This is a genomic window from Pseudomonas sp. BF-RE-22, assembly GCF_019956155.1.
In the GTDB taxonomy this organism is placed as follows: domain Bacteria; phylum Pseudomonadota; class Gammaproteobacteria; order Pseudomonadales; family Pseudomonadaceae; genus Aquipseudomonas; species Aquipseudomonas migulae.
This window is the reverse complement of record NZ_JAHBDD010000011.1, coordinates 453548-508921: the sequence shown is the minus strand read 5'-3', so window position 1 is coordinate 508921 and position 55374 is coordinate 453548. Positions and strand designations below refer to the sequence as shown.

At 59.2% G+C, this 55374-nt stretch carries 63 protein-coding genes (1 of these 63 running past the window's edge); 37 read left to right on the top strand and 26 right to left on the bottom strand.

Annotation, left to right across the window (positions count from 1 at the left end):
* Positions 1-560 precede the first annotated feature (560 nt).
* A complete protein-coding gene (locus KGA82_RS08940; protein ID WP_223415762.1) occupies positions 561-1781 on the bottom strand; it encodes a CaiB/BaiF CoA transferase family protein in 1221 nt (406 codons plus the stop codon).
* 13 nt (positions 1782-1794) lie between these two features.
* Positions 1795-2976, bottom strand: a complete 1182-nt coding sequence (locus tag KGA82_RS08935; protein ID WP_008027768.1) for an acyl-CoA dehydrogenase — start codon at positions 2974-2976, stop codon at positions 1795-1797.
* A 158-nt stretch (positions 2977-3134) separates the two neighbouring features.
* On the opposite strand from KGA82_RS08935, the gene KGA82_RS08930 reads away from it, so the two are divergent.
* From KGA82_RS08930 to KGA82_RS08880, 11 genes are all read left to right on the top strand, one after another.
* Positions 3135-4034: a LysR family transcriptional regulator gene (locus tag KGA82_RS08930; RefSeq protein WP_192228097.1), complete on the top strand. Its 900-nt coding sequence runs from the start codon at positions 3135-3137 to the stop codon at positions 4032-4034.
* Positions 4035-4469: 435 nt separating this feature from the next.
* A complete protein-coding gene (locus KGA82_RS08925) occupies positions 4470-5591 on the top strand; it encodes a Re/Si-specific NAD(P)(+) transhydrogenase subunit alpha (RefSeq protein WP_008027764.1) in 1122 nt (373 codons plus the stop codon).
* Between the two features lie 15 nt (positions 5592-5606).
* On the top strand, positions 5607-5930 hold the full coding sequence (locus KGA82_RS08920) for an NAD(P) transhydrogenase subunit alpha (RefSeq protein ID WP_003187010.1): 324 nt from the start codon (positions 5607-5609) through the stop codon (positions 5928-5930).
* Positions 5930-7363: an NAD(P)(+) transhydrogenase (Re/Si-specific) subunit beta gene (locus KGA82_RS08915; protein ID WP_192228098.1), complete on the top strand. Its 1434-nt coding sequence runs from the start codon at positions 5930-5932 to the stop codon at positions 7361-7363. Before KGA82_RS08920 ends, KGA82_RS08915 begins: the two co-directional genes overlap by 1 nt.
* A 180-nt stretch (positions 7364-7543) precedes the next feature.
* Complete coding sequence (locus KGA82_RS08910; protein ID WP_008027760.1) at positions 7544-9037, top strand: acetyl-CoA hydrolase/transferase family protein; 1494 nt, start codon at positions 7544-7546, stop codon at positions 9035-9037.
* A 319-nt stretch (positions 9038-9356) separates the two neighbouring features.
* Positions 9357-9572, top strand: a complete 216-nt coding sequence (locus KGA82_RS08905) for a DUF1127 domain-containing protein (RefSeq protein ID WP_007947887.1) — start codon at positions 9357-9359, stop codon at positions 9570-9572.
* Positions 9573-9829: 257 nt separating this feature from the next.
* The gene (locus KGA82_RS08900) at positions 9830-10039 is read left to right on the top strand and encodes a DUF1127 domain-containing protein (RefSeq protein WP_192228099.1); all 210 of its coding nucleotides are present in this window, start codon (positions 9830-9832) and stop codon (positions 10037-10039) included.
* A gap of 144 nt (positions 10040-10183) precedes the next feature.
* A complete protein-coding gene (locus tag KGA82_RS08895) occupies positions 10184-10501 on the top strand; it encodes a DUF2388 domain-containing protein (RefSeq protein ID WP_008044656.1) in 318 nt (105 codons plus the stop codon).
* A 110-nt stretch (positions 10502-10611) separates the two neighbouring features.
* Positions 10612-10920, top strand: coding sequence for a DUF2388 domain-containing protein (locus KGA82_RS08890; protein ID WP_008044658.1), 309 nt, complete (start codon positions 10612-10614; stop codon positions 10918-10920).
* Positions 10921-10947: 27 nt separating this feature from the next.
* A complete protein-coding gene (locus KGA82_RS08885; RefSeq protein WP_008027752.1) occupies positions 10948-11268 on the top strand; it encodes a DUF2388 domain-containing protein in 321 nt (106 codons plus the stop codon).
* Entirely contained in the window at positions 11265-13226 is a 1962-nt protein-coding gene (locus KGA82_RS08880) for a DUF4105 domain-containing protein (protein ID WP_223450134.1), read from the top strand. The genes KGA82_RS08885 and KGA82_RS08880 overlap by 4 nt, the downstream gene beginning before the upstream one ends.
* A 125-nt stretch (positions 13227-13351) precedes the next feature.
* Here KGA82_RS08880 and KGA82_RS08875 read toward each other — a convergent pair whose 3' ends face one another.
* The 3 genes from KGA82_RS08875 to trpB all read right to left on the bottom strand — a co-directional run bounded on the left by KGA82_RS08875 (position 13352) and on the right by trpB (position 15964).
* Positions 13352-13795, bottom strand: coding sequence for an anti-virulence regulator CigR family protein (locus KGA82_RS08875; RefSeq protein WP_008027748.1), 444 nt, complete (start codon positions 13793-13795; stop codon positions 13352-13354).
* A 121-nt stretch (positions 13796-13916) separates the two neighbouring features.
* On the bottom strand, positions 13917-14729 hold the full coding sequence (trpA, locus tag KGA82_RS08870; RefSeq protein ID WP_008027744.1) for a tryptophan synthase subunit alpha: 813 nt from the start codon (positions 14727-14729) through the stop codon (positions 13917-13919).
* Positions 14729-15964: a tryptophan synthase subunit beta gene (gene trpB, locus KGA82_RS08865; protein WP_008027742.1), complete on the bottom strand. Its 1236-nt coding sequence runs from the start codon at positions 15962-15964 to the stop codon at positions 14729-14731. Before trpB ends, trpA begins: the two co-directional genes overlap by 1 nt.
* 126 nt (positions 15965-16090) lie before the next feature.
* Here trpB and KGA82_RS08860 point away from each other — a divergent pair, with 126 nt between their 5' ends.
* A complete protein-coding gene (locus KGA82_RS08860) occupies positions 16091-16984 on the top strand; it encodes a LysR family transcriptional regulator (RefSeq protein ID WP_008027740.1) in 894 nt (297 codons plus the stop codon).
* On the opposite strand, the gene KGA82_RS08855 is transcribed toward KGA82_RS08860, so the two are convergent.
* Complete coding sequence (locus KGA82_RS08855; protein WP_008027738.1) at positions 16981-17307, bottom strand: YqjD family protein; 327 nt, start codon at positions 17305-17307, stop codon at positions 16981-16983. The genes KGA82_RS08860 and KGA82_RS08855 overlap by 4 nt on opposite strands.
* 158 nt (positions 17308-17465) lie before the next feature.
* Between KGA82_RS08855 and KGA82_RS08850 the strand changes: the two genes are divergently transcribed.
* Entirely contained in the window at positions 17466-17681 is a 216-nt protein-coding gene (locus KGA82_RS08850; RefSeq protein ID WP_008027736.1) for a dodecin, read from the top strand.
* Positions 17682-17803: 122 nt separating this feature from the next.
* Positions 17804-18025, top strand: coding sequence for a DUF1161 domain-containing protein (locus KGA82_RS08845; protein ID WP_223450133.1), 222 nt, complete (start codon positions 17804-17806; stop codon positions 18023-18025).
* Positions 18026-18094: 69 nt separating this feature from the next.
* Here the strand turns inward: KGA82_RS08845 and KGA82_RS08840 are convergent, their stop codons facing one another.
* Complete coding sequence (locus tag KGA82_RS08840) at positions 18095-19096, bottom strand: LLM class flavin-dependent oxidoreductase (RefSeq protein WP_008027732.1); 1002 nt, start codon at positions 19094-19096, stop codon at positions 18095-18097.
* Positions 19097-19339: 243 nt separating this feature from the next.
* Between KGA82_RS08840 and KGA82_RS08835 the strand changes: the two genes are divergently transcribed.
* Together KGA82_RS08835 and KGA82_RS08830 are read left to right on the top strand one after the other, a co-directional pair.
* Complete coding sequence (locus KGA82_RS08835; protein ID WP_008044663.1) at positions 19340-19768, top strand: OsmC family protein; 429 nt, start codon at positions 19340-19342, stop codon at positions 19766-19768.
* Positions 19769-19918: 150 nt separating this feature from the next.
* Positions 19919-20158: a DUF1161 domain-containing protein gene (locus KGA82_RS08830; protein ID WP_223450132.1), complete on the top strand. Its 240-nt coding sequence runs from the start codon at positions 19919-19921 to the stop codon at positions 20156-20158.
* Between the two features lie 6 nt (positions 20159-20164).
* On the opposite strand, the gene KGA82_RS08825 is transcribed toward KGA82_RS08830, so the two are convergent.
* Both KGA82_RS08825 and KGA82_RS08820 read right to left on the bottom strand, forming a co-directional pair.
* Entirely contained in the window at positions 20165-20587 is a 423-nt protein-coding gene (locus KGA82_RS08825) for a hypothetical protein (RefSeq protein WP_223450131.1), read from the bottom strand.
* A 40-nt stretch (positions 20588-20627) separates the two neighbouring features.
* Complete coding sequence (locus KGA82_RS08820) at positions 20628-21050, bottom strand: hypothetical protein (RefSeq protein ID WP_008027723.1); 423 nt, start codon at positions 21048-21050, stop codon at positions 20628-20630.
* 60 nt (positions 21051-21110) lie between these two features.
* Here KGA82_RS08820 and KGA82_RS08815 point away from each other — a divergent pair, with 60 nt between their 5' ends.
* Positions 21111-22202 (top strand): aminopeptidase, encoded by a 1092-nt coding sequence (locus KGA82_RS08815; protein WP_223450130.1) that lies wholly within the window; start codon positions 21111-21113, stop codon positions 22200-22202.
* 87 nt (positions 22203-22289) lie between these two features.
* Here KGA82_RS08815 and KGA82_RS08810 read toward each other — a convergent pair whose 3' ends face one another.
* The 3 genes from KGA82_RS08810 to KGA82_RS08800 form a co-directional block, all read right to left on the bottom strand.
* A complete protein-coding gene (locus tag KGA82_RS08810; RefSeq protein WP_008027719.1) occupies positions 22290-22748 on the bottom strand; it encodes an REP-associated tyrosine transposase in 459 nt (152 codons plus the stop codon).
* Positions 22749-22947: 199 nt separating this feature from the next.
* A complete protein-coding gene (locus tag KGA82_RS08805) occupies positions 22948-23598 on the bottom strand; it encodes an HAD family hydrolase (RefSeq protein ID WP_008044671.1) in 651 nt (216 codons plus the stop codon).
* Positions 23599-23624: 26 nt separating this feature from the next.
* Positions 23625-24170 carry a gamma carbonic anhydrase family protein gene (locus KGA82_RS08800; RefSeq protein WP_223415770.1) on the bottom strand — a complete coding sequence of 182 codons (546 nt, stop codon included), beginning with the start codon at positions 24168-24170 and terminating at the stop codon, positions 23625-23627.
* Positions 24171-24232: 62 nt separating this feature from the next.
* Between KGA82_RS08800 and prlC the strand changes: the two genes are divergently transcribed.
* On the top strand, positions 24233-26311 hold the full coding sequence (prlC, locus tag KGA82_RS08795) for an oligopeptidase A (RefSeq protein ID WP_223450129.1): 2079 nt from the start codon (positions 24233-24235) through the stop codon (positions 26309-26311).
* The gene (locus tag KGA82_RS08790; RefSeq protein WP_008027712.1) at positions 26308-26592 is read left to right on the top strand and encodes a YheV family putative zinc ribbon protein; all 285 of its coding nucleotides are present in this window, start codon (positions 26308-26310) and stop codon (positions 26590-26592) included. The genes prlC and KGA82_RS08790 overlap by 4 nt, the downstream gene beginning before the upstream one ends.
* A gap of 44 nt (positions 26593-26636) precedes the next feature.
* On the opposite strand, the gene KGA82_RS08785 is transcribed toward KGA82_RS08790, so the two are convergent.
* Together KGA82_RS08785 and KGA82_RS08780 are read right to left on the bottom strand one after the other, a co-directional pair.
* Positions 26637-27278, bottom strand: a complete 642-nt coding sequence (locus KGA82_RS08785) for a dual specificity protein phosphatase family protein (RefSeq protein WP_008027710.1) — start codon at positions 27276-27278, stop codon at positions 26637-26639.
* Between the two features lie 198 nt (positions 27279-27476).
* Positions 27477-27782, bottom strand: coding sequence for a hypothetical protein (locus tag KGA82_RS08780; RefSeq protein ID WP_223450128.1), 306 nt, complete (start codon positions 27780-27782; stop codon positions 27477-27479).
* 231 nt (positions 27783-28013) lie between these two features.
* Here KGA82_RS08780 and KGA82_RS08775 point away from each other — a divergent pair, with 231 nt between their 5' ends.
* The 3 genes from KGA82_RS08775 to KGA82_RS08765 all read left to right on the top strand — a co-directional run bounded on the left by KGA82_RS08775 (position 28014) and on the right by KGA82_RS08765 (position 31664).
* On the top strand, positions 28014-29072 hold the full coding sequence (locus KGA82_RS08775) for a PA0069 family radical SAM protein (RefSeq protein WP_008027708.1): 1059 nt from the start codon (positions 28014-28016) through the stop codon (positions 29070-29072).
* Positions 29073-29315: 243 nt separating this feature from the next.
* Positions 29316-30047 (top strand): carbonic anhydrase, encoded by a 732-nt coding sequence (locus tag KGA82_RS08770; protein WP_008044681.1) that lies wholly within the window; start codon positions 29316-29318, stop codon positions 30045-30047.
* Between the two features lie 90 nt (positions 30048-30137).
* Positions 30138-31664 carry a SulP family inorganic anion transporter gene (locus KGA82_RS08765; RefSeq protein ID WP_223450127.1) on the top strand — a complete coding sequence of 509 codons (1527 nt, stop codon included), beginning with the start codon at positions 30138-30140 and terminating at the stop codon, positions 31662-31664.
* Positions 31665-31759: 95 nt separating this feature from the next.
* Here the strand turns inward: KGA82_RS08765 and KGA82_RS08760 are convergent, their stop codons facing one another.
* Positions 31760-32410 (bottom strand): hypothetical protein, encoded by a 651-nt coding sequence (locus KGA82_RS08760; RefSeq protein ID WP_008027703.1) that lies wholly within the window; start codon positions 32408-32410, stop codon positions 31760-31762.
* Positions 32411-32781: 371 nt separating this feature from the next.
* Here KGA82_RS08760 and coxB point away from each other — a divergent pair, with 371 nt between their 5' ends.
* The 4 genes from coxB to KGA82_RS08740 all read left to right on the top strand — a co-directional run bounded on the left by coxB (position 32782) and on the right by KGA82_RS08740 (position 37175).
* Positions 32782-33909 (top strand): cytochrome c oxidase subunit II, encoded by a 1128-nt coding sequence (coxB, locus tag KGA82_RS08755; RefSeq protein WP_008027701.1) that lies wholly within the window; start codon positions 32782-32784, stop codon positions 33907-33909.
* A gap of 82 nt (positions 33910-33991) precedes the next feature.
* On the top strand, positions 33992-35584 hold the full coding sequence (gene ctaD / locus KGA82_RS08750) for a cytochrome c oxidase subunit I (protein ID WP_008044690.1): 1593 nt from the start codon (positions 33992-33994) through the stop codon (positions 35582-35584).
* A 126-nt stretch (positions 35585-35710) separates the two neighbouring features.
* On the top strand, positions 35711-36262 hold the full coding sequence (locus KGA82_RS08745) for a cytochrome c oxidase assembly protein (protein ID WP_008027696.1): 552 nt from the start codon (positions 35711-35713) through the stop codon (positions 36260-36262).
* A 25-nt stretch (positions 36263-36287) separates the two neighbouring features.
* Entirely contained in the window at positions 36288-37175 is an 888-nt protein-coding gene (locus KGA82_RS08740) for a cytochrome c oxidase subunit 3 (protein WP_008027694.1), read from the top strand.
* Positions 37176-37179: 4 nt separating this feature from the next.
* Here KGA82_RS08740 and KGA82_RS08735 read toward each other — a convergent pair whose 3' ends face one another.
* Positions 37180-37383: a twin transmembrane helix small protein gene (locus KGA82_RS08735; protein ID WP_008027692.1), complete on the bottom strand. Its 204-nt coding sequence runs from the start codon at positions 37381-37383 to the stop codon at positions 37180-37182.
* Between the two features lie 70 nt (positions 37384-37453).
* Here KGA82_RS08735 and KGA82_RS08730 point away from each other — a divergent pair, with 70 nt between their 5' ends.
* The 5 genes from KGA82_RS08730 to KGA82_RS08710 are packed head-to-tail and all read left to right on the top strand — an operon-like array spanning position 37454 to position 41356.
* Positions 37454-38194 (top strand): SURF1 family protein, encoded by a 741-nt coding sequence (locus KGA82_RS08730; protein WP_008044693.1) that lies wholly within the window; start codon positions 37454-37456, stop codon positions 38192-38194.
* The gene (locus KGA82_RS08725; protein ID WP_223450126.1) at positions 38160-38753 is read left to right on the top strand and encodes a hypothetical protein; all 594 of its coding nucleotides are present in this window, start codon (positions 38160-38162) and stop codon (positions 38751-38753) included. The genes KGA82_RS08730 and KGA82_RS08725 overlap by 35 nt, the downstream gene beginning before the upstream one ends.
* A gap of 10 nt (positions 38754-38763) precedes the next feature.
* The gene (locus tag KGA82_RS08720) at positions 38764-39837 is read left to right on the top strand and encodes a COX15/CtaA family protein (protein WP_192417858.1); all 1074 of its coding nucleotides are present in this window, start codon (positions 38764-38766) and stop codon (positions 39835-39837) included.
* Positions 39825-40724, top strand: coding sequence for a heme o synthase (gene cyoE / locus KGA82_RS08715; RefSeq protein WP_008027686.1), 900 nt, complete (start codon positions 39825-39827; stop codon positions 40722-40724). The genes KGA82_RS08720 and cyoE overlap by 13 nt, the downstream gene beginning before the upstream one ends.
* Positions 40721-41356, top strand: coding sequence for an SCO family protein (locus KGA82_RS08710; protein ID WP_008027684.1), 636 nt, complete (start codon positions 40721-40723; stop codon positions 41354-41356). The genes cyoE and KGA82_RS08710 overlap by 4 nt, the downstream gene beginning before the upstream one ends.
* Positions 41357-41526: 170 nt before the next feature.
* Here the strand turns inward: KGA82_RS08710 and KGA82_RS08705 are convergent, their stop codons facing one another.
* The 7 genes from KGA82_RS08705 to zur form a co-directional block, all read right to left on the bottom strand.
* On the bottom strand, positions 41527-42297 hold the full coding sequence (locus KGA82_RS08705) for a MetQ/NlpA family ABC transporter substrate-binding protein (protein WP_223434191.1): 771 nt from the start codon (positions 42295-42297) through the stop codon (positions 41527-41529).
* 74 nt (positions 42298-42371) lie between these two features.
* Positions 42372-43046: a methionine ABC transporter permease gene (locus KGA82_RS08700; RefSeq protein ID WP_008027679.1), complete on the bottom strand. Its 675-nt coding sequence runs from the start codon at positions 43044-43046 to the stop codon at positions 42372-42374.
* The gene (locus KGA82_RS08695) at positions 43046-44053 is read right to left on the bottom strand and encodes a methionine ABC transporter ATP-binding protein (RefSeq protein WP_008027677.1); all 1008 of its coding nucleotides are present in this window, start codon (positions 44051-44053) and stop codon (positions 43046-43048) included. Before KGA82_RS08695 ends, KGA82_RS08700 begins: the two co-directional genes overlap by 1 nt.
* 210 nt (positions 44054-44263) lie before the next feature.
* Complete coding sequence (locus KGA82_RS08690) at positions 44264-44980, bottom strand: PA5502 family lipoprotein (RefSeq protein ID WP_008027675.1); 717 nt, start codon at positions 44978-44980, stop codon at positions 44264-44266.
* A 37-nt stretch (positions 44981-45017) separates the two neighbouring features.
* Entirely contained in the window at positions 45018-45806 is a 789-nt protein-coding gene (gene znuB, locus KGA82_RS08685) for a zinc ABC transporter permease subunit ZnuB (protein WP_008027673.1), read from the bottom strand.
* Positions 45799-46584 carry a zinc ABC transporter ATP-binding protein ZnuC gene (znuC, locus tag KGA82_RS08680; protein ID WP_008027671.1) on the bottom strand — a complete coding sequence of 262 codons (786 nt, stop codon included), beginning with the start codon at positions 46582-46584 and terminating at the stop codon, positions 45799-45801. Before znuC ends, znuB begins: the two co-directional genes overlap by 8 nt.
* Complete coding sequence (gene zur / locus KGA82_RS08675; RefSeq protein WP_008027669.1) at positions 46584-47066, bottom strand: zinc uptake transcriptional repressor Zur; 483 nt, start codon at positions 47064-47066, stop codon at positions 46584-46586. The genes znuC and zur overlap by 1 nt, the downstream gene beginning before the upstream one ends.
* Positions 47067-47132: 66 nt before the next feature.
* Here zur and KGA82_RS08670 point away from each other — a divergent pair, with 66 nt between their 5' ends.
* A complete protein-coding gene (locus KGA82_RS08670; protein ID WP_008027667.1) occupies positions 47133-48053 on the top strand; it encodes a zinc ABC transporter substrate-binding protein ZnuA in 921 nt (306 codons plus the stop codon).
* 111 nt (positions 48054-48164) lie between these two features.
* Here KGA82_RS08670 and KGA82_RS08665 read toward each other — a convergent pair whose 3' ends face one another.
* Both KGA82_RS08665 and KGA82_RS08660 read right to left on the bottom strand, forming a co-directional pair.
* Entirely contained in the window at positions 48165-49115 is a 951-nt protein-coding gene (locus tag KGA82_RS08665) for a homoserine kinase (protein WP_008044701.1), read from the bottom strand.
* 58 nt (positions 49116-49173) lie between these two features.
* Entirely contained in the window at positions 49174-49461 is a 288-nt protein-coding gene (locus KGA82_RS08660; RefSeq protein WP_223450125.1) for a DUF2782 domain-containing protein, read from the bottom strand.
* A 74-nt stretch (positions 49462-49535) separates the two neighbouring features.
* Here KGA82_RS08660 and polA point away from each other — a divergent pair, with 74 nt between their 5' ends.
* Complete coding sequence (polA, locus tag KGA82_RS08655) at positions 49536-52307, top strand: DNA polymerase I (protein WP_223450124.1); 2772 nt, start codon at positions 49536-49538, stop codon at positions 52305-52307.
* A gap of 368 nt (positions 52308-52675) precedes the next feature.
* Here polA and yihA read toward each other — a convergent pair whose 3' ends face one another.
* Positions 52676-53320: a ribosome biogenesis GTP-binding protein YihA/YsxC gene (gene yihA, locus KGA82_RS08650; RefSeq protein ID WP_008044703.1), complete on the bottom strand. Its 645-nt coding sequence runs from the start codon at positions 53318-53320 to the stop codon at positions 52676-52678.
* Positions 53321-53511: 191 nt separating this feature from the next.
* On the opposite strand from yihA, the gene KGA82_RS08645 reads away from it, so the two are divergent.
* From KGA82_RS08645 to KGA82_RS08630, 4 genes are all read left to right on the top strand, one after another.
* Entirely contained in the window at positions 53512-53802 is a 291-nt protein-coding gene (locus KGA82_RS08645; protein ID WP_008027657.1) for a c-type cytochrome, read from the top strand.
* Between the two features lie 46 nt (positions 53803-53848).
* On the top strand, positions 53849-54478 hold the full coding sequence (locus tag KGA82_RS08640; RefSeq protein ID WP_008044706.1) for a c-type cytochrome: 630 nt from the start codon (positions 53849-53851) through the stop codon (positions 54476-54478).
* 199 nt (positions 54479-54677) lie between these two features.
* Positions 54678-55319 carry a thiol:disulfide interchange protein DsbA/DsbL gene (locus KGA82_RS08635; RefSeq protein ID WP_223450123.1) on the top strand — a complete coding sequence of 214 codons (642 nt, stop codon included), beginning with the start codon at positions 54678-54680 and terminating at the stop codon, positions 55317-55319.
* 14 nt (positions 55320-55333) lie between these two features.
* Positions 55334-55374: the 5' end (the start) of an endonuclease/exonuclease/phosphatase family protein gene (locus tag KGA82_RS08630; RefSeq protein WP_008027651.1), read on the top strand. The gene runs 838 nt beyond the window's last position; 41 of the gene's 879 nt are visible here — the first part of the coding sequence; the start codon lies at positions 55334-55336; its stop codon lies off the right edge, out of view.

Sequence of the window (55374 nt, the reverse complement as noted above, 5' to 3'; positions counted from 1 at the left end):
GTGATGCTGATAATCTTGTTGACTATCAGTCTGACTCCACAAGCACCCACACGAATTGCTTGATTCAGTTGTTAAAGAGCGGTTGGTTAAGATCTTTCGTCTCAACCGAGGCGCGCATTCTACAGCGTCCTCTGCATCTGTCAAGCGGTTATTTTCAGAAGTTTTCAAAGTTTCCTTTGCAACTTCAACCACTTGCGCTTCCGATCTCTCGTTAGCGGGAGGCGAATTCTACAGCGTTACTCGCTGCTGTCAACACCTCTTTTTCTCCGCTTTCGACCGAGAAGATCGAACCGTCAAAAGAGCCACACAACACCGCCCTTTCAACTCCTTCTGGGCTTCGATGACCTGAAGCAACTCGCTGTCGAAAACTGCGTAACTCTTTGTTTACCAAGGAGTTTTCCGTTTCGACTGCGCCGGAAGTGGGGCGAATTATAGACTTCTAGAATCTGCCGTCAACCCCTAATTTAGCCTTTCTATCAATAACTTGCAGAAAGCCTGAAAACAGCGCGCTTCCCTCTATATAGAAGAGCAAAACCACGCCCTCTATATAGAAGGACTCCTCAAAGCACTCCAGCGTCCTTTAATGCAGTCACCGCACAAGCGTCCAGGCCCAACACCCGCTGCAGCACCGCCATCGTATGCTCGCCCAATAAAGGAGGCGCATTGCGGTACTCCACCGGTGTCTCGGACAAACGAATCGGGCTCGCCACCTGCGGCACCATCCCTGCCAAGGCGTGAGGCAGCTCAATCGCCAAACCGCGCGCCTTTACCTGAGGGTCGGCAAACACCTGAGCCAGATCATTGATCGGACCACACGGTACGCCTGCCCGCTCCAACTGCGACACCCACTCAGCAGTGGTCTTGAACACCGTAGCCTGGCGAATCAACGGAATCAGCACCGCACGGTTCGCCACCCGCAGCTTGTTGGTGGCAAATCGCGGATCATCCGCCCACTGCGGCTGCCCGGCCACTTCCGCAAATTTGCGGAACTGCCCGTCATTACCCACAGTGAGAATGAAATCGCCATCTGCTGTAGGAAAGTCCTGATACGGCACGATGTTCGGATGTGCATTACCCAGCCGCTTCGGCGCATTGCCTGTCGTCAGGTAGTTCATCGCCTGGTTAGCCAGACATGCCACCTGGACATCCAGCAACGCCATATCGATATGTTGGCCGCCACCGTCATGATCCCGATGCGCAAGCGCTGCGAGAATCGCCACGGTCGAGTAAAGCCCGGTCAAAATGTCCGTCAGCGCCACGCCGACTTTCACCGGCCCGGCACCATCATCACCTTCTGGTCGCCCCGTCAGACTCATCAGGCCGCCCAAGCCCTGGATCATGAAGTCATAACCCGCGCGCTTGGCGTAAGGACCTGTCTGACCAAATCCGGTGATCGAGCAGTAGATCAGATTAGGATTGGCCTCTTTGAGCGACTCATAATCCAATCCATAAGCCGCAAGACCACCGACCTTGAAGTTCTCGATCAGGATGTCTGACTTCGCCGCCAGCTCACGCACCAACTTCTGCCCCTCCGGGCGAGTGAAGTCGATGGTCACCGATTGCTTGTTGCGATTGGCCGACAAGTAGTAGGCGGCCTCGCTGGTGTTCTCGCCATAGGCGTCCTTCAGAAAAGGAGGCCCCCAGGCGCGCGTGTCATCGCCATTGCCCGGACGCTCGACCTTGATTACCTCGGCGCCAAGGTCCGCCAGTATCTGACCGGACCACGGCCCGGCCAGCACCCGCGACAAATCCAGTACCCGTAGATGCGAAAGCGCGCCCATGGCCGTTCTCCTATTAATAGAACGCCTGGAGGCCAGTCTGCGCACGACCAAGGATCAGCGCGTGGACGTCATGCGTACCTTCATAGGTATTCACCACTTCCAGGTTGACCAGGTGACGCGCCACGCCGAATTCATCGGAGATACCGTTACCACCCAACATGTCACGCGCCATACGAGCAATGTCCAGGGACTTGCCGCAAGAGTTGCGCTTCATCATCGACGTGATTTCGACCGCAGCGGTGCCTTCATCTTTCATACGACCCAGACGCAGGCAGCCTTGCAGAGCCAGGGTGATTTCGGTCTGCATGTCCGCCAGTTTCTTCTGGATCAATTGAGTAGCAGCCAATGGACGACCGAACTGCTGACGATCCAGGGTGTATTGGCGAGCGGTGTGCCAGCAGAACTCGGCCGCGCCCAGCGCACCCCAGGAAATGCCATAACGTGCCGAGTTCAGGCAAGTAAACGGGCCTTTCAAACCACGGACGTCAGGGAAGATGTTCTCTTCAGGGACAAACACGTTGTCCATGACGATCTCACCCGTGATGGATGCACGCAGCCCCACTTTGCCGTGAATGGCCGGCGCGCTCAGGCCTTTCCAGCCTTTCTCCAGAACGAAGCCACGGATGTCGCCCTCGTCGTCCTTGCCCCAGACCACGAATACATCGGCGATCGGGCTGTTGGTGATCCACATCTTGCTGCCGGTCAGGCTGTAGCCGCCCTCCACTTTGCGTGCACGGGTAATCATCGCACCCGGATCAGAACCGTGGTTCGGCTCGGTCAGACCGAAACAGCCAATCCACTCACCCGAGGCCAGTTTCGGCAGATACTTCTGCTTCTGGGCCTCAGTACCGAATTCATTGATCGGCACCATCACCAAAGAGGACTGCACGCTCATCATCGAGCGATAACCCGAATCGACGCGCTCAACTTCACGAGCAATCAGACCGTAGCTGACATAGTTCAGACCGCTGCCGCCATATTGCTCAGGGATGGTTGCACCCAGCAGGCCGACTTCGCCCATTTCACGGAAGATCGCCGGGTCGGTCTTTTCATGACGGAAAGCTTCAAGAACACGCGGCGCGAGCTTCTGCTGAGCGAATTGCTCGGCAGTGTCGCGAATCATGCGCTCTTCTTCGGTGAGCTGTTGATCCAGCAGCAGGGGATCGATCCAGTTGAAGCTAGCTTTACCGCCCATGAGTGTGTCCTCTCGAATCGGGTCAAATAATGTGGACTGATCCTAGGCCGGGTTCGGCGTTACGACAAACGAGGATTTTGCATACTGTTGTGCTAATTTCTCACTCCGAAACATCGCGAAGCAGTTTTTTGTACGATGTATTAGTGAGGTTGACGTACATGCGCAGGAAGATCCCCAGCACAACCGCCCTGGTCAGCTTTGAAGCAGCGGCACGCCACGAGAGCTTTACCAAGGCAGCCCAGGAACTTTCCCTCACTCAGGGAGCGATCTGCCGACAGATCGCCAGCCTTGAGGAGTTCTTGAGTGTGGAATTGTTCCGACGCTCGCGACGCGGAGTGAAGCTGACTGAAGCCGGGCTTTCCTACAGCCGTCGGGTAGCAACACAGCTGGACGCCGTAGAGCGCGACACCCTGTCAGTGATGGGCCAACAGGGTACCAACGTGATTGAGCTGGCAGTCGTACCAACCTTCGGCACCCAATGGCTGCTGCCAAGACTCAAGGACTTCCAGCAAAAACATCCGGAAGTGACGGTCAACCTCACTAACCGCACACGCCCGTTCCTGTTTGCCGACACAGATTTCGATGCCGCCATTTACTTTGGCGATGCAGACTGGTCAGGCACTGAATCCCACAGGCTGATGGGCGAAAATCCCATGCCTGTGTGCAGCCCCAACCTACTGGGCAAAAGGACAAGCCTCACACCCGCTGAAATCGCCGAACTGCCCTTGCTGCAACAGACCACCCGCCCCTATGCCTGGCGCCAATGGTTCAACTCGCAAAACCTTAATATCCCCCGCGACATGACAGGGCCGCGCTACGAGCTATTCTCCATGCTTGCCCAAGCGGCGATGCATGACATGGGGATCGCCTTGATCCCGCCGTTCCTGATTCAGCGCGAACTGGCGGAGAAGCGGCTGGTGATTGCAAACGTTCAGGCACTGTCCAGCATCAAGGCGTATTACCTGATGATTCCTGATCGAAAGGTCGAATCTGCGTCTTTGAAGGCCTTTCGCGACTGGCTGGTAAATCAGGCACAAAGCTACAGCCTAGAAGGATAAAGGCTCTGCGCTATTAGCTGACCCCGTAGTCAACAAACTGAAAGCCCTACAGATATAAGTATTTGTCGCATACTCGCAAACTGTACCTAGAAGCTGTACAAACGTCCCACAAGCGCCTGAAAACGTGGCCTTGAGCCGCTATTGGATGGCAATAACGCTGCATTCACCGTACCGATGTGTAATTTCTTGAATTTTGGCGAAAAACCTTACAAGGCACGGCCTGCAAGGGATTGAAGCGGTTGGTTGCGACATTCGGTCACGGGGTGACTTGTAGTTAATTTTCCGTCACCCGTCATAATCCCTTGAAGGGCACAAAGTTCGCCTGCAAAATGCCGCGCCCCGCCCTGATTTGGCGGGATCGTGCTGATCGGCCGCCCCAGCCGCACCATCCGAAGTGCCTGGGTTTACTCAATAAGATCACGCAGGAGATTTGACGTGCACATTGGTGTTCCTCTCGAAACCCAGACGGGTGAAACACGGGTTGCTGCAACCCCGGAAACCATCAAGAAGCTGATCGGCCAGGGTCATAAGGTCACTGTGCAAAGCGGCGCCGGCATTAACGCCAGCGTTGTCGACAGTGCTTATGAAGCGGCAGGCGCAACCATTGGCAGCGCCAACGATGCGTTTGGTGCCGAGCTGATTCTCAAGGTGGTCGCACCCAGCGACAGCGAACTCGCTCTGATCAAGAGCGGCACCGTTGTGGTGGGCATGCTCAACCCGTTCAGCAATGAAACCATCGCCAAGCTGGCCGAGTGCGGAATCACCGCGTTTGCGCTGGAAGCCGCGCCACGCACCTCCCGCGCCCAGAGCCTGGATGTGCTGTCTTCGCAAGCCAACATCGCCGGCTATAAAGCCGTGTTGCTGGCCGCTCACCATTACCCTCGCTTCATGCCGATGCTGATGACCGCTGCGGGCACCGTGAAAGCGGCGCGCGTGCTGATTCTTGGCGCCGGGGTAGCCGGTTTGCAGGCGATCGCTACGGCGAAACGTCTGGGTGCGGTGATCGAAGCATCTGATGTGCGACCTGCGGTTAAAGAGCAGATCGAATCCCTCGGTGCCAAGTTCGTCGACGTGCCTTATGAGACCGATGAAGAGCGCGAATGCGCCGTCGGTGTCGGCGGTTACGCACGTCCAATGCCGGCGAGCTGGATGCAGCGTCAGGCCCTGGCCGTGCACGAGCGCGCCAAGCAGGCTGACATTGTCATCACCACGGCACTGATTCCGGGCCGCAAGGCACCGACGCTGTTGAGCGCGGAAACCGTGGCGCAGATGAAGCCAGGCTCGGTGGTCATCGACCTCGCCGCAGCCCAGGGCGGCAACTGCCCGCTGACCGTGGCCGATCAGGTTGTGGTCGAGAATGGCGTGACCATTTGCGGTCCTACCAATCTGGCCGGCGCAGTCGCGGCAGACGCATCGGCCCTGTACGCACGCAACCTGCTGGACTTCCTGAAGCTGGTCTTCAACAAAGAAGGCCAGTTCGAAGTGAACCTAGAAGACGACATCGTCGCCGCGTGCCTGATGTGCCGCGACGGCCAAGTCATCCGCAAAAACGCCTAAGCAGGGATTCAGACGATGGAAGAGCTTATCTCCCCCGGTATCTACAACCTGATCATCTTCGTGCTGGCGATTTATGTCGGTTATCACGTGGTCTGGAACGTTACACCTGCGCTGCACACGCCGTTGATGGCGGTCACCAACGCCATTTCGGCGATCGTGATCGTCGGCGCCATGCTCGCCGCGGCGCTGACCGTTACGCCACTGGGCAAAACCATGGGCACGCTGGCCGTGGCCCTGGCGGCAGTGAACGTATTCGGTGGCTTCCTGGTGACCCGCAGGATGCTTGAGATGTTCAAGAAAAAAGCCCCGAAAGCCGTAAAAGAAGAGGCGCCTAAGTAATGAGCATGAACCTCGTAACGACGCTCTACTTGATCGCGTCCATCTGCTTCATCCAGGCCCTGAAAGGCCTGTCGCACCCGACCACGTCGCGTCGCGGCAATCTGTACGGCATGCTTGGCATGGCCTTGGCGATCCTCACCACCGTGGGCCTCATCTATAAGCTGGGCGCTGAGCTGGCCACCGCCGGTATCGGTTACGTCATCGTCGGCCTGCTGGTCGGCGGCACCGCCGGCTCGATCATGGCCAAACGCGTTGAAATGACCAAGATGCCGGAACTGGTCGCCTTCATGCACAGCATGATCGGTATGGCCGCGGTGTTCATCGCGATCGCCGCTGTTGTTGAGCCGCAATCGCTGGGCATCGTCAAGCAATTGGGTGATTCGATTCCTGCGGGCAACCGTCTGGAGCTGTTCCTGGGTGCTGCCATCGGTGCAATCACCTTCTCTGGTTCGGTGATCGCGTTCGGCAAGCTCTCGGGCAAGTACAAGTTCCGCCTGTTCCAGGGTGCACCGGTACAGTTCGGCGGCCAGCACAAGCTGAACCTGCTGCTGGGTCTGGCGACACTGGCGCTGGGCGTCACCTTCATGCTGACCGGCAATCTCAGTGCATTCGCGCTGATGCTGGTGCTGGCCTTCGTGATGGGCGTCCTGATCATCATCCCGATTGGCGGCGCGGACATGCCGGTTGTGGTGTCGATGCTTAACAGTTACTCCGGTTGGGCAGCAGCGGGTATCGGCTTCTCGCTGAACAACTCGATGCTGATCATCGCGGGCTCGCTGGTGGGTTCCTCCGGTGCGATCCTCTCGTACATCATGTGCAAGGCGATGAACCGTTCCTTCTTCAATGTACTGCTCGGTGGTTTCGGCAATACGGCCGATGCCGGCCCGGCTGGCGCCAAGGAAGCCCGCCCGGTGAAATCCGGTTCGGCCGACGACGCGACCTTCCTGCTGACCAACGCCGATACCGTGATCATCGTTCCAGGCTACGGCCTGGCGGTAGCACGGGCGCAGCACGCACTGAAAGAGCTGACCGAAAAGCTGAGCCATCGTGGCGTGACCGTTAAATACGCGATCCACCCGGTGGCGGGTCGTATGCCTGGTCACATGAACGTACTGCTGGCCGAGGCTGAAGTGCCTTACGACCAGGTGTTCGAGATGGAAGACATCAACTCCGAGTTCGGTCAGGCCGACGTGGTGCTGGTGCTCGGCGCCAACGACGTGGTCAACCCGGCGGCGAAGAACGATCCGAAATCGCCGATTGCCGGGATGCCGATTCTCGAAGCGTTCAAGGCCAAGACGATCATCGTCAACAAACGTTCGATGGCCAGCGGTTATGCCGGCCTGGACAACGAACTGTTCTACCTCGACAAAACCATGATGGTCTTCGGCGACGCCAAGAAAGTCATCGAAGACATGGTCAAAGCCGTCGAGTAAAAACTGCTCCAGCGCAATACCCAAAACCTCAGCCTTTAGTAGGCTGGGGTTTTTTTATTCCCCGTGAAACCCGACCAAAGGCTCTAAATCAGGGGTCTGCATTCGACCATGGTAGCGGGAGGATTTTTTTTGAAATCACTAGACTGCACACCTTGCTTCCGTTGCCCGAGATAACAATCCATGTACCGTGATCGTATTCGCTTGCCTTCGTTGTTGGATAAGGTGATGAGCGCCGCTGACGCTGCCGCTCTGATTGAGGACGGCATGACCGTCGGCATGAGTGGTTTCACGCGCGCCGGCGAAGCCAAAGCCGTGCCGCATGCATTGGCCGAACGCGCCAAAGTCACCCCGCTGAAAATCACGCTGATGACCGGCGCCAGCCTGGGCAACGACCTTGATAAACAGCTCACCGAAGCCGGCGTCCTGTCGCGACGCATGCCGTTCCAGGTCGACAGCACATTGCGCAAGGCGATCAACGCCGGCGAAGTGATGTTTATTGACCAGCATCTTTCAGAAACCGTGGAGTCGCTGCGCAACCAGCAGCTGAAACTGCCGGACATCGCCGTCATCGAGGCCGTGGCAATCACTGAGCAAGGCCACATCGTGCCGACCACTTCGGTGGGCAACTCGGCCAGCTTCGCGATTTTCGCCAAACAGGTGATCGTCGAGATCAACCTGGCGCATAACCCGAACCTCGAGGGTTTGCACGACATCTATATCCCGACGTATCGCCCGACCCGCACGCCGATTCCGCTGGTGAAGGTCGACGATCGCATTGGCAGCACCGCCATTCCGATCCCGCCTGAAAAGATCGTCGCGATCGTCATCACCAATCAGTCCGACTCGCCGTCGACGGTGCTGCCACCAGACGTTGATACCCAGGCCATTGCCGACCACCTGATCGACTTCTTCAAGCAGGAAGTGGCGGCTGGGCGCATGACCAACAAGCTCGGCCCATTGCAGGCCGGCATCGGCACCATTGCCAACTCGGTGATGTGCGGACTGATCGATTCTCCGTTCGAAGACCTGACCATGTATTCCGAGGTGTTGCAGGACTCGACCTTCGACCTGATCGACGCCGGCAAGCTGAGTTTTGCGTCTGGTAGTTCGATCACCTTGTCGAGCCGCCGCAACGCTGATGTGTTCGGCAACCTGGAGCGTTACAAGGACAAACTGGTCCTGCGTCCGCAGGAAATCTCCAACCACCCGGAAGTGGTGCGCCGCCTTGGGATCATCGGCATCAACACTGCGCTGGAGTTCGACCTGTACGGCAACGTCAACTCTACCCACGTCTGCGGCACACGAATGATGAACGGCATCGGTGGCTCGGGCGACTTCGCGCGCAACGCGCACCTGGCGATCTTCGTGACCAAGTCGATTGCCAAGGGCGGCGCGATCTCCAGCGTGGTGCCGATGGTCAGCCACGTCGATCACACGGAGCATGACGTCGACATCCTCGTGACAGAGGTCGGTCTGGCGGACTTGCGCGGGCTGGCACCGCGGGAGCGGGCTCGCGTCATCATCGATAACTGCGTACACCCGGACTATCGCCAGGCGCTGGATGACTACTTCACCGCCGCTTGCGCCATCGGCGGGCACACGCCGCATATCCTGCGTGACGCCCTGAGCTGGCACATCAACCTGGAAGAAACCGGTCGAATGCTGACGGTGTAATTGATACAGATAGCCGCTGTCGCAAACACAGTTTCGACAGCGGACTATTGCCAGGCAGAAATGTGTTTAAAACTGTACTGCTGTACTGGTCTTTTCCTACCGTAATGGCCTACCTTTTCGACCTGAATCACCAAAAATGCACCATATTAGTGCTGATAGGTACAGTTGCCTCAATTTAGACCAGTACACCACCCTTTAACAGTTAACTGGTCCCTCACAATACAGGTGAACTGTATCTAGAGAGACTGGCCAAACAAGAGGATCATTGGCATCAGTTAAACCACTACCTAATCCCGCCACAAGCGGAAGGATGAAAACCATGGAACGTACACTCAGTTCCGATCTGTTCTTCGAAGACACCGCTGCAAAAACCCAGGCTTCCATGCCTCTGCGCGTTATCGCCAACCTGATGCTGTGGCAGCGCCGCATCTCCAGCCGCCACCAACTGGCTCGCCTGGATTCGCGTCTGCTGGCTGACGCCGGGATTAGCGAAGCACAACGCTACGAAGAGCTGAGCAAGCCGTTCTGGCGCTAAGTTAGCGTCGCTGGCTCTGATCTTTAAGGTCAACCGCCAGCACCCGAATTGAACAAACAAGACCCGTCGTGGGAAACCACGACGGGTTTTGTCGTTTTGGGGTGATGAAATCCTCAAAACAATAAGCACACTCAAACACAGGTACAGTTTAACTTTAATCAAAACTGAACCAGTACAATTTCAAGCGTGTGTGTCTGTCTTGGCGAACCGGGCGGGATCATCATGAAATCCCGACCTGCCAGCAAAAGGACTGCACCATGGATCATCCACTGGATCTCCCCGCGACCACTTCGCAATCCAAGCCTCGGTTTACCTGGCTTGGAAGATTGTTCAGAGGCTTCGCCAGCAGCCTCGAAAGAGCCAGAACCCGGCGTTTACTGGCGCAACTCGACGGCAGGCAGCTGTCTGACCTGGGCATCAGTCATTCAGATCGTGTCAAAGAATTGGATAAGCCGTTCTGGCGCTGATGTCCGCCTGAACAGACGGGGCTGTGCGAATCGACACCTACAGGCCTAATATCAAGCCAGAACGTGGCGATGACTGCGCGACAGGCGTCTGACTCAACAGACACCGCGCCACATCTCAATCGGTTTACCAAAAGGAGTTACACCATGTCCCGTCTTCGTCTGCTCAGCGCTGCAGCCCTGCTTGCCGTGGCTGCCAATTCCCACGCCACCAGCTTCATCGTGACCACCGATGCCGTCGTCGGTGCACTCAAGGCTACGTCCGATGCCACTTCCGATGTCACCTCGTCCTTTCGTGATGACAAGATCGTACGCGCGGCCCGTGACGACGCCGCCAGCTTCGTCGCCAGCGAAGGCGCCATTCGTGGCGTGAAACTGGAAAGCGCACTCGACCACATTCGCCACCAGGCCCCTCAACTGAACGCGACTGACGCACAACTGGCTCAGGCCATCCTGACGATCTAACCAGGCACCATCCATATCCGGGACACACCCAACGTGTCCCGATGTTTCGGCGCTGGCTCTAAACCGGGCGTTGCGCTAGCCTTGGGACTCGCTTTCAACTGTCGAGTCTCATGCGTTTTCTTACCTGTCTGTTGATCACTCCGGTACTCATGGCGGCCAGTTGGGCAAGCCTGGCCCATGCCTTCGACCTGACGACGCAAGGCGTCGTAGCTACTGGCTACGCCACAAGCATGGTGACCTCCGCACCCTTCGACCGTAAGCTTCTGCTCGCCGCCAGGGATGACGCCGCTTCATTTATCGCCAGTGACGGCCAATTGCGAGGCGCACAACTGGAGTCGGCCCTGATTTACCTGCGCCAGACCCAGCCAAAACTTCATGCAAGCGACCTTGAACTGGCACACGCTATTCTCGTCCAATAGTTATCCTCGTTCCCCCGGAGTCGTTCCATGCGTAGCCCGCTGATTGTCGCCACCCTTGGCCTGCTGCTGTTGGCCGATGTAACCCAGGCGCACACCCTGGTTGCCACCAGCAACATCCTCATCAACGCCACTCGCCGGACCCTTGATTTCACTTCCGATACCACGACGTCCATCCGTGACGCGAAAATCGTTCGAGAAGCCCATGACGATGCCGCCAGTTTCGTCGCCAGTGATGGCGATATCCGAGGCGCGCACCTGGAAGCAGCGCTCAACCTATTGCGCACCCGCGTACCGGAAGCTCGGGACGCCAGTGATCAGGTCATCGCCGAAGCCATCCTCGCACTGTGAGGTCGCTAAATGCCTGGCTTCTGATGGGGGCCATGTTGCTGCTCGGCAACACGGCTCAGGCCGGACTGCAATTACAGCTCAAGACCGAAGGCCTGAGTCCCGCGCAACAGCAGGCCAGCCAGGCGCTGCTTGATGAAGCCATGCAGGCGTTGCCGCCGCGGTTCATCGAGCAACTCGACCGGCGCATCGACGTTGGCTGGACTGATGACATGCCGAGCAATGCCTACGGCCAGGCGTCGCTGGTGTCCGAACTCGACCTGAACCGCAACCTGCTCGCCAGCCTCACCGACGGCAGCGCCGCAACCAAGAAGACTTATCGCCCTCATGGCACCGTGCGCAGGGAAATGCTGGCCACGGTGCTGCACGAACTCACCCACATCTATGACCGCTCGCGTTTTTGGCCAGCCGCCGAACGCACGCTGATCCAGCGCTGCACCCGGCGCACCAACAGTTCCGGCCTGATCGGTATTCCGGATGAATGCCGTGGCCAGTCCGACCGACGCTTCACCCTCAGCGATGACCCGCGCCTGCTCGACCTCGCAGGCTGGCCGCAATACGTGGGCCGTCGCGGCGAGCGCGAACAGTACAACCGCCAGATCGCCCGCAGCCCGGACATCTACGAGACCAGCAGTCCCAAAGAGTTCGTCGCGGTGAACATGGAGTACTTCCTCCTCGACCCGAGCTACGTCTGTCGCCGCCCTGCGCTCTACCGCTACTACAAAGAACATTTCGGCTGGGCTCCCGCCGCCAAAGACACCTGCGGCAAATCGTTCGCCTTCCTCAATGCCGGTAACGACTTCGCCAAACAGCCTTTGGGCCAGGTCGATCCAGAGCGGGTGTATGCCGTGGATTATCTGTTGGCCGAAGCCAACCAGAACTGGGTCAGCCGCTGGGGCCACAGCATGTTGCGCCTGGTGATCTGTGCTCCCGGCCGGCCACGAGGGCCGGATTGCCGGCTGGATCTGGATCAACACCTGGTGTTGTCCTACCGCGCCTTCGTCGGTGATGTACAGCTGTCGAGCTGGGATGGATTGGTCGGCAAGTACCCATCGCGCCTGTTCGTCCTGCCGCTGGCCCAGGTCATCGACGAGTACACCAAGACCGAATTGCGCAGCCTCGCCTCGGTGCCGCTGAACCTGTCGCGCAACGAGATCGAAGACGTGGTGGAACACGCCGCCGAGATGCACTGGAGCTACGACGGCAATTATTTCTTCCTGTCCAACAACTGCGCGGTAGAAGGCCTGAAGTTGCTGCGCAGCGGCACCAACAACGCAAAGCTGGTCGGGCTGGACAACATCATGCCCAACGGCTTGCTGGAAGTGCTCAAGGGTCGCGGCCTGGCGGATACCAGTGTGCTGGACGATCCTCGCGAAGCGCTGCGGCTTGGCTATCGCTTCGACTCTTTCCGAGATCGCTATCAAGCGATGTTCGAGGTGCTGAAAAAGCACCTGCCGATCAAACAGGACAAGGTCGAAGACTGGCTGGCCTTAAAGGCCGAAGAGCGTCGTAAATGGATTGATCAGGCTGACCTGCGCACCAGCGCGGCTTTGCTGCTACTGGAGCAGGCCGCTTTCCGGCAACAACTGGTGCTGGCCCAGGACGAAGTGAAGCAACGCTATCTCGGTGCCCGGGAATTGCAGAACGGCGGTATGGACAAGGCCAATGCGACGTTGAAGCAGATTCTCGCCAACAGCGGCTTCCTCAGTCGTCCGGCGGAGCTGCTTGGTACCGGCGGTTATGGTTTGCCGCAACCCAGCGAGTGGCAACGCCTGGAATCGGAAAGCAGCCTGAGGCAAAAGCAGCTCCAGGCGCTGACCGGCGACCTGGACAAGGAAGTGAGAGCGTTGCTCGACCCGAGTCGTGCGGCGGAGATGGCTGCCAACGAAGCCAACCTGAAGCAGGTTGGTGAACATTTGCGTAAATTGCATAAAGCGGCGGGCGGGTTGGAGTTGCCGTAGTAATTGCTGCCCACTGTAGGAGCGAGCCTGCTCGCGATGGACTTGAAAGCGCCGGGTTCCGTCGGGAAACACGCGTTATCGTTAACGACCATCGCGAGCAGGCTCGCTCCTACAGTTTCATCACGTCAGAGCACCCCTTCCAGAATTTCATAGACGATCCCGGTACCCACGGCGATCAGCACAATGTCGCCCCCCGCGCGGCGCCATTCGTAACCCTGGTAATACGGCAGCCGACTCAGCGCGCGGTTGTCCAGGCGCTCGCCGTAATAACCGTGCGGCAATGGCCGACCACGCTCCAGATGAATGCCTGGAGGTGGCGGCGCACCCCGTACGAAGTAGCCATGATTGTCATGAATCGTCTGGCGTACCGGACCAAAGTCCCGTGGCGGAGGGCCGCCGCGATGGTTGTCCTGCGGGCCGCGATGGTCATCGCCACGGTTATCGTAATGGCCCTGTTGCTGACCGCCGCGGTCGTGATCGTCGCGCTGATCGGCGCTGGCGTGCAGCAACGGGGTGGCACTGAGCATCAGCACACCCAGGCTGGCAATCAGACGTTTCGGCATTTTCATCGGGTCTTTCCTCACGGCACACACAGCAAAAAGGGCTTCAGAACGTAGTCCTGAAGCCCTCGGTCTTGCTGTTTAGTCTGTACCGCGAGGCTCTAATTCCTCTGTATCAGGAACTTTACCTTCAGCTGACGCGGGCCTGACGCACGCCATCGGCCAATGCCGCGCAAAGACTCAGTACGCCATCAACCGCTTGATCCGGCGTCGAGGCGTTGGCGATGTGATCGATCAACGCCGAACCCACCACCACACCGTCGGCCAGACGCGCGATTGACGCCGCTTGCTCCGGTGTACGAATACCGAAACCGATGCTGATCGGCAGATCAGTGTGGCGGCGCAGACGGGCCACCGCTTCTTCAACGTGCTCCAGCGTCGCCGCGCCGGCACCGGTCACACCGGCCACAGACACGTAGTAAACGAAACCGGAGCTGCCGTTCAAGACCGTCGGCAAACGCACATCATCGGTCGTCGGGGTAGTCAGACGGATGAAGTCCAGACCGGCAGCCTGGGCCGGGTCGCACAGTTCGCCGTTGTGCTCGGGCGGCAGGTCGACCACGATCAGGCCATCCACGCCGGCCTCTTTGGCATCGGCGATGAAGCGCGGTACGCCGTACATGTGGATCGGGTTGAAGTACCCCATCAGCACCAGCGGCGTATCGCTGTTGCCTTCGCGGAACTCGCGAACCATTTGCAGGGTTTTCGCCAGGTTCTGTTTGGCGCCCAAGGCGCGGATGTTGGCCAGCTGGATCGCCGGGCCGTCAGCCATTGGGTCGGTGAAAGGCATGCCCAACTCGATCACGTCGGCACCGGCACCAGGCAAACCTTTGAGGATCGCCAGGGAAGTGTCATAGCTCGGGTCGCCGGCGGTGACGAAGGTCACCAGGGCGGCGCGGTTTTGTTCCTTGAGTTCGGCAAAACGCGTTTGCAGGCGGCTCATCAGTGTTTCTCCTGCTGGGACTGCACTTGTTGAGAGTTTTCCATGTGGTGCATCACGGTCTGCATGTCTTTGTCCCCGCGACCGGACAGGTTGACCACCATCAGGTGATCTTTCGGCAGGGTCGGTGCGCGTTTGAACACTTCGGCCAGGGCATGGGCGCTTTCCAGTGCAGGAATAATCCCTTCCAGGCGGCAGCACTTGTGGAACGCGTCGAGGGCTTCGTCGTCGGTCACCGAGGTGTATTGAACGCGACCGATGTCATGCAACCAGGCGTGTTCCGGGCCGATGCCTGGATAGTCGAGGCCGGCGGAGATCGAGTGGGCGTCGATGATCTGGCCGTCGTCATCCTGCAGCAGGAAGGTACGGTTGCCGTGCAATACGCCCGGTACGCCGCCATTCAGGCTGGCCGCGTGCTTGCCGGTCTCGATGCCGTAACCGGCCGCTTCGACACCAATGATTTCGACGCTCTTGTCGTCGAGGAACGGGTGGAACAGGCCCATGGCGTTGGAGCCACCGCCGATGCACGCCACCAGGCTGTCGGGCAGACGACCTTCCTGGGCTTGCAGTTGGTCACGGGTTTCCTTGCCGATGACGGCCTGGAAGTCGCGAACCATTGCAGGGTAAGGGTGCGGACCGGCCACGGTGCCGATCAGGTAGAAGGTGCTGTCGACGTTGGTCACCCAGTCACGCAGCGCTTCGTTCATCGCGTCTTTCAGGGTGCCGGTGCCGGCCACGACCGGGATCACCTCGGCGCCCAGCAGTTTCATGCGGAACACGTTGGCTTGCTGACGCTCGATGTCGGTGGTGCCCATGTAGATCACGCAGTCGAGGCCAAAACGCGCGGCCACGGTGGCCGTCGCCACGCCGTGCATGCCCGCGCCGGTCTCGGCGATGATGCGTTTCTTGCCCATGCGCCGCGCCAGCAGGATCTGGCCGATGCAGTTGTTGATCTTGTGCGCGCCGGTGTGGTTCAGCTCTTCACGCTTGAGATAAATCTTCGCGCCGCCACAGAACTCGGTCAGGCGTTCAGCGAAATAGAGTGGGCTTGGACGTCCGACATAGTCGCGCTGGAAGTAGGCCAATTCTTCTTTGAATGCCGGATCTTCCTTGGCCGCTTCGTACTCGCGGGCCAGATCGAGGATCAACGGCATCAGGGTTTCGGCGACGTAGCGGCCGCCGAACGAGCCAAACAGGCCGTTGGCGTCGGGGCCGTTGCGCAGATTAGTCTGGGTCATGGGTCGCTCCGGTTGAATGGGTGAGTTGAAGCTTTTGAAAAGAGAGTGGGCTTAACTCTACCCCTGACGCCTCAGGCTGAAAACCGATAAGATCGCCACAACCTGTCAGGAAAACTCACAGATCACATGAGCCACGACCTTCCCCCGCTGAACGCGCTTCGCGCCTTCGAAGCCACTGCCCGCCTGAACAGCGTCAGCCAGGCCGCCGAACAGCTGCACGTCACCCATGGTGCCGTCAGCCGGCAATTGAAAGTGCTCGAAGAGCATCTCGGGGTGAGTCTGTTCATCAAGGAGGGTCGCGGCCTTAAACTCACAGATGCCGGCGTACGATTACGCGATGCCAGCGCTGAAGCCTTTGAGCGCTTGCGCACCGTCTGCGCCGAGCTGACCCAAAGCACCGCCGACGCGCCGTTCGTGCTCGGCTGTTCAGGCAGCCTACTGGCGCGCTGGTTTATTCCGCGACTGGGGCGGTTGAATGCTGATCTACCGGACCTGCGCCTGCACTTGTCCGCCGGAGAAGGTGATCTCGATCCCCGTCGTCCGGGGCTGGACGCCTTGCTGGTGTTCGCCGAGCCGCCATGGCCTGCGGACATGCAGGTTTACGAATTGGCCAGCGAACGCATCGGCCCGGTCATGAGCCCACGCTTCGCCGATTACGAACTGCTTCAACAGGCGCCAGCAAGCGCGCTGTTGAAGCAGCCGTTGCTGCACACCACTTCCCGTCCGCAGGCCTGGCCAAGCTGGGCGCAGCAAAGCGGCCTCGACGCCAAAGCGTTGAAGTACGGGCAGGGCTTCGAGCATTTGTATTATTTGCTGGAGGCGGCAGTGGCTGGTCTCGGTGTCGCGATTGCCCCTGAACCTTTAGTCGCCGAGGACTTGAAGGCAGGGCGCCTGGTTGCGCCGTGGGGTTTCAGCGAAACCCCGGCGCAACTGGCGTTGTGGCTACCCAAGCGCGCCGCGGACGGACGCGCTCGGCAACTGGCGCAGTGGCTGAAAAACGAGCTGCGCCAGACGGATTAATCGCCGCGTTTACACAGCAGATAGGCCGCGAGCAGACCCAACGCCCCCACCGCGACACCGGCTGTAGTCCAAGGGTGTTCCTGGGCGTAGTCCCGAGTGGCGATCCCGGTTTCACGGGTTTTGACTTTGACTTCTTCGTACGCATCGCTGAGCAAATGTCGCGAATGCTTGAGGGCGCTCTCGGCATTGGCTTTCAGCGCCTTGAGGGTTTTACGCGACTCGTCCGAGGCGTCGTCCTTCAGGTTCTCCAAAGACTTCAACAGACTCTCGATCTCGGCTTCCATGCTTTGCAATGAGGCTTTACGTAAAGAGGTATTGGCCATGGTGGCTCTCCTGCATTGATGATGAGTGGCGTGTGTTGGTTGGGACTTCAGAGGTTCAAGAAAGTGCAGTAAATCTGAACTTCTGCCTCTTGAAGGCCGGCAGAAGTAATACGAAAAATCACTGCTAGGCTGTATTTCACACCCTGAGGAGAACGCCCATGACTGACCATCACACTTACAAGAAAGTCGAACTTGTCGGCTCATCCACCAGCAGCATTGAAGACGCCATCAACAACGCGCTGGCCGAAGCCAGTAAAAGTCTCAAGTACATGGAATGGTTCGAAGTGACCGAAACCCGCGGGCACATCAAGGACGGCAAGGCAGCGCACTTCCAGGTGACGCTCAAGGTCGGGTTCCGGATTGCCAGCAGCTAAGATTGAGCTAGTCTTCTGAACTTGCGCGCTGGCCGAGTGCCATAGGGAATGGCAAAGCGCTACATGAGTGCATCCGGCTGAAGGCTGGATGCTCCCTTTGATCCGACCAGGGAATGCGACCGATGAAGAAGTTTATGTTGGCGGTAGGTTTGTTGAGCCTTGCGGGCGCGGCGTTTGCTGACGGCAAGCCATGCGAAGAGCTGAAAGCCGAAATCGCAGCGAAGCTGGATGCCAAAGGCGTTTCTGGCTACTCACTGGAAATCGTTGATAAGGGCACCGCTGCTGGCGGAAAAGTCGTCGGCACCTGTGAGAAAGGCACCAAGGAAATCGTCTACAAACGGTAGGCCGATTCCATCGTTAAACGAAAAAGCCGACGCAATGGCGTCGGCTTTTTTATGCGCGCTGTTTAAGCGTCAGCCCTTCATGACTTGCGCCAGCAGCTCATAGGAATGCACGCGATCGGCATGTTCATACAGGTCGCAGGTAAAAATCAGCTCGTCTGCCTGGGTCTGCTCGATCAATACGTCCAGCTTGGCGCGGATTTTCTGCGGGCTGCCCACCATCGCCAGTCCCAGGAAATCATGCACCGCGTCTTTCTCATGGGGCAGCCACAGGCCATCCATGGTTTTCACCGGTGGACGCTGGACCAGGCTTTGACCACGCATCAACGCGAGGATGCGCTGGTAAACCGATGTCGCCAGATACTCGGCCTGCTCGTCGGTGTCAGCCGCTACCAGCGGAACGCCAAGCATCACGTAGGGCTTGTCCAATACCGCTGAAGGCTTGAAGTGATTGCGATAGACGCGAATCGCCTCATGCATGAAGCGCGGTGCGAAATGGGAAGCGAACGCGTAGGGCAAACCGCGCTCACCTGCCAGTTGTGCACTGAACAGGCTCGACCCCAACAACCAGACCGGGACGTTGGTGCCGGTGCCCGGCATGGCGATGATTCGCTGGTCTGGCGTGCGTGGACCGAGGTAGCGCACCAGCTCCGCCACATCTTCAGGGAAATCATCGGCACTGCCGGAACGCTCGCGACGCAAGGCGCGTGCAGTCATCTGATCGGAACCGGGGGCGCGGCCCAGGCCCAGGTCGATCCGGCCCGGATACAGGCTTTCGAGGGTGCCGAACTGCTCGGCGATCACCAATGGCGCGTGGTTGGGCAACATCACGCCACCTGAACCGACCCGAATGGTCGACGTGCCGCCGGCCAGATAGCCCAGCAACACCGAGGTCGCGGAGCTGGCGATGCCGTCCATGTTGTGGTGCTCGGCCACCCAGAAGCGGTTGTAGCCAAATTTTTCGACGTGCTGCGCCAGGTCCAGGGAATTGCGCAGCGACTGGGCCGCGCTGCCGTTCTCGCGCACGGGCACCAGATCAAGGGTCGAGAACTTGATATCGGACAGTCGTTTCATAAACCTGCTTCTCCAGTTGAGGTCGCAGGTTTTTTCTTGCAAACGAAAACCTGCCGAATCCATAAGCGTGCTTCATGCAATGAGGGCATATACCCGAGTTTCAATAGCCGAGACAAAAAAACCTACGAAAACGGTAGGACTAATGAATTCAGGTGAACTTTGCACCGCCGTCTATCCTCAGAACCCTGGCAACCGAAAACCACGAAGGCGCGACGCTTCGCGCCGGATCTTGAGGAGGCAGACATGGCTATTACCAAGAAAGCATCGGCGCATTGGGAAGGTGACCTGAAAACCGGCATCGGCTCGATTTCCACCGAGACTGGTGTTCTCAGAGAAGCGCCCTACGGCTTCAAGGCACGTTTCGAAGGCGGTAAAGGCACCAATCCGGAAGAGCTGATCGGCGCGGCCCACGCCGGTTGTTTCTCCATGGCTTTTTCGATGATTCTCGGCGACGCCGGTCTCAAGGCTGACAGCATCGATACGAATGCCGAAGTCACGCTGGACCAGGTCGACGGAGGGTTTGCGATCACTGCGGTGAAGTTGATCCTGAAGGCGAAAATCCCTGGGGCGACCCAGGCGCAGTTCGAGGAACTGAGCAATAAAGCCAAAGAAGGCTGCCCGGTGTCCAAAGTGCTGAATGCGAAAATCAGCCTGGATGCGACGCTGCTCTAGACCCGTCTTATCGGGCAAAAAAAATCGCAGCCTTCGACAGGCTGCGATTTTTTTGCGCTGAAACAAAACCCGGCTGGCGTCCCTGTGGTCGAATAAATGACAGCAGTGAAAACGCATCAACCTGCGTGCTGCCTCAAAGGAGCTTCAACCATGAAACGTTTTGCCCTGGCGATTATCTGCAGTGTGCTGGCCACTTCGGCACTCTCTGCGCCCAAGGATTGCGAAGAACTCAAGAACGAGATCGAAGTGAAGATTCAGGCGAATGCCGTGCCCTCCTACACGCTGGAAATCGTGTCGAAGGAAGAGGCCGCCCAGCATGACGCCGCGATGGTCGTCGGCACTTGCGACAACGACACCAAAGCCATCATTTACCAGAAGAACGACAGTTGATCCGCCTCACATGAGGCAATAGGACGCTCGGTCTTCAGCGACGATTTCCCGCTTGGCGTTGTACAACCGAGCGCCGGGAGTGAACGCTATCGAACGGCCTTCCAGCACATAACGCTGGCCTGCTTCGAAATGATCGTAGTTGATGGTCAGGTAGCACAACCGTTCCGTGGGACCGCTCATCACACCAAAGCCCCCGCCACCGGGCACTTCAAAGTCGAATCGAACGACCAGCTCATGACTGCCGGGCGTCACCTGGAAGAAACGCCCGTCGCGCAGTCGCTGCTTGTCCAGTCGTTCCGCCATCAGCAACTTATCGTTGGGGAATGGCGTAGAAAACTCGACCCACGCCATCTGTGGATCGACCGCCGGTAACGGGCTCTGGCAACCGGCAAAGGCGCTTGCCGCGAGCAATAGCAATAACCTGCGCATGACGAATGTCCCGAGGATTGGACATTCAGCATAACGCCGATCAGGTCCGTTGACAGCCTGCCGGAGTGCCTTGGCCTATCACTTTTCGTTGTTGGTCATAGAGCTTGGCCCACGGCCGAAAACCGATATTCCCTGCTTGCAGCTGATATTTCTCACCCGCGTTGAAATTGTTGAATTTCACATTCAGTTGGCAATCGCGCCATAGCGGCTCGGCGTCCGGCCCGATGTTGCTCGGATCGACCGGGAACAGATAACGCACCGTCAATTCATGACTGCCGGGCTGGACCTCGAAGTAGCGCTTGTCGGTGGAGGCCTTGTCATCGACTTCCAGCGCTTGCAATGCGGTGTCTTCCTGCGGTGTATCGAGATCGATCCACGCTTGAGACGGATCATGGTGGGGTAATCCGAATCCTGCACAGCCTGTCAGCAACAACAGGCCTCCCGTCAGCATCATCTTGCGCATAGCGGAGCTCCAGTCAGGCGGGATAGTCTTGCGGGAAGACTCTCCAGGGATGATTTTATTTTGATCAGGCCGCTTCCAAGCCTTGGGTTACTTGATCGCGTTTTGCGTGTTTTGTTTCCGGGTGTGTTGTTTTTGTTGCTCAACGGTTGCGCCAGCGTCAGCTATTACAGCCAATTGGCCAGTGGCCAGCTGAAATTGCTGCGGGCTCGGGAGCCGGTTTCCGACGTGATTGCCGACCCCACCCGCGATCAAAAGCTGCGTGCGCATCTGGCCCAGTCGCAAAAGGCCCGGTCGTTTGCCAGCCAGCAGCTGCATCTGCCGGATAACCAGAGCTACCGTTTGTACGCCGACATTGGCCGACCGTTCGTAGTCTGGAACGTGTTCGCCACGCCGGAATTTTCCCTGACGCCGCAAAACCACTGCTTTCCCGTCGCCGGTTGCGTCGCCTACCGCGGCTATTACAACCAGAGCGCGGCCCGTGGTGAGGCGGCGTTGCTGCGACTGCAAGGTATGGACGTGTCGATCGGCGGCGTCGAGGCCTATTCGACGCTCGGCTGGTTCAACGATCCGATTATCAGTTCGATGATGGGTTGGGGCGATGAACGGTTGGCAACGCTGATCTTCCATGAACTGGCGCATCAGCGTTTTTATGTGAAGGACGACACGGAGTTCAACGAGTCTTTCGCCACGTTCGTTGAACAGGAAGGCACTCGGCAGTGGCGCGCCCATCGCGGGTTGGCGCCGGACAACGGCGCCCAAGCGCAGCGGCGTGACCAGTTCATTCAGCTGGTTCTGGATACGCGCTCGCGACTGGAAAAACTCTACGCCCTGCCGCTGCCAACCGAGCAGATGAGGCAACGCAAAGCCGCTGAGTTCGAGCGCCTACGAGCCGAATACCGGCAGATACGCGACAGCCAATGGGCTGGAGATAAACGCTATGACGCGTGGATCAACGCGCCGATGAACAATGCGCGGTTGTTGCCGTTTGGTTTGTACGACCAGTGGGTGCCGGCGTTTGCGGCGTTGTTCCGGCAAGCGGGTGGGGATTGGGTGAAGTTTTATGCGGCGGTGGAGAAGCTTGGTGCGTTGGAGGTTACTGAGCGCAAGGCGGCATTGAAGGCGTTGGCGGAATCGAAAATTTCCGGTGACTGAATAGGCCTCTTCGCGGGCAAGCCTCGCTCCTACAGGACTGATGAACATCCGTAGGAGCGAGGCTTGCCCGCGAAGGCGCCCTTAAGGTCACAACCAGATTGCATCCCACAGAGGATAATTCCCTACCTTCTCAACCAAACCCGCACGCAACGGGTTAGCGACGATGTAGCGAGCAACCGCCTGCAAGTCCTCTTCCTTTCGAATGGCGCGATCATGATAGCCGTGTTGCCAAACCGGACCTTGACGGCCAACTGAACGATTAAGCGTCACTGCAATGCGTGATTTGGTCCGAGCCATCAACTTGGGTAGCTGAGTATTTTTTAGCTCGATCAACCAATGGAAATGATCGGGCATGACGACCCAGGCTAGCGACGTCGCAAACTCTTCTCGCTCTGCCGTTCGAAAAGCATCAACCACCAAACGCCCATTGTAGAAGTCGCGGAACAACGGTTCTCGATTCAAAAGCACCGCTGTCAGTAGGTAAATCTGCCCGGACTCCGAATATCGTCCTGTGCGCAATCGGTGAGCGTGTTTTAACTCCGGCAATGATGATCCTCCTTGATCGTGGCCCGCCTCTTCAGGCTAGAACGACAAGCAGGATTTTGAGTGAGAACAGTTGATCAGGATGTGTATCGGCGGACGCCTTCGCGGGCAAGCCTCGCTCCTACAGGTTCAGCGTCGTTCGCCAATATCGTGAACGACGCTGAACCTGTAGGAGCGAGGCTTGCCCGCGAAGGCGTACTTATCAGCGCTGCAAAAACGCCTGATGCATCTCATCCAGCGTTTCAAAATGATAGGTCGGTGCTTCCGCGCTCAGTTCCTCACGGCTGCCAAAACCGTAACCCACCGCCGCCGCATCCAGCCCATTGCTGCGTGCGCCGATCAGGTCGTGTTTGCGGTCGCCGATCATCAAGGTGTTGGCCGGGTCCAGGCCTTCTTCCGCCATCAGGTGGGCGATCAACTCGACTTTGTTGGTCCGCGTGCCATCCAGCTCGCTGCCGTAAATCACCTTGAAGTGTTTGGCGAAGTCGAAGTGCCGAGCGATTTCCCGGGCGAAGATCCACGGCTTGGAGGTCGCGATGTACAGCTGACGCCCTTGCCCGCCGAGGGTTTCGAGCAGCGGGGTGACGCCATCGAACACGCGGTTTTCGTACAGGCCGGTGACCTTGAAGCGCTCGCGATAGAAATTCACCGCCTCCCACGCCTTGGGCTCGTCGAAGTCGTAGAACTGCATGAACGCCTGCAACAACGGCGGGCCGATGAAGTGTTCAAGCTTGGTCAGGTCGGGTTCTTCGATACCGAGTTTGCTCAGGGCGAACTGGATCGAACGGGTGATGCCCTCGCGCGGGTCGGTCAGGGTGCCATCGAGGTCGAACAAAACGGTTTGGTAATGCATGTTGAATCCTGAATAAGGGCGCGGGGTCAGAGCTGATCGTAGCCTTCGGCCAGATGCAGGTCCTTGAGCTTCACGTAATTCGCCGCGCTGTAGGTGAAAAAGGCTTTTTCCTTGTCCGTCAGCGGGCGGACCTGTTTCACCGGACTCCCCACATACAGAAAACCACTGTCCAGGCGTTTGCCCGGTGGCACCAGGCTACCGGCGCCGATGATCACATCATCCGCAACCACCGCACCGTCCATGACGATGCTGCCCATGCCGATCAACACCCGGCTACCCACGCTGCACCCATGGAGCATGACTTTGTGCGCGATGGTCACGTCGTCGCCGATCAGCAACGGAAAGCCATCGGGGTTGAACGGCCCGGCGTGGGTGATGTGCAACACACAGCCGTCCTGCACGCTGGTGCGCGCACCGATGCGGATGCGGTGCATGTCGCCGCGGATCACCGTCAGCGGCCAAACGGAGCTGTCATCGCCGATTTCGACGTCGCCGATCACCACCGCCGAACTGTCGACAAAAGCGCCTTTGCCCAGCAGCGGCGTGTGGTTCTGATACTTGCGAAGGGTCACGATAGGGTTTCTCTCTGTTGCCGATAGCTGCGGTGAGCGTCGATTGTAATTAAGATGGCCGCATGTTTCTTCCAGCCAAGGTGCCAAACGTGAGCGTGAACAACCCTCTTTTGCAGTCCTACGACCTGCCGCCGTTCTCGGCGATCCGGGCCGAACACGTGCAACCGGCCATTGAACAGATCCTGGCTGACAACCGCGCCGCGATTATCGAGATCCTCAAAACCCAGGGCAAACAACCAACCTGGGCCGGCCTGGTGCTGGCGATGGACGAACTCAACGATCGCCTCGGCGCTGCCTGGAGCCCGGTCAGTCACCTGAACGCCGTGTGCAACAGCCCCGAATTGCGCGAAGCCTACGAGTCCTGCCTGCCAGCGCTCAGCGCCTACTCCACCGAGCTGGGCCAGAACCGCGAACTGTTCGAGGCCTTCGAAGCCTTGGCCAACAGCCCGGAAGCCGCCGGTTTCGACGTCGCGCAGAAAACTATCCTGGAACACTCCCTGCGTGACTTCCGACTGTCGGGTATCGACCTGCCAGAAGCCGAGCAGAAGCGTTACGCCGAAGTACAAAGCAAGCTCTCCGAACTGGGCAGCCGCTTCTCCAACCAACTGCTCGACGCGACTCAAGCCTGGACCAAGCACGTTACCGACGAAGCAGCCCTCGCCGGCCTGACCGATTCGGCCAAGGCACAAATGGCTGCGGCTGCGCAGGCCAAGGATCTGGAAGGCTTCCTGATCACCCTGGAATTCCCGAGCTACTACGCGGTGATGACCTACGCCCAGGACCGTGCCCTGCGCGAAGAAGTCTACGCCGCCTACTGCACCCGTGCGTCGGACCAAGGCCCGAATGCCGGCCAGAACGATAACGGGCCGGTGATGGAAGAAATCCTCGACCTGCGTCAGGAGCTGGCAAAACTGCTGGGTTTCGCCAGTTTCTCGGAGCTGAGCCTGGCCACCAAGATGGCCGAATCCAGCGATCAGGTGCTCAGCTTCCTGCGCGATCTGGCCAAGCGCAGCAAGCCGTTCGCCGCTCAGGACCTGGACCAGCTCAAGGCTTACGCCGCCGAACAAGGCTGCCCGGACCTGCAAAGCTGGGACAGCGGTTTCTACGGTGAAAAACTCCGCGAACAACGTTACAGCGTTGCCCAGGAAGCCCTGCGCGCTTACTTCCCGATCGACAAAGTGCTGGGCGGTCTGTTCGCCATCGTTCAACGTCTGTACGGCATCGAGATCGCCGAACAGAAAGGCTTCGACACCTGGCACCCGGACGTTCGCCTGTTCGAGATCAAGGAAAACGGCCAGCACGTCGGCCGCTTCTTCTTTGACCTCTACGCCCGCGCCAACAAGCGCGGCGGCGCGTGGATGGACGGCGCCCGCGACCGTCGTCGCACGGCTGAGGGCGTGTTGCAAAGCCCGGTGGCCAACCTGGTGTGCAACTTCACCCCGGCCGACAGCGGCAAACCGGCGCTGCTGACCCACGACGAAGTGACCACCCTGTTCCACGAATTCGGTCACGGCCTGCATCACCTGCTGACCCGCGTCGAACACGCCGGCGTATCCGGCATCAACGGCGTGGCGTGGGACGCGGTCGAGTTGCCAAGCCAGTTCATGGAAAACTGGTGCTGGGAGCCGGAAGGCCTGGCGCTGATTTCCGGTCATTACGAAACCGGCGAACCGCTGCCGCAGGACCTGCTGGGCAAAATGCTCGCCGCGAAGAACTTCCAGTCCGGCCTGATGATGGTGCGTCAGCTCGAGTTCTCGCTGTTTGACTTCGAACTGCACGCCACCCACGGCGATGGCCGTAGCGTGCTGCAAGTGCTCGAAGGCATACGCGACGAGGTCTCGGTCATGCGCCCGCCGGCTTACAACCGCTTCCCGAACAGCTTTGCGCACATCTTCGCTGGCGGTTATGCGGCGGGTTACTACAGCTACAAATGGGCTGAAGTACTCTCGGCAGACGCCTTCTCGAAGTTCGAAGAGGACGGCGTGCTCAACGCCGAAACCGGTCGCGCCTTCCGCGAAGCGATCCTCGCGCGCGGTGGTTCGCAGGAGCCGATGGTGCTGTTCGTCGACTTCCGTGGCCGTGCCCCGTCGATTGACGCACTCTTGCGCCACAGCGGCCTGAGTGAGGACGCAGCAGCATGAGCGAGGGACCTGTGAAGACGAAAAAACGCTTTATCGCCGGGGCGGTCTGCCCGGCCTGCAGCGAGCCGGACAAATTGATGATGTGGAGCGAAGACGATGTCCCGCATCGCGAGTGCGTGGGCTGCGGTTATTCCGACACGTTGAATGAACAAGGCCTGTCCGTGCCCAAGGAATTGGGCACACGGGTCAACACGTCAGCGCTGAAGGCGCCGGACGCCAAGGTTCAGGCCGTGCAGTTTTTCCCGAACCCGAAGCTGAAGAAAAAGCCTGACGAACACTGAGTGCAGCAATGACCTCCCGCAGCGCAATGCTGTGGGAGGTGCTGTTACTCGACGTGGGCCGACTTGAACCAGCTCTTCATCGAGCAGGCCGCGAACGGGCTTGTACTGCATTCCCCATTGGCCAGCGCCGTGCGCAGCTTCTCGGCATCCGCCTGCATCATGTAACGAATACCGTCCTTGAAGTGGGTGCTGTCGCCAAAGCCACCTTGAGTCATCTCGTTCAGGGCGTCTTCCTTGCTCCAGCCTTGCACCACTACCCGGTACATGGCGGCCATCAGGCCGGTCCGGTCCGATCCGTGCTTGCAGTGCATCAACACCGGTCCCTTGGCTTCGGCGGCCTGAATGGTGCGAAGGGCCTTGAGTACATCCGCGTCATCCACGTGGTTGGTGCGATAGGGCAACTGCACCTGGTCTATACCGGGCGTGGCCAGCCAGCTTGAATCCGACTCGGGCAGGAAGTTGATCACGGTGGCGACCTTGAGTTTTTCCAGCAACGGGACGGCTCCGCGGTCAGGCAATGCACTGCGGTAGAGCGTTGGAGACATCTGGAAGAGGTTGTACTGCACCTCGACCGATTGAGCCCACTCCGCAGGACGGGGTGCGACCGCATCGTCAGCGTGGGCGAGCGTCAGATTGAGGAATGCGACCAGCGACAGGCACATCGCAGGGATAAGACGTAGGGACATGCTCGGCGACCGTATGCAAAGAGGCGGGATGACGACGCCAGATTGAGCCCTGATCAGTCAAAGACCTGTGAGCCGTCTGTCAAAGAATCGTGAATCATCCATTTATATACGATTGATCAACCATGGACGACGGTAGTTTCATGCCCCATTGCAACTAAGCCTGTATGAATCTCACACAGGCTTAGTTAAATAACAGGCTTAAGGATTGACGATACTGGAATACGCTTTCGCCAAGGCCAACAGTTTCTCCTTGTCATCACTGTCGATATCGCCGTCACCGTCCACATCGCTATTGACTACTTTGATAGTGAAGGACCGGCCACCATCACTGGAGACCGCCGTCACGTAGGCTGAATCCACCAGGGCCTCGGTCGACAGCTCATTCACGGCGTCCCACCCCAGCTCCTTGCGAGCCAGTTGCATCGATACCTGGGCTTCCCGCGGGTTGACAATACTCGGCGCCAGCAATTGTAAAAAGATACCGCGTTGATTAAATAACGACATTTATTAACTCCATTTAATAAGTAAATACACGGAACTTCGTGCGAAGCGAATACTACTTATCAAGTTAGCGTCGGGGCTATTCGATATTTGTTTCCCGGCGTTGCGCCAAGTTGTACTTGTCAATAAATTCCACAATAAATGGTCATCCTGCTTTGCCGGAGCGCCAAACGGCACTGGCTGGGTCGCTCAACCTTCGATACTGTATGCACATACAGCTACGAGTATTGTCAGATGAGCACTCCCTTGCCACCCCGCGGTCGCGGCACCGCCACCAACCCGCACAACCGCTTCGCGCCAAACCGCTCGGTGGCGGAGGACGATGGCTGGTATCAGGAGGCGCCGATGACCCAGGGCACCGAGGTGCGCATCGAGACCGCTAAAACCATCATCACCCGCAACAACTCGCCAGACTTGCCTTTCGATCGCTCGATCAATCCCTATCGCGGTTGCGAGCATGGCTGCATTTATTGCTACGCACGGCCCAGCCACGCCTATTGGGACATGTCGCCGGGGCTGGATTTCGAAACCCGATTGATCGCCAAGACCAACGCCGCCGACGTGCTGGAAGAACAGCTGTCCAAACGCGGCTATCAATGCGCGCCGATCAACCTGGGCTCCAACACGGATCCTTATCAACCGATCGAACGCGAACACAAAATCACCCGCAAAACCCTGGAGGTGCTGCTGCGTTACCGTCACCCGGTGACCATCATCACCAAAGGCTCGCTGATTCTTCGCGACCTGGACCTGCTGGCCGAACTTGCCGAGCAAAGGCTGGTGGCGGTGATGATCAGCCTCACCACGCTGGACGATGAACTCAAACGCATCCTCGAACCGCGTGCCGCAGCGCCCAAGGCCCGTCTCCGGGCGATCCGGGTGATGCGTGAAGCCGGGATTCCGGTGGGGGTGCTGTGTTCGCCGATGATTCCGATGATCAACGACAGCGAGCTCGAAAGCCTGTTGACCGAGGCACAGGCGGCCGGCGCGCAAAGTGCGGCCTACATGATGCTGCGCCTGCCACTGGAAGTGGCGCCGTTGTTCGAAGAATGGCTGGCAGCCCACTATCCTCAGCGGGCGGCCCATGTATTGAGCCTGATCCGCCAAAGCCGTGGTGGCGAGCTCTACGACAGTCGGTTTGGCAGCCGGATGCGGGGCGAAGGTCCATTTGCCGACCTGCTGGCGCAACGCTTTGCCAAAACCATCAAACGCCTGGGGCTCAATCAGCGGGAAGGATTCAATCTGGATTGCGAAGCCTTCTGTCCGCCGGGTCGCCAGATGTCGCTGATTTAAGGACAATTGGCCTATGGTGAGTAATGGAAAACGTGCGACGCATTTAGGCTGGTCACGTTTTTTGTGATCTGGAACACACGTTCTAGAGCGGTTCATTCAGTTTCAGTTAAGATTCGGCCGCTACCTTGTTCATCGAGTGACTGACGGGTCGAGATTTACGGCCTGGATGTTTTTTATACAGCCACTGGCTTCACACCGGACAAAACGGGAAAATTCCCTGACTCCGCCAATGAGGATGAATTCATGAGTGACAAGGATAAACAGCCGTTGGCTGCGTCGGCTTCAGCCCAAACCGAGGCAGAAACCGCCGATGCAGCGTTGAAGCATATTGTTGACGGCTTTTTGCATTTTCATCATGAGATCTTTCCGCAGCAGGAAGAACTCTTCAAAAAACTCGCCACGGCTCAACAGCCAAGGGCGATGTTCATTACCTGCGCCGACTCACGCATCGTGCCCGAACTGATTACCCACAGCTCGCCGGGTGATCTGTTCGTGACCCGCAACGTGGGCAACGTCGTACCGCCTTACGGCCAGATGAACGGTGGCGTATCCACAGCCATCGAGTACGCGGTGCTGGCGCTGGGCGTGCAACACATCATCATCTGCGGCCACTCCGATTGTGGCGCGATGCGTGCGGTGCTCAATCCCGACAGCCTGGAAAAGATGCCCACAGTCAAAGCCTGGCTGCGGCATGCGGAAGTCGCGAAAACCATGGTGCACGACAACTGCAACTGCACCGACGAAAACGAGACCATGCACATCCTCACCGAAGAGAATGTCATCGCCCAATTGCAACACTTGCGTACCCACCCCTCGGTAGCCTCGCGCATGGCGAACGGTCATCTGTTCATCCATGGCTGGGTCTACGACATCGAGACCAGCGCCATCAAAGCTTATGACGCCGATCAGGGTCGTTTCCTGCCGCTCGATGGCAGCCATCCGATTCCAGTGGCGACGCCCAAAGCGCGCTTCTAAATCTTCCTAAAAATCTGTGTGGTTTGACCCCGGCCGCTGTTTCAGCGGTCCGGCCTTGCCATGCCTGAAGAAAACTTCGGGAGAATCACCATGCGTGCAGCGCAACTCAAAGCTGTTCTGCCACGGGAGCTGCTCGCTTCAGTGGTCGTGTTTCTGGTCGCCCTGCCCTTGTGCATGGGCATCGCCATCGCCTCGGGCCTGCCACCCGCCAAAGGCCTGATCACCGGGATCGTCGGCGGTCTGGTGGTGGGCTGGCTTGCCGGCTCGCCACTGCAAGTCAGTGGCCCGGCGGCCGGGTTGGCCGTTCTGGTATTCGAACTGGTGCGCCAGCACGGCATCGCCATGCTTGGGCCGATCCTGCTACTGGCGGGTTTCCTGCAACTGGTGGCCGGGCGCTTGAAGCTGGGCTGCTGGTTTCGAGTGACGGCGCCGGCGGTGGTCTACGGCATGCTGGCCGGGATTGGCGTGTTGATCGTGTTGTCACAGGTGCATGTGATGCTCGACTCGGTGCCGAAACCTTCCGGGCTGGATAACCTGGCCGCCTTCCCCGCTGCGGTGGCTCAAGCCCTGCCTTCTTTTGGATGGCAAGCCGGCTTGCTCGGGATCGCAACCATAGCGGTGATGTGGCTGTGGGAAAAACTCCGCCCACATTCCCTGCGCTTCATTCCGGGAGCGCTACTGGGCGTAGGTCTGGCGACTGTTGCCAGCCTGATGCTCGCCTTGCAGGTCAAACGGGTGGAAGTCCCGGCCAATCTGGCGGAAGCCATCGACTGGCTGAAACCCGAAGACTTGCTCAACCTGGCCGACCCGACCCTGCTGATCGCCGCTTTCGCCGTGGCCTTCATCGCCAGCGCCGAAACCCTGCTGTCGGCCGCAGCGGTAGACCGCATGCACAGCGGCCAGCGCTCGGACTTTGACCGCGAATTGTCGGCTCAGGGTGTCGGCAACATGCTCTGCGGCCTGCTTGGTGCGCTGCCGATGACCGGCGTGATCGTGCGCAGTTCGGCCAACGTGCAGGCCGGCGCCACCACCCGAATGTCGACGATATTCCATGGCCTGTGGTTGCTGGCGTTCGTGTTGCTGCTGTCGAGCGTGCTGCAAAGCATTCCCGTGGCGAGCCTGGCGGGTGTGTTGGTTTACACAGGTTTCAAATTGGTGGACCTGAAAGCCTTTCGCAGCCTGGGCCGATACGGCCGGATGCCGATGTTCACTTACGCGGCGACAGCGCTGGCGATCATCTTTACCGATCTGTTGACGGGCGTGCTGATCGGCTTCGGACTGACGCTGGCGAAACTGGCGTGGAAGGCCTCACGGTTGAAAATCAGCCTGATCGATCTGCCCAAGGACGGCGAGATGGAATTGCGACTGATCGGGGCGGCGACCTTTCTCAAGGTGCCGGCACTGACTCAGGTGCTGGGGACCATCCCCGCCGGCGCGACGGTGCATGTGCCGCTCAATAACCTGAGCTACATCGATCATTCGTGCCTGGAATTGCTTGAGGAATGGGGGCGGGCCAATGCGGCCAAGGGTTCGACGCTGCTGATTGAGGCGCGGGGGTTGAAGCGCAGGCTGGAAGGGCGGTTGCGAACCACCACCGGAGTAGGCTCCACCGCCTAAAACACCCCTGTAGGAGCGAGGCTTGCCCGCGAAGCTTTTGGCGTATTCAAAGACGCCTTCGCGGGCAAGCCTCGCTCCTACAGGGAGCATTGGGGTTATGCGGCGGGTTGGTCCAGTTCGAGACCTACGCCCAGCCGGCGCGACATGCATGGCCAGCGTTTCCACGCAGCGCCGGTATCCGGGCTGCTGAGCTTCGCGCGGTAGGCTTCGACCGATTCCAGCGCAAAGCTTTCATCGTCGAGCATGTTATCCACCGCGTGGTGCACCACTTCATCCAGTTGGTTGGCAAATTCCTCACCGATCAGTTGGTGAGCGATCAGGTTGGCGACAGTCATGTCCAAGGGGATCAGTGGCTGGCCAAAATGCTTGATGTACAGGTCGTTGACCTCTTCGACAAACCGATGCGCCAGATAGGCCTCGTCCAGCAGGCTGTCCAGTCCGACGTGCCCTGCCATGATTTCTGGCGGCTGAAGGAAGTATTGCTCGGCAATTTTCAGCACTGGTTTGATCTGTGACTCGATACCCGCTTCCCTGGCGACTTCATTGGCTGCATCCAGCAGATCAGGAACTTCATCGATATAGGCGGCTACAAAACGCGTCAGCACGCCATTGGCATCCGCCTCCGGCAGTTGGATCGATGGGTGTAGATGAGGCAGTTTGCTTTCCAGCTGACGTGTCAGCAGGCCGGTCTCGGCTTCATGTTGTTGGGCTTTTTGGATCTGCTCGCGCAATGCGGCGGTGTTCATGAAAACTCCAGGAAACAAAGGCAATGAAATAGGGAAGACATAACTTAGCTGGCATCCAAAATCTGCTAAGACGCATTTGTCATAAATATTTCATCCTTGAGACGTCAAAGTTATATCGATGTGCCACCACTCCTCTGCATCCTTCTCCATTCGTGACCTAGAACGCAAGTCCCAGCTGTTTCAGATGATTTACGCCCTCACATTGCGAGGTAGCAGTCGCTGTCTATACTCGGGTTGGAATGGAGTTAGCTGATGACGTCCGACTGCACACGCAGCAAGACCCGGCGATTCAAGTTCGTAGTCTGAAAAAGCCGCTCCCTTGCCGCAGGTGAAAGCCGGCGGGATAACAAGAACGATAAGGGGAACCCGCAATGATGCGACATCCACACGTCTGGATGGGCCTCCTGTTGTGGTCGATTTTCAGTCAGGCACAAGCGGCCTGGACTGTGAATATGGCGCCGGGAGCGACTGAAATCAGTCACGCAGTATTTGACCTGCACATGACCATTTTCTGGATCTGTGTAGTGATCGGCATCATCGTCTTCGGCGCCATGTTCTGGTCGATGATCCTCCACCGCCGCTCGACCGGGCAGGTGGCCGCCAAGTTTCATGAAAGCACTACCGTCGAAATCCTCTGGACCATCGTGCCCTTCATCATTTTGGTGGCCATGGCGGTACCGGCGACAGCGACCCTGATCAAGATGTACGACGCCAGTGAGCCGGATATCGATATCCAGGTCACCGGCTATCAGTGGAAGTGGCACTACAAATACCTGGGCCAGGACGTCGAGTTCTTCAGCAACCTGGCCACTCCCGCCGACCAGATCCACAACAAGGAAGCCAAGGGCGAGCACTACTTGCTCGAGGTCGACAAGCCGCTGGTGCTGCCGATCGGCGCCAAGGTGCGCTTCCTGGTGACCTCTGCCGACGTCATCCACTCCTGGTGGGTGCCAGCCTTCGCGGTCAAGCGCGATGCGATCCCGGGGTTCGTCAACGAAGCCTGGACCCGCGTCGACAAGCCCGGTCTCTATCGTGGCCAGTGCGCCGAGTTGTGCGGCAAGGACCACGGCTTCATGCCGATCGTGGTCGAGGTCAAGGAAAAGGCCGATTACGAAAAATGGCTGGGCGAGCGCAAGGCAGAAGCAGCGCAACTCAAAGAACTGACCAGCAAGGAATGGACCCTCGACGAGCTCAAGGAGCGCGGCGACAAGGTCTATCACACCACTTGCGTGGCCTGTCACCAGGCCGAAGGCCAAGGCCTGCCGCCGATGTTCCCGGCGCTCAAGGGCTCGAAAATCGCCACCGGACCGATCAAGGATCACTTGGGCATTGTCTTCCACGGCAAGCCTGGCACCGCCATGGCGGCGTTCGGCAAGCAGCTGTCGGAAGTCGATATCGCAGCGGTCGTGACCTACGAACGTAACGCCTGGGGTAATAACAAAGGCGACATGGTCACGCCTAAAGAAGTGCTGGAGCTGAAACAGGCGGAAAGCAAATGACCCGGTCTATTGCGTACACCAGCAACCGGTCGGGGCTCTGCGCCCCGGCCCGCCCAGCCTCTCTGTTTGCAGGAGACATGAAATGACGGCTGTCATCGATGACCCTGTCCATACCCATACCGAGCACGCCCATGGCCCTGCCAAAGGCCTGATGCGCTGGGTGCTGACCACCAACCACAAGGATATCGGCACGCTGTACCTGTGGTTCGCGTTCTCCATGTTCCTCTTGGGCGGTTCGTTCGCGATGGTGATTCGCGCCGAACTGTTCCAGCCGGGATTGCAGATCGTCCAGCCGGAATTCTTCAACCAGATGACCACCATGCACGGTCTGGTGATGGTCTTCGGTGCGGTGATGCCGGCCTTCGTCGGCCTCGCCAACTGGATGGTCCCGCTGATGATCGGCGCGCCAGACATGGCGCTGCCGCGGATGAACAACTTCAGCTTCTGGCTGCTGCCGGCGGCGTTCCTGCTGTTGGTGTCGACCCTGTTCACCCCCGGTGGCGGGCCGAACTTCGGCTGGACGTTCTACGCGCCGCTATCCACGACCTATGCGCCGGAAAGCGTGACGTTCTTCATCTTCGCCATCCACTTGATGGGGATCAGTTCGATCATGGGCGCGATCAACGTGATCGCCACCATCCTCAACTTGCGCGCCCCCGGCATGACGTTGATGAAAATGCCGCTGTTCGTCTGGACCTGGCTGATCACCGCGTTCCTGCTGATCGCGGTGATGCCGGTACTGGCCGGTTGCGTGACGATGATGCTGATGGACATCCACTTCGGCACCAGCTTCTTCAGTGCTGCCGGTGGCGGTGATCCGGTGTTGTTCCAGCATGTGTTCTGGTTCTTCGGTCACCCGGAGGTGTACATCATGATCCTGCCGGCCTTCGGTGCCGTCAGCTCGATCATCCCGGCATTTTCGCGCAAGCCGCTGTTTGGCTACACCTCGATGGTCTATGCCACGGCATCTATTGCGTTCCTGTCCTTTATCGTCTGGGCGCACCACATGTTCGTGGTGGGCATTCCGCTGGTGGGCGAGCTGTTCTTCATGTACGCCACGCTGCTGATCGCGGTGCCGACCGGGGTGAAGGTGTTCAACTGGGCCAGCACCATGTGGCAAGGCTCGCTGACCTTCGAGACACCGATGCTGTTTGCCGTGGCGTTCGTGATCCTGTTCTCCATCGGCGGCTTCTCCGGGTTGATGCTGGCCATCGCACCGGCGGACTTCCAGTACCAGGACACCTACTTCGTGGTCGCGCACTTCCACTACGTACTGGTGCCGGGGGCAATCTTCGGGATCTTCGCGTCGGCCTACTACTGGATGCCGAAATGGACCGGCCACATGTACGACGAAACCCTCGGCAAGCTGCACTTCTGGCTGTCGTTCATCGGCATGAACATGGCCTTCTTCCCGATGCACTTCGTGGGGCTGGCAGGCATGCCGAGGCGGATTCCGGATTACAACCTGCAATTCGCTGACTTCAACATGGTGTCGTCGATCGGTGCGTTCATGTTCGGCGCCACGCAGATCTTCTTCCTGTTCATCGTGATCAAGACCATCCGTGGTGGCCCGCCAGCACCGGCCAAACCGTGGGATGGCGCGGAAGGCCTGGAGTGGAGCATCCCGTCACCGGCGCCGTATCACACGTTCACCACGCCGCCGGAAGTGAAATGAAACACCTCGGTCCTGTAGGAGCCGGCTTGCTGGCGATGAACGATTACGCGGTGCGCCTGACGCACCGCGGTGTTTGCATCGCCAGCAAGCCGGCTCCTACAGGGTTCGGTGTTGAGGGTTTGAATCATGGCTGATTCTGTTTCGATGAAAAAACTGGTCACCCGCCTGTTGCTGGTGGTGGTGGCGATGTTTGTCTTCGGCTTTGCCCTGGTGCCGATCTACGACGTGATGTGCAAGGCGTTCGGCATCAACGGCAAGACCGCCGGGCAATACGAAGGCGAACAAACCGTCGATACCTCGCGGCAGGTCCGCGTGCAGTTTTTGTCGACCAACTCTGCTGACATGTCCTGGGATTTCTACCCCAAGAGCGATGAGTTGACGGCCAACCCAGGGGCAGTCAACGAGATGATCTTCATCGCCCACAACCCGACCGACCGGCCGATGAGCGCGCAAGCGGTGCCGAGCATCGCGCCGAGCAACGCGGCGGCGTATTTCCACAAAACCGAATGTTTCTGCTTTACCCAGCAAGTGCTGCAGCCCGGTCAACGGATCGAGATGCCGGTACGTTTCATCGTTGACCGCGACATGCCCAAGGAAGTGAAGCACCTGACGCTGTCCTACACGCTGTTCGATATCACCGCCCGACATCCACCGGTGGCTGTAAATACTGGCGGCTGAGCGTGCCCGATAAGGAGAACAATAAATGGCAACTCATGAGCACTATTACGTACCGGCCCAAAGCAAATGGCCGATCATCGCCACGGTCGGGATGTTCATCACCGTGTATGGCCTGGCCACCTGGTTCAACGATCTGAAAGCGGCGCGGCCGGAATCCCACGGCCCGCTGATCTTTTTCGTCGGTGGCCTGCTGCTGGCGTACATGCTGTTCGGCTGGTTCGGCACGGTGATCAAGGAAAGTCGCAGCGGTTTGTACAGCGCGCAGATGGACCGCTCGTTCCGCTGGGGCATGAGCTGGTTCATTTTCTCGGAAGTGATGTTCTTCATCGCTTTCTTCGGTGCGCTGTTTTATGTGCGCCACGTGTCCGGACCGGCACTTGGTGGCGAAGGCACCAAAGGCCTCGCCCACATGCTGTGGCCTGCCTTCCAGTGGACCTGGCCGCTGCTGAACAACCCGGACTCCAAACTCTTTGTGCCCCCGAAGGAAGTCATCAGCCCCTGGGGCCTGCCGTTGCTCAATACCGTGTTGCTGGTGAGTTCCAGCGTCACGATAACCATCGCCCACCACGCCTTGAGAAAGGGCCATCGCGGCGCGTTGAAAATCTGGCTGGCAATCACCGTGTTGCTGGGCTGCGCGTTCCTCGGCTTCCAGGCCGAAGAGTACATCCACGCCTACCACGAACTGGGCCTGACTCTGGGCTCGGGCATCTACGGCGCGACGTTCTTCATGCTCACCGGATTCCACGGCGCCCACGTAACCATCGGCACCATCATTTTGTTTGTGATGCTGATGCGAATCCTGCGCGGACACTTCGATAACGAGCACCAATTCGGCTTCGAGGCAGCGAGTTGGTATTGGCACTTCGTGGACGTGGTTTGGATCGGGCTGTTCATTTTCGTCTACGTGCTCTGAGGCTTTACCAAGGCGCAGTAGAGACCAACTGGCCGCTGAAAAAACCCCAGGCGATCAAGCCGACGGTAACAGCGGCCAGGGCAACACGGACACTCAAGGCAATGACGAGGCGGTTCGAGCTGCTGTCGTCCTTGACCAGAAAAAACAGGCCGCTGAACAGGCTGACAACCGTGGCAATCAGCATCAGGACGATGGCTGCTTTGAGCATGGTGGGACTCCGGGGGACAGGCGATGCACTTGAGTATAGCTATCGCGATCAATGACTTTCTGGCGACGCCATGAAGCGCTTTCGGCCGGGTATCGTGCCGACGCTGGTGGTCGCCCTCCTGCTGCCGCTGCTGGTGTCGCTCGGCTTCTGGCAACTGGGCCGTGGCGCAGAGAAAAGCGCGCTGCTGCACACCTACGCCGAACGCCGTGCCGCCGAACCGATGGCCAGCACCGAACTGCCACACACCGAGGATCCGGCCTTTCGCCGGGTTCGCCTGCACGGCCAGTTCGACGCCGCGCACAGTCTGCTGCTGGATAACCGTCAACGCGACGGCAAGGTTGGCGTCGAGCTGCTGCAACCGTTTCAGGATCAGGCGACCGGGCTCTGGCTGCTGGTCAATCGCGGCTGGCTGCCATGGCCGGACCGGCGCACACCGCCGCAATTCACCACACCCGCCCAGGCATTGAGTCTCGATGCCTGGGTCTACGTTTCCCCCGGCGCGACGTTTCAATTGCACGCTGACCCGGACAGCACAACCTGGCCGCAGCTGATCACAGCGGTGGAGCCGACCAAGCTCTGGTCCGCGTTGGGTCGTGAAGGGTTTGCCTACGAATTACGCGCAGAAAACAGCCTCGCAACCTACCGGGCCGACTGGCCGATCGTTGCCACAGGGCCGGAAAAACACATCGCTTATGCCGTGCAGTGGTTCGCCATGTCGATCGCCCTGCTCGGCCTTTTTATCTACCTCGGCTGGCACAACGCAAAGGAGAAACACCATGGGAGCGGCCATGAATCCACCCAGCATGTCTGAAGCGAAAACGCCGGCGAACCGGCGCAAGGGTCGCTTGCAGCTGTTACTGATCCTGCTCGTGGTGATCGGCCCGATGATCCTCGCCACCGGCATGTACAAACTGAATTTCTGGGTGCCGGAAGGCCGCAGCTATCACGGCGAACTGATCGGCAACGGCCAGACCCGCGCCGACCTTGGCGTGCAGGCGCAGGAAGAGCGCTGGCAGTTACTGGTCACGGCACCGAAGCCGTGTGCGGTGGACTGCCAGCAACTGGTGTATCTGGCACGGCAAATCCAGATCGGCCTCGGTCGCGATGCGTCCCGCGCCAGTCATGCCATCGCCACCGCGCAGCCGCTGAACAGCGATTACGAGACTAAACTTCAACGCGAGTACCCGCAGTTGCAGCGGTATTCCCTGGACCTGCCGACCTACACAAAAGGCGCTCAGAGCAATGACACGCCGCACCTGTGGATCATCGACCCCCACGGCAATCTGGTGCTGCGCTACGACCCGACGGTGAAGGGCAAGGACTTGCTCAACGATCTGCGCCATCTGCTGAAACTGTCGAACATCGGATAAGGGCATCGTCATGGCCAAACCTGGATTTCGCCTCGCGCTGTTTGCCACCTTGCTGGCACTGATTGTGGTGCTGCTCGGCGCCTACACCCGCCTGACCCACGCCGGTCTCGGCTGCCCGGACTGGCCGGGCTGCTACGGCTTTATCAGCGTGCCGAAAAGCGAAGCCCAGCTGGCGCATGCCGAACTGCACTTTCCCGATGCGCCCGTCGAAGCGCACAAGGGCTGGAACGAGATGGTCCACCGTTACTTCGCCGGCACGCTGGGGCTGTTGATCTCGGTGCTGGCCGGTCGCGCGTGGGTGCATCGTCGTCATCCGGGGCAACCGGTGAAGCTGCCGTTGTTCCTGTTGGCGGTGGTGATTGCCCAAGCAGCGTTCGGCATGTGGACGGTGACGCTCAAGCTTTGGCCGCAAGTGGTGACGGGGCATTTGCTCGGTGGGTTCGCGACGTTGAGCCTGTTGTTTCTGCTGACCCTGCGCCTGTCCGGCGTGCTGCCTGCGCTGACCGTGCCCCGGCGCTTGCAGTACTGGGCGACGGCCGGGTTGTTGCTGGTCATTCTGCAAATCGCCCTCGGCGGATGGGTCAGCTCCAACTACGCGGCGGTGGCCTGCATCGACTTCCCGACCTGCCACGGGCAATGGCTGCCACCGGCGGACTTCGCCAACGGCTTTCACCTGACCCAACACATCGGCCCCAATTATCTCGGCGGGCAGCTCGACAGCGATGCTCGCACGGCGATTCACCTGACTCACCGTATCGGCGCGCTGTTGGTGACAGTGGTGCTGCTCGGCCTTGCATGGCAACTGAAAGTCGTCGGCATGACGCGCCTGGCCGGGCTGGTGCTGATTGCCCTCGCCGCACAAATCACCCTCGGTATCAGCAACGTGCTGTTCCACCTGCCGCTGCCGGTGGCCGTCGCGCATAACGCCGGTGGTGCAGCGCTGCTGCTGACGATGGTGCTGGTCAATTATCACGCGCGAACCAGTCTGGTTCGGGTCAAACAACCGACACGCTGGCGGTTCAGCCCGCGTAAACATTCAGCCGGGCCCATAACAATAAAAGGAGAGATGCCATGGCGACTCTGATCGGCGCACGTCACAACCAGGCGATCTGGCGTGACTACCTGGAGCTGACCAAGCCGAAAGTGGTGGTGCTGATGCTCATCACCTCGCTGGTCGGCATGTTCCTCGCGACCCGCGCCGGGGTGCCATGGACCGTGCTGGTGTTCGGTAATCTGGGGATCGCCTTGTGTGCCGGCGGTGCGGCGGCGGTGAATCATGTGGTGGACCGACGCATCGACGCGGTGATGGCCCGAACCCACAAACGCCCCTTGGCCGAAGGCCGGGTCTCACCGACGGCGGCGCTGACGTTCGCATTGGTGCTGGCGGTGCTGGGCCAGGCGTTGCTGCTGGCCTTCACCAACCCGCTGACCGCTTGGCTGACCCTGGCCTCCTTGCTCGGTTACGCGGTGGTCTACACCGGTTTCCTCAAACGCGCGACGCCGCAGAACATTGTTATCGGCGGCCTCGCCGGTGCCGCCCCGCCGCTGCTGGGCTGGACCGCCGCCACCGGCCACATCAGCGCCGAACCGTTATTGCTGGTGCTGATCATCTTCGCCTGGACCCCGCCGCACTTCTGGGCGCTGGCGATTCACCGCAAAGAGGAATACGCCAAGGCCGACATTCCGATGCTGCCGGTGACCCACGGCGAGCACTACACCAAGATTCACATCCTGCTCTATACCTTCGCGCTGCTGGCCGTGAGCCTGATGCCGTACGTGATCCACATGAGCGGCATGCTTTACCTGATTTGTGCGTTGGGACTGGGCGCAAGGTTTCTGCAATGGGCCGTGGTGCTGTACCGTGGCACTCGACCGCACGCGGCGATCAACACGTTCAAGTACTCTATTTACTACTTGTTCCTGCTGTTTATCGCGCTGCTCGTAGACCACTACCTACTGTTGAACCTATGACTCGAACCCAGAAAACCGTCTTCATCCTTGTTGCCCTGATCGCACTGGTTCTGGGCCTGACCATCAATAAAGTGCTGTCCGGCAAAGGCCAGGGCGACCCGACCGCGTTGATCGACGCCGGGATCATCCTGTTGCCGCAAAGCCGTAATCTGCCGGACGTGACGATGACCGATCAGGACGGCAAACCGGTGGCGGTCAACGCGCTGAAAGACAAGTGGAGCTTGCTGTTCTTTGGCTACACCTTCTGCCCGGACATCTGCCCAACCACCCTCGCCCAACTGCGCCAGATCAAGAGCGAACTGCCGCCTGAGGCTGTGGATAAATTGCAGATCGTGCTGGTCAGCGTCGACCCGAACCGCGACACCCCCAAGCAGCTCAAGCAGTATCTGGGCTACTTCGATCCGCAGTTCCAGGGCCTGACGGCGACGTCGGTGGAAGACATTCAGAAACTGGCCAACGCGGTGAGCATTCCGTTCATCCCGGCGGACACCAGCAAACCGAACTACACGGTTGATCACAGCGGCAACCTGGCGGTGATCGGGCCGGACGGGACACAGCGCGGGTTTATCCGGGCGCCGTTGAACAACGCGAAGCTGGTGGCGCAATTGCCCGTAATGCTCAACCGTAAATAAACACCGCGCCCCTGTAGGAGCCGGCTTGCTGGCGATGGCGTCCGATCAGCCAATTAAATGGTGACTGACCCACCGCTATCGCGAGCAAGCCGGCTCCTACAAGGGCGGTGTTTCGGGCAAAAAAAAATGGGGCGCATTCAATGCGCCCCATTTTTCGTTACAGCGTCAGATCAGAACGCCGGCACCACAGCGCCTTTGTACTTCTCAAGGATGAAGGCTTTCACTTCCGGACTGTGCAGCGCAGCAACCAGTTTCTTCATGTCTTCGCTGTCCTTGTCGTCCGGGCGGGCAACGAGGATGTTCACGTACGGCGAGTCGCTGCCTTCGATGACCAGCGCATCCTTGGCCGGATCAAGCTTGGCTTCCAGCGCATAGTTGGTGTTGATCAGCGCCAGGTCGACCTGGGTCAGCACGCGCGGGATGGTCGCGGCTTCCAGTTCGCGGAATTTCAGGTCCTTGGCGTTCTCGGTGATGTCCTTGACGGTCGACAGGATGTTGTTCGAATCCTTCAACTTGATCACACCAGCCTTGGCCAGCAGCAACAAGGCGCGGCCGCCGTTGGTGGCGTCGTTCGGGATCACCACGGTGGCGCCGCCCGGCAGTTCGGTCAGTGCCTTGTACTTGCTGGAATAAGCGCCCAGCGGTTCCAGGTGCACACCGGCTACGGAAACCAGATTAGTGCCCTTGGCCTTGTTGAACTCATCGAGGTACGGCTGGTGCTGGAAGAAGTTGGCGTCCAGACGCTTTTCCGCCACTTGCACGTTCGGCTGAATGTAATCGGTGAAGACTTTGACCTTCAGGTCCACGCCTTCTTTGGCCAGGGCCGGTTTCACGAATTCGAGGATTTCTGCGTGCGGGACCGGGGTGGCCGCAACGGTCAGGGTGTCAGCGTGGGCAGAAAAGGCTGCAACGGCAGCGAACGCGACGAGTAGTTTTTTCATTCAGCTAACTCCTTGTGAATATCCGCTTGCGGCGCCTGTTTGCGGCGCCCGCCAGCGAAGGGCCTGCTCATAAATTATTTGCGCGAGAAGTGTACGACCAACTTGTCGCCAACCGTTTGCAGCACTTGAACCAACACCAGCAGCAACACCACCGTGACGACCATCACGTCAGTCTGGAAACGCTGGTATCCGAAACGGATCGCCAGGTCACCCAGGCCACCGGCGCCAACCACACCGGCCATCGCCGTGTAGGACACCAGTGTAATAGCTGTCACCGTAATCGCCGCGAAGATGCCCGGGCGGGCTTCCGGCAGCAAGGCATTGGTGATGATCTGACGTGTCGTCGCGCCCATGGCCTGGGTCGCTTCGATGATGCCGCGATCCACTTCACGCAAGGCGGTTTCCACCAGACGCGCGAAGAACGGTGTGGCACCGACCACCAGCGGCGGAATCGCACCGGCGACACCCAGCGAAGTGCCGGTGATCAACACGGTGAACGGGATCATCACAATCAGCAAAATGATGAAGGGCAATGAACGCAGGATGTTCACCACCAGCGACAACATCGCGTATACGCCTTTGGCTTCCAGCAACTGACGCGGGCTGCAGAGAAACAACAGCACGCCCAGCGGCAGGCCCAGCAAAACGGTGAACAGCAGCGAACCGCCGAGCATCAGCAGGGTGTCGCCGGTGGCCAGCCATATTTCGAACCAATCGATGTTGGCGAAAAACGTTGTCAGAGCTTCCATTAACGAAGCACCTCCATATGAACGTCAGCTGCGGTGAAGCGGGCAAACGCCGCCTCCATGTCGCCGCCGGTGACCGCCAGGGTCAGTTGCCCATAGGGGATGTCTTTGATGCGGTCGATACGACCGGCCAGAATGCTGTAGTCCACGCCCGTTTCCCGAGCGACGGTTCCCAGCAATGGCGCGTAGGTCGCTTCGCCCTGGAAGGTCAGACGCACGATACGGCCCGGCACGTGAGCAAAGTCGTCGCGCTGTTCGCTTTCGTCGATCTGCTCGTCTTCTTGCACGAAGCGTTTAGTGGTCGGGTGTTTCGGGTGCAGGAACACTTCAGCGACCGAACCTTGCTCGACGATCACACCAGCGTCCATCACAGCCACCTGGTCGCACACGCGACGGATCACATCCATCTCGTGGGTGATCAGGACGATGGTCAGTTTCAGCTCGCGGTTGATCTCGGCCAGCAGTTGCAGGACCGACGCGGTGGTCTGCGGGTCCAGTGCACTGGTGGCTTCATCGCACAGCAGGATTTTCGGCTTGGTCGCCAGTGCGCGGGCAATGCCGACACGCTGCTTCTGGCCGCCAGACAACTGCGCCGGGTACTTTTTGGCGTGGTCGGACAAACCTACCCGCGCCAGCAACTCGGCCACACGCTGGTCGATCTCGCCACGTGACAGTTCACCGGCGAGGGTCAGCGGCAGTGCGACGTTGTCGGCCACGGTCTTGGAAGCCAGCAGGTTGAAGTGCTGGAAAATCATCCCGACCTGCTGACGGAAGCGCCGCAAGCCGCTGGCGTCGAGCGCGGTGACTTCTTCGCCGTCGACGATGATCTTGCCGCCACTGGAGTTCTCCAGGCGATTGATCAGACGCAGCAGGGTACTTTTTCCCGCACCGGAATGACCGATCAGGCCGAAAACCTGACCGTTCTCAATCGACAGACTGGTCGGGTGCAGGGCGGGAATATCCTTACCGGCGACGCGGTAGGTTTTGTGGACGTTTTGAAACTCGATCACGTAGCGAACCTTGTGGGGCGCGTTGAATAAGGATCAGCGGTTAGCCGGGCGCGCATTTTAGCCTGTCCGTATAGAGGTTATTAGCATTTATTCCGCATTCAACCTTTCATTTGGCAATAACGAACGCGTGGCGGACGCCTTCGCCGGCAAGCCGGTCTCGCTCCCACAGGGACAGCAACTCTGTGGGAGCGAGCCTGCTCGCGATGCTTTTTAGGGTTTACGCGGACTCAAGACCATCTGCGCCGGAACATTGCGCAGGATCTGCTTCTCCAGATTCAGGTCAAACCCCGAATCCAGCTTCTTTACCCGCTTGGTCAATAACGTCGCCAGCCACGGGTAGTCCTGCGTGCGCGGCGCCTGAATGCTCACGTCACATTGGTAATTCACCACATCGGCAGCGATCGCATCCAGTTGCCGGCGAAGTTTGCTCATATCGGTGAGGTTCAACGCGACGGTGGTGCTTTCAGCGGTCGGATCAATCACTTTTGCCTGAGGTTTAGCCTCGGCAGCCAACAGCGCCGCTTCAGCTTTGTCGAGCTCTGCCTTGCGTGCGTTGACGATGGCGTTGTTGACCCCACCGGTCAGCGCCGGCGCCTTGGGCATCAACGCCCGCGCACGGCTCAGTGCGGTTGCCGCAGCATTCACATCGCCTTTTTGCAGCACGATCTGGCTGCGTTGCAGATAGGCTTCGGCGAGTTGCCGTTGGTATTGCACAAGGGACGGGTCGTTTGGCGACTCAGCCTGCAAGGCAGCCAATTGATCTTCGGCAGTGGCCAGTTCGCTGCTGGCGAGGCTTTGCTCGAGCTGTGCGATGGCCGTGGCCCGCGCATCAGTGGCCTCGGTGGCCGCCGGTGGCGTGCTTTGGCATGCACCCAGTAGCAGCGAAAATGCGACAAGGAGCAGATAACGGGAGGCGAACGGCTTCATTCCTGCGACTCTCTATTTGCGCAAAAAACGAGCAAGTCTACACCCCTCGACGGGGCAGGACAAAACTCAGCAGAAACAGTGCGGCGGCCGTCACAACAATCGATGGGCCCGCCGGGGTGTCCTTGAACCAGGACAACGCCAACCCGCCACACACGGCGAGCATGCCCAGCAGGCTCGCGCCCAGCGCCATCTGTTCCGGCGACTTGGCGTGACGTTGTGCCGCAGCCGCAGGGATGATCAACAGCGACGTAATCAGCAACACACCGACGATTTTCATCGCCACCGCGATCACCACGGCGATCAGCAACATCAAGGTCAGGCGCAGCGCCGGCACGGGCAGACCTTCCACCCTCGCCAGCTCTTCATGCACCGTGATCGCCAGCAATGGCCGCCACAATGTCACCAGCAAGGCCATGACAGCGGCGCTGCCACCGAGAATCCAGGCCAGATCGGTCGGGCTGATCGCCAGCAAGTCGCCGAACAGATAGGCCATCAGGTCGATCCGCACTTCGTGCATGAAGCTTAGTACGACAAGGCCCAAAGAGAGCGTGCTCGGTGCGAGAATTCCCAAAAGCGTGTCGGACGCCAGCGGCTGACGCTGTTGCAACGTCACCAGCAACACGGCCAACAGCAAACAGCCGACGGTGACCGCCACCGTCGGACTGACATCCAGCAGGAAGCCCAACGCCACGCCGAGCAAGGCTGCGTGGGACAAGGTGTCGCCGAAATAGGCCATGCGCCGCCAGACCACGAACGAACCCAACGGGCCCGCCACCAGCGCCAGAGCCAGACCTGCAAGCAGGGCGTAGAGCAGAAAATCAGCCATGCTTGCAGCTATCTCCGTGAACGTGAGGTTGGGCCGACGGGGCCGCGCTGACGACCGAACCATGCAGATCATGGGCGTGGTCGTGATGGTGGTGATAAATCGCCAGGCTTTGTGCGTTCTTTCCGAACAGCTCGACGAAAGCGGGATCGCCGCTGACTTGCTCGGGATGGCCGGAACAGCAAACGTGACGGTTGAGGCAGACCACTTGATCGGTGGTGCTCATGACCAGATGCAAATCGTGGGAAACCATCAACACGCCGCAGCCGTGACGATCACGCAGACGGGTGATCAGGCTATAGAGTTCGGCCTGCCCCGCTACATCGACGCCTTGCACCGGCTCATCAAGGACCAGCAGTTCCGGCTCGCGCAATAGCGCCCGAGCCAGCAGCACGCGCTGCATTTCACCGCCGGAAACACTTTGCACCGGGCTGTCGATCACCTGTTCGGCGCCGACCTCCTTGAGGGCCGCCAAGGCGCGAGCACGGTCCACGCCGGGCACCAGACGCAGAAAGCGCAGCACCGACAGCGGCAGCGTCGGATCGACATGAAGTTTTTGCGGCATGTAGCCAACGCGCAGTTTCGGCTTGCGCCACACGCTGCCGCTGTCCGGCTTCAACAGACCGAGCACCGCCCGCACAAGGGTGGTCTTGCCGGCGCCATTGGGGCCGATCAGGGTGACGATCTGCCCCGGCTCGACGCTCAGCTCAATGTTATCCAGCACGCTTTGCCCGGCAAACGTGACGGCAACCTGCTCGAGGCGGATCAACGCGTTGCTCATCAAGCCCCCTGGCAACCCGAGCAGAGGCCGACCACTTCGACCGTCTGACCTTCGACAACGAACCCGACATCCTTGGCGCTGGTGATAATCGCGTCGCTGATGGATTTTTGCTCAAGCTCGATGGCGGCATGGCATTCGCGGCAGATCAGAAACTGACCCTGGTGCGCGTGCTCCGGGTGATTGCAGCCGACGAAGGCGTTCAGCGAGGAGATGCGGTGCACCAGGCCGTTTTCCAGCAGGAAATCCAGCGCGCGGTACACGGTCGGCGGCGCAGCGCGGCGGCCGTCCTGCTCGCTGAGTACCGCAAGAATGTCGTAGGCACCCAGCGGTTTATGGCTTTGCCACACCAGTTCCAGCACCCGCCGGCGCAAGGCAGTCAGGCGCAAGCCTTGCCGAGCGCACAGGGCATCGGCCTCAGACAGTGCGCTATGCACGCAATGAGAGTGGTCGTGGGGACGGCTGGCAATCGGTGTTTTAGGCATGAGCGGCGACGAGTTTTGTGAGAGACGTTATTATGTTACCCGTTCTCGCCTCTTTGAGTGGTCATCGTGTCCCGACTTTTTTCTATCTTTGTCGCATTTGTCGCCAGTTTTCTGTTGATCGGTTCTGCTCAGGCCGAAGTCAAAGTCCTCACCAGCATCAAGCCGCTGCAGCTGATTGCCGCTGCGGTGCAGGACGGTGTGGCGATTCCGGAAGTGCTGCTGCCACCGGGGGCTTCGCCGCATAACTATGCGTTGCGCCCGTCCGACGTACGGAAGGTGCAATCGGTGGACCTGGTTTACTGGATCGGACCGGACATGGAAGGTTTCCTGCCTCGCGTGCTGAACGGTCGTACGCTGCCGAGCGTTGCCGTGCAGGACCTGCCGGGGCTGAAATTGCGTCGTTTCGCCGAAGACAGTCACTCCCACGCTGAAGAAGCCGACGAGCATGATCACGATCACCGTCCGGGCAGCCTGGATGCGCATTTGTGGTTATCGCCGATCAACGCTCGCGTGATCGCGACGAAAATGGCCGCTGATTTGAGCGCTGCCGATCCGGCCAACGCAGCGCGCTATCAGAGCAATCTGAAGGCGTTCGATGAACGTCTCGACGCGCTGGACCTGCGCTTGAAGGCACGACTGGCGGGCATCGCGGGCAAACCGTACTTTGTGTTCCATGAAGCGTTCGACTACTTCGAAGAGGCTTACGGCCTGAAGCACGCTGGGGTATTCAGCGTCGCCGCCGAAGTCCAGCCGGGCGCCCAGCACGTGTCGGCAATGCGCACGCGGTTGCAGGAAGTGGGCAAGACCTGTGTGTTCAGCGAGCCGCCGTTGCGGCCGCGACTGGCGGAAACACTGGTGGCGGGTTTGCCGGTGAAACTGGCGGAGCTGGATGCTTTGGGTGGGTACACGCCGGCGACTGCTCAGGGGTATGAGCAGGTGCTGGAGAAGTTGGGGAATGATTTGGCGGGGTGTCTGGAGTCGTTGTAATTCCAGAATTGCGGCGCCCCATTCGCGGGCAAGCCTCGCTCCTACAATTTTGTGTACGACGCCAACTTGTAGGAGCGAGCGGTGCGGCGATCCGACTTGCCCGCGAAGCTTTTAGAGGGCGAAAGGTAGCGGGGTGTTGACCTTCTGCCGCTGCGCCAACCGCAACTGAAACTCCATCGGATCGTGAATCAACACGTCCTGCCCGGCGAAAGACTCCGCGGCAATCAATCGCGACAGCCAGAACCGCACACACGCCACGCGCAGCATGGTCGGCCACAACTCCGCCTCGGCAGCAGTGAACGGTCGCAACGCTGCATACGCCCCCAGCAACGCCCGCGCCCGCGGTCCGTCAATCAGACCGTCGTCATCCGAACACCAGTCATTCAAGGCAATCGCTACGTCGTAGAGCATCGGCCCCGAGCACGCGTTGTAGAAGTCGATCAACCCGGTCAGGTGCGTGCCTTCGAACATCGCGTTATCGCGGAACAGGTCCGCGTGGATGTTGGCCCGTGGCAACGCCAGAATTTTCTCTTTTTGCTGCGTGATTTCATCCAGCGCCCGTTGCAACAGATCACTCTGCTCGGCATTCAGGTGCGACAGCAGTTGCGTGCCCTCTTCCAGCATCCAGTCCAGGCCGCGATCGGTTTTGCGCTTGATCATGTTGGCCTGGGTCGCCAGGTGCAGATGGCCGAGCAAATCGCCCACCTGAGCGCAGTGTTGCGCGTTGGCTTCCTTGATGTGCTTGCCCGCCAGACGCGGTTGCAGCAGCGCAGGCTTGCCGGCCAGCTCGCGCAGGGCGACGCCATCGGTGGTGCGCAAGGCATAAGGCACCGGCAGGTTGGCTTCATGCAGCACGTCCAGCAGCTCGATGAAGAACGGCATCTCCTGAACCGGACCGCGCTCGACCAGGGTCAGGACAAATTCGCCCTGCTCCAGGCTGATAAAGAAGTTGGTGTTTTCGCTACCGGCAGCAATCCCCTGAAAATCAAGCAGGCGGCCGAGCCCGTAAGGGGCGAGAAAGGTTTCCAGCTCAGGCCGAGCCAGCGGGGTGAACACAGACATGTTTTAACTGCCAGTACGGGCGCCGCAAATGGCGGCACCGATTAAAATTAAGGACGACTTACCACTTAAATATTTCCCACGCCGGGATCAGCATATCCGGGTAGTCCGAGCGAATGAAGTTACCTTCCGAGCCATCCGCACGTACCAGGAAATAAGGTTTGCCACCTTTCGGCGTGACCTTGATGGCATACAGAAAACCATTTTGCCGATATTCCTGAATGGTTTTATCCCCTTCCGTGCGGATCGTGACATCCGGGTCTGGCGAAGGTGCGTCATCCGCCGCCATCACGACCAATGGTGCAATTGCAAACAAGCCAGCCAGCAACAGGCGATTTAGTGTGCGCATGATAACCTTGTCCCTTTGTCGTCAACGGTCCCGCTATTCTAGCGCCGGACCCGCCGAAAAGGTTGATCCTGCTCATGAGCCAAGCCCCCCTCGTCCTGGTGGACGGTTCTTCTTACCTGTACCGCGCCTTTCACGCCCTGCCGCCGCTGACCACTTCCAAGGGTCTGCCGACCGGAGCGGTCAAAGGCGTGCTGAACATGCTCAAGAGTCTGCGCAAGCAGTACCCGGACAGTCCGTTCGCCGTGGTGTTCGACGCCAAGGGTGGGACGTTTCGCGATGACATGTACGCCGAATACAAGGCCAATCGCCCGAGCATGCCCGACGACATGCGCGTACAGATCGAGCCGCTGCACCAAAGCGTGATCGCGCTGGGCTTCCCGCTGCTGTGCGTCGAAGGCGTCGAGGCCGATGACGTGATCGGCACCCTGGCCCGCAGCAGCGCAGCGGCCGACCGCCCGGTGATCATCTCCACCGGCGACAAGGACATGGCGCAACTGGTCGACGGCCACATTACCTTGGTCAACACCATGACCGGTAGCAGCATGGACGTGGAGGGCGTGAAGGAGAAATTCGGCGTCGCTCCCGAGCAGATCATCGATTATCTGGCACTGATGGGCGATTCTTCCGACAACATTCCGGGCGTTCCAGGCATTGGTCCGAAGACGGCTTCCGGCCTGCTCGTAGGCGTAAACGGCGGCCTGACCGAACTGTATGCACAGCTCGACATCGTCCCGACCCTGCCGATTCGCGGTGCGAAAACCCTGCCGGCCAAACTCGAAGAGCACAAGGAGATGGCCTTCCTCTCCTATCAGCTGGCGACGATCAAGATCGACGTGCCGCTGGACATCGGCCTTGATGACCTGCAAATGGGCAAGCCGGATCACGACAAGCTCGCCGAGCTCTACACCCTGCTCGAGTTCAAAAGCTGGTTTGAAGAAAACCAGCGCGACGCCAAGCGCTCCGGTCAGGAAGTCACCGCGCCGGTGGCTGAGGAAGCCGCCGTCGAGAGCGAACTCAAATACACCACGATCCTCACCCAGGCCGATTTCGACCTGTGGCTGAAGAAGCTCAACGACGCCAAACTGATCGCCTTCGATACCGAAACCACCGGCATCGATGCGCAGCAGGCGCAACTGGTCGGCCTGTCGTTTTCCGTAAAGGCCAACGAAGCGGCTTACATTCCACTGACCCATTCCTACATGGGCGTACCGGATCAGCTGGATCGCGACACCGTACTGCGCGCACTGAAACCGATTCTGGAAGACCCGAACAAACTCAAGGTCGGCCAGCACGCCAAGTTCGACATGAACATCCTGGCCAACTGCGCCATCGGTGGCGATCAGAGCTGCGGCATCACCGTGCAAGGCATCGCCTTCGACACCATGCTCGAATCCTACGTCCTGGACTCGACCGCGACCCGTCACGACATGGACAGCCTGGCGCTCAAGTACCTGAATCACACCACCACCAGCTTCCAGGACATCGCCGGCAAAGGCGCCAAGCAGCTGACCTTTGACCAGATCTCCCTGGAACTGGCCGGACCGTACGCCGCCGAAGACGCCGACGTAACGCTGCGCCTGCATCAAACCCTGCAGGAAAAGCTCAACGCGATTCCGAGCCTGAGCAAAGTCCTGAGCGACATCGAAATGCCGCTGGTGCCGGTGCTCGCACGGATCGAGCGTCAGGGCGCGCTGGTCGACGCCAACCTGCTGGGCATCCAGAGCGTGGAGCTGGGCGAGAAGATGGTCGCGCTGGAGCGTGAGGCATTTGCCATCGCCGGTGAGGAATTCAACCTCGGTTCGCCGAAGCAATTGGGCGTGATCCTGTACGAAAAACTCGGCTTGCCGATCCTCAGCAAAACCGCCAAGGGTCAGGCCTCCACTGCCGAAGCGGTGCTGGCGGAACTGGCCGAGCAGGATTACCCGCTGCCCAAAGTGCTGATGCAGTACCGCTCGATGAGCAAACTGAAAAGCACCTACACCGACCGCCTGCCGGAGCAAATCAACCCGCGCACCGGGCGGATTCACACGTCTTATCATCAGGCTGTCGCGGCGACTGGCCGCTTGTCGTCCAGCGATCCAAACCTGCAGAACATTCCGATCCGCACCGCCGAAGGTCGGCGGATCCGTCAGGCGTTCGTGGCGCCCAAAGGCTACAAGCTGCTGGCCGCCGACTACTCGCAAATCGAACTGCGCATCATGGCTCACCTGGCCAAGGACGAAGGTTTGCTGCACGCCTTCCGCAATGACCTGGACGTGCACAAAGCCACGGCCGCCGAAGTGTTCGGCGTCGAGTTGGCAGAGGTCACTACCGATCAGCGTCGTAGCGCCAAAGCCATCAACTTCGGTTTGATCTACGGCATGAGCGCGTTTGGCCTGGCCAAGCAGATCGGCGTGGACCGCAAACAGTCCCAGGCGTACATCGACCGTTATTTCGCCCGCTACCCAGGCGTCCTGGAATACATGGAGCGCACCCGCGCCCAGGCGGCCGAGCAAGGTTTTGTCGAGACCATCTTCGGTCGTCGTCTGTACCTGCCGGAAATCAACGCGAAAAACCCTGCCCTGCGCAAAGGCGCCGAACGCACCGCGATCAACGCACCGATGCAAGGCACTGCGGCAGACATCATCAAGAAAGCCATGGTGGCTGTGGATAACTGGCTGACGTCGTCAGGCCTCGACGCCAAAGTCATCCTGCAGGTGCACGATGAATTGGTGCTTGAGGTGCGTGAAGACCTGGTCGATCAGGTTCGCGAGGAAATTCGCGTGCACATGAGCGACGCTGCGAAGCTGAATGTACCGCTTCTGGTCGAGGTGGGTGTGGGAAATAACTGGGATGAGGCTCACTGATCCACTGTAGGAGCGAGCCTGCTCGCGATGTGCTGACAAGCAACGCGTTCATTCAGGATGAACGCGTTATCGTTAACGACCATCGCGAGCAGGCTCGCTCCTACAGGGTATTTCGCTGCGGCATAGTGTCGCGATGAAGGGGCTTATTTCTGATAGCGATCCGACTTATTTCAAATGGTTTTGGAAACACCGGAACTAAACCTGTGAAGCGCCACTCAGAGTTACTGAATGGCTGGTGAAGCCCTTCGATGCTCCTATGTTGTGTTAAGTGTTGGCAGATAATCTGGACCCCGCCCTAGCGGTCCGGAACTTGAACCCCGGAACTTCCCCCTCCCCATAAGAAGTCCGGGGTTTTTTTTGCCTGCGATTTATTGCTCGACGGGTTCAGCGCCCTTGTCCGCCAGCTCCATCCAGCCTGCCAGTACTGTGTAGGCCTCTTCCAGACCGAGGCGTTTTGGCGCCGAGAACAGCTGAATGGTGATCGCATCGCCCCAGCCTTTGCGGATATCCGACTGCACCTTGAGCAGGACGTTCTTCGCTGCGCCGTAGGTCAATTTGTCCGCTTTGGTCAGCAGAATGTGCATCGGCATGCCGCTGGCCACGGCCCAATCAAGCATCAACAGGTCGAAGTCGGTCATTGGATGACGGATGTCCATCATCAGAATCAGGCCTTTCAAACTCTCGCGACCACCCAGATAAGCTTCCAGGTGACGCTGCCAGTGCAGCTTCAACGGGATAGGTACTTTCGCGTAACCGTACCCCGGCAGGTCGACCAGACGCCGATCATCGTCTAGCTTGAAGAAGTTCAAGAGTTGCGTGCGACCCGGGGTTTTCGAGGTCCGCGCCAGGCTGGCATGCGTCAGGGTGTTCAAAGCGCTGGATTTACCGGCGTTGGAACGCCCGGCGAAGGCCACTTCGAAGCCTTCGTCGTCGGGACATTGGTCGACTTTGGCAGCGCTGAGCATGAAGGTGGACTGTTGGCACAGGCCGAGGATGGGGTTCTTGAGTTGCATGGGATTTCCGATGTGGGCGGCGCCGGGAATGGACGCGGCAAGCGGTGTCGTTTCCGTTTCAGTGACGCCAGTATATAATGCCGCAGATTTTGTGTGCGCTTTGTCCCAGCGTAGGATGAAGTTCACGAGAGCGATTGACCTTGATTGCGCATTAGAACGCAGAACGCTCTCAACCCTGAAAAGGTCGTTTTATGACGAAATGGCTGCTAGCTGCCGGTGTCTTGATACCGCTTTACAGCGCTCAGGCTACACAGGATCCGGAAGCTGTGTACAACCGTGTTTGTGGTGCCTGTCATTCCGGCCAACTACCCATGGCGCCCAAAAAGGGCGATCAGGAAGCTTGGACGCCGAGGTTGGCGAAAGGTATGGAGACGCTGGTGCAACACGTGACCCAGGGTTTCAAGGCGATGCCGCCGCGTGGTTTGTGCATGGACTGCAGTGCCGAGGATTACCAAGTCATCATCCAGTGGATGAGCGAGTGATCCCGGTCCATAACTCTTTAACCCTTAGCCGTAGTTGGATTAGCTGATGAACAAATTGATCGTGAGTCTGCTGTTGACCGTGGGCATCTCCGGCATGGCCCATGCTGCAGGTGAGGCAGTACAACCGGGTGATGCAAAAGCCGGTCAGGCCAAAGCCGCCGTATGTGGCGCCTGCCACGGCCCGGATGGCAACAGCATGGCGCCAAACTTTCCAAAACTGGCGGGACAAGGTGAACGTTACCTGACCAAGCAATTGCACGACATCAAGTCGGGCAAGCGCACCGTTCTGGAAATGACCGGCCTGCTGACCAACCTGAGCGATCAGGACCTGGCTGATATTTCCGCCTACTTCGCCAGTCAGAAAGGCAGCGTTGGCGCCGCCGACCCGAAAGTCGTGGCTCGCGGTGAAGCACTGTTCCGTGGTGGCGACCTGGCCAAGGGCCTTCCATCCTGCACCGGTTGCCACTCGCCAAATGGCGCGGGCAATGCCGCCGCCGGTTTCCCGCACCTGGGTGGCCAGCACGCTCAATACGTCGCCAAGCAACTGACCGATTTCCGCAAGGAAGAAGGCGGTCGCAACAACGACGGCGACACCAAAACCATGCAGACCATTGCCAAAAAGCTGAGCGACGAAGACATCGCAGCGGTGTCCAGCTACATTCAAGGCCTGCACTAAGACGGCGAAGCGGGCGCCGCGCGGGAAGTACATCTCCTGCAACGTTAACGCTCTATTAATCCGTCGCAGCAAGTATAAAAAGGGTGGCTCAGGCCACCCTTTTTTGTGCCTGCTGCCGTTACACTACAGAACTCAAGCCCGCCATGACCTGTCTGAAAACATGTCGCGCGAGGCGACCCAAATTGTCCAGGAGTAAAGCATGCGTAATCTGATCATCAGCGCCGCACTCGTCGCTGCCAGCCTGTTCGGCATGACTGCCCAAGCCGCCGAAGCCCCCGCCGCCCCTTATGTCGAACTGAGCAATCCGGTTCCGGTTGCAGTGCCTGGCAAGATCGAAGTGGTGGAGCTGTTCTGGTACGGCTGCCCGCATTGCTACGCGTTCGAGCCAGTGATCAATCCCTGGGTCGAGAAGCTGCCGTCCGACGTGAATTTCGTGCGTATTCCTGCAATGTTCGGCGGCCCGTGGGATGCACACGGCCAGATGTTCCTGACCCTGGAAGCCATGGGCGTCGAGAGCAAGGTTCACGCTGCGGTGTTCAACGCGATTCAGAAAGAACACAAAAAGCTGACCGATAAAGACGACATGGCCGACTTCCTGGCGACTCAAGGCGTAGACAAGGACAAGTTCCTGGCGACCTTCGATTCCTTCGCCATTAAAGGCCAAATCAACAAAGCCAAAGAACTGGCCAAGAAATATGAAATCTCCGGCGTTCCAACCATGATCGTCAACGGCAAGTATCGCTTTGACGTGGGCTCTGCCGGCGGCGCCGAGCAAGCGCTGCAACTGGCCGACAAACTGGTCGACAAAGAGCGAGCGGCTAACAAGGCTGCAGCCAACTAAGCGCGGGACCTGCCATGCGCCGCTGGGGTACTGAACGCGTCGTTGGCCTGCATGA

Coding starts and splice junctions, on each gene's coding strand:
- KGA82_RS08940 (WP_223415762.1), bottom strand. CDS start 1,781: ATGGGCGCGCTTTCGCATCTACGGGTACTGGATTTGTCGCGGGTGCTG.
- znuC (WP_008027671.1), bottom strand. CDS start 46,584: ATGAGCAACGCGTTGATCCGCCTCGAGCAGGTTGCCGTCACGTTTGCC.
- KGA82_RS08765 (WP_223450127.1), top strand. CDS start 30,138: ATGCGTGCAGCGCAACTCAAAGCTGTTCTGCCACGGGAGCTGCTCGCT.
- KGA82_RS08915 (WP_192228098.1), top strand. CDS start 5,930: ATGAGCATGAACCTCGTAACGACGCTCTACTTGATCGCGTCCATCTGC.
- KGA82_RS08890 (WP_008044658.1), top strand. CDS start 10,612: ATGCGTTTTCTTACCTGTCTGTTGATCACTCCGGTACTCATGGCGGCC.
- KGA82_RS08860 (WP_008027740.1), top strand. CDS start 16,091: ATGAGCCACGACCTTCCCCCGCTGAACGCGCTTCGCGCCTTCGAAGCC.
- KGA82_RS08835 (WP_008044663.1), top strand. CDS start 19,340: ATGGCTATTACCAAGAAAGCATCGGCGCATTGGGAAGGTGACCTGAAA.
- KGA82_RS08770 (WP_008044681.1), top strand. CDS start 29,316: ATGAGTGACAAGGATAAACAGCCGTTGGCTGCGTCGGCTTCAGCCCAA.
- KGA82_RS08710 (WP_008027684.1), top strand. CDS start 40,721: ATGACTCGAACCCAGAAAACCGTCTTCATCCTTGTTGCCCTGATCGCA.
- KGA82_RS08850 (WP_008027736.1), top strand. CDS start 17,466: ATGACTGACCATCACACTTACAAGAAAGTCGAACTTGTCGGCTCATCC.
- znuB (WP_008027673.1), bottom strand. CDS start 45,806: ATGGCTGATTTTCTGCTCTACGCCCTGCTTGCAGGTCTGGCTCTGGCG.
- KGA82_RS08930 (WP_192228097.1), top strand. CDS start 3,135: ATGCGCAGGAAGATCCCCAGCACAACCGCCCTGGTCAGCTTTGAAGCA.
- KGA82_RS08895 (WP_008044656.1), top strand. CDS start 10,184: ATGTCCCGTCTTCGTCTGCTCAGCGCTGCAGCCCTGCTTGCCGTGGCT.
- trpA (WP_008027744.1), bottom strand. CDS start 14,729: ATGAGCCGCCTGCAAACGCGTTTTGCCGAACTCAAGGAACAAAACCGC.
- zur (WP_008027669.1), bottom strand. CDS start 47,066: ATGCCTAAAACACCGATTGCCAGCCGTCCCCACGACCACTCTCATTGC.
- KGA82_RS08635 (WP_223450123.1), top strand. CDS start 54,678: ATGCGTAATCTGATCATCAGCGCCGCACTCGTCGCTGCCAGCCTGTTC.
- KGA82_RS08645 (WP_008027657.1), top strand. CDS start 53,512: ATGACGAAATGGCTGCTAGCTGCCGGTGTCTTGATACCGCTTTACAGC.
- KGA82_RS08790 (WP_008027712.1), top strand. CDS start 26,308: ATGAGCGAGGGACCTGTGAAGACGAAAAAACGCTTTATCGCCGGGGCG.
- KGA82_RS08760 (WP_008027703.1), bottom strand. CDS start 32,410: ATGAACACCGCCGCATTGCGCGAGCAGATCCAAAAAGCCCAACAACAT.
- KGA82_RS08830 (WP_223450132.1), top strand. CDS start 19,919: ATGAAACGTTTTGCCCTGGCGATTATCTGCAGTGTGCTGGCCACTTCG.
- KGA82_RS08900 (WP_192228099.1), top strand. CDS start 9,830: ATGGATCATCCACTGGATCTCCCCGCGACCACTTCGCAATCCAAGCCT.
- KGA82_RS08845 (WP_223450133.1), top strand. CDS start 17,804: ATGAAGAAGTTTATGTTGGCGGTAGGTTTGTTGAGCCTTGCGGGCGCG.
- KGA82_RS08840 (WP_008027732.1), bottom strand. CDS start 19,096: ATGAAACGACTGTCCGATATCAAGTTCTCGACCCTTGATCTGGTGCCC.
- KGA82_RS08820 (WP_008027723.1), bottom strand. CDS start 21,050: ATGCGCAAGATGATGCTGACGGGAGGCCTGTTGTTGCTGACAGGCTGT.
- KGA82_RS08740 (WP_008027694.1), top strand. CDS start 36,288: ATGGCAACTCATGAGCACTATTACGTACCGGCCCAAAGCAAATGGCCG.
- KGA82_RS08910 (WP_008027760.1), top strand. CDS start 7,544: ATGTACCGTGATCGTATTCGCTTGCCTTCGTTGTTGGATAAGGTGATG.
- KGA82_RS08875 (WP_008027748.1), bottom strand. CDS start 13,795: ATGAAAATGCCGAAACGTCTGATTGCCAGCCTGGGTGTGCTGATGCTC.
- prlC (WP_223450129.1), top strand. CDS start 24,233: ATGTTTCTTCCAGCCAAGGTGCCAAACGTGAGCGTGAACAACCCTCTT.
- KGA82_RS08905 (WP_007947887.1), top strand. CDS start 9,357: ATGGAACGTACACTCAGTTCCGATCTGTTCTTCGAAGACACCGCTGCA.
- KGA82_RS08935 (WP_008027768.1), bottom strand. CDS start 2,976: ATGGGCGGTAAAGCTAGCTTCAACTGGATCGATCCCCTGCTGCTGGAT.
- KGA82_RS08780 (WP_223450128.1), bottom strand. CDS start 27,782: ATGTCGTTATTTAATCAACGCGGTATCTTTTTACAATTGCTGGCGCCG.
- KGA82_RS08855 (WP_008027738.1), bottom strand. CDS start 17,307: ATGGCCAATACCTCTTTACGTAAAGCCTCATTGCAAAGCATGGAAGCC.
- KGA82_RS08665 (WP_008044701.1), bottom strand. CDS start 49,115: ATGTCTGTGTTCACCCCGCTGGCTCGGCCTGAGCTGGAAACCTTTCTC.
- KGA82_RS08745 (WP_008027696.1), top strand. CDS start 35,711: ATGGCTGATTCTGTTTCGATGAAAAAACTGGTCACCCGCCTGTTGCTG.
- KGA82_RS08805 (WP_008044671.1), bottom strand. CDS start 23,598: ATGCATTACCAAACCGTTTTGTTCGACCTCGATGGCACCCTGACCGAC.
- yihA (WP_008044703.1), bottom strand. CDS start 53,320: ATGCAACTCAAGAACCCCATCCTCGGCCTGTGCCAACAGTCCACCTTC.
- KGA82_RS08690 (WP_008027675.1), bottom strand. CDS start 44,980: ATGAAGCCGTTCGCCTCCCGTTATCTGCTCCTTGTCGCATTTTCGCTG.
- KGA82_RS08735 (WP_008027692.1), bottom strand. CDS start 37,383: ATGCTCAAAGCAGCCATCGTCCTGATGCTGATTGCCACGGTTGTCAGC.
- KGA82_RS08640 (WP_008044706.1), top strand. CDS start 53,849: ATGAACAAATTGATCGTGAGTCTGCTGTTGACCGTGGGCATCTCCGGC.
- KGA82_RS08785 (WP_008027710.1), bottom strand. CDS start 27,278: ATGTCCCTACGTCTTATCCCTGCGATGTGCCTGTCGCTGGTCGCATTC.
- ctaD (WP_008044690.1), top strand. CDS start 33,992: ATGACGGCTGTCATCGATGACCCTGTCCATACCCATACCGAGCACGCC.
- KGA82_RS08885 (WP_008027752.1), top strand. CDS start 10,948: ATGCGTAGCCCGCTGATTGTCGCCACCCTTGGCCTGCTGCTGTTGGCC.
- KGA82_RS08725 (WP_223450126.1), top strand. CDS start 38,160: ATGGGAGCGGCCATGAATCCACCCAGCATGTCTGAAGCGAAAACGCCG.
- KGA82_RS08720 (WP_192417858.1), top strand. CDS start 38,764: ATGGCCAAACCTGGATTTCGCCTCGCGCTGTTTGCCACCTTGCTGGCA.
- KGA82_RS08700 (WP_008027679.1), bottom strand. CDS start 43,046: ATGGAAGCTCTGACAACGTTTTTCGCCAACATCGATTGGTTCGAAATA.
- KGA82_RS08730 (WP_008044693.1), top strand. CDS start 37,454: ATGAAGCGCTTTCGGCCGGGTATCGTGCCGACGCTGGTGGTCGCCCTC.
- trpB (WP_008027742.1), bottom strand. CDS start 15,964: ATGACCCAGACTAATCTGCGCAACGGCCCCGACGCCAACGGCCTGTTT.
- KGA82_RS08825 (WP_223450131.1), bottom strand. CDS start 20,587: ATGCGCAGGTTATTGCTATTGCTCGCGGCAAGCGCCTTTGCCGGTTGC.
- coxB (WP_008027701.1), top strand. CDS start 32,782: ATGATGCGACATCCACACGTCTGGATGGGCCTCCTGTTGTGGTCGATT.
- cyoE (WP_008027686.1), top strand. CDS start 39,825: ATGGCGACTCTGATCGGCGCACGTCACAACCAGGCGATCTGGCGTGAC.
- KGA82_RS08660 (WP_223450125.1), bottom strand. CDS start 49,461: ATGCGCACACTAAATCGCCTGTTGCTGGCTGGCTTGTTTGCAATTGCA.
- polA (WP_223450124.1), top strand. CDS start 49,536: ATGAGCCAAGCCCCCCTCGTCCTGGTGGACGGTTCTTCTTACCTGTAC.
- KGA82_RS08775 (WP_008027708.1), top strand. CDS start 28,014: ATGAGCACTCCCTTGCCACCCCGCGGTCGCGGCACCGCCACCAACCCG.
- KGA82_RS08920 (WP_003187010.1), top strand. CDS start 5,607: ATGGAAGAGCTTATCTCCCCCGGTATCTACAACCTGATCATCTTCGTG.
- KGA82_RS08705 (WP_223434191.1), bottom strand. CDS start 42,297: ATGAAAAAACTACTCGTCGCGTTCGCTGCCGTTGCAGCCTTTTCTGCC.